The following is a 56,676-nucleotide window of genomic DNA, read 5'->3' on the forward strand; positions in this document are numbered from 1 at the left end:
TAGTAGTTGAAGTGAAAAAGACCATTCTGCAACTAATTTATCGGTTGGGTTAATTGTACAGGATGCACAAAAAAAGACCCAAATAAAGTGGTCTTTTTTTTGTGTGAAAACAACATTAATGATTATTTATATGAAAATTCTAACATGAATTTTTTTATTCACAGGATTCATCTGCTTTTTTTATCTCACCTTTATCCAGTATAATCCTCCCGTTTCAGTTTCGATGTAAAATGCAAATCCTTCCATACAGGTCTAACTTTCCTTAACTAATTCCGTAATGTCATTTTACTCGTTATAAAGAATAAATCCTAAGGTGAATCCTCAAACTCTATAGATAGGAAAAAGTACTTGTGAGGTGATTAGAAGTGTGGTATACACGTACATAACCAAGTCCTTACTCGTTTTGAGTAGGACCTATTTTTTCTTGAAGCTCTGTAAATGTGATGTTGAATTTCTTGATAAACTAAAGAGGCAGGTTGGTTTAAGGCAGATTACAAATAAAGTCGTTTAAGAAGGCACTTGACAGCTATTATGTAAAAATTATACCTTAATTTCAGTCACTACATATATAGTTACTAAAATAGGTTCAGGAGGTGAGATCTGGAATGAATAAAACCTTAGATAAATATCAACAGAATGCAAAAACAAAAAAAGGAAGCAGTATATATCTATATGCTTCTATAGTTGCCGTGCTTTTATGGAGTACGTCGTTTGTTGCTACCAAAATAGCATATACTTCTTTTACACCACTTACACTAGGTGCAGCTCGTTTTGTTATTGCTGCTGTTATTTTAGGTATAATTCTTTTATGTAAAAAAGATAAAACAAAGCCACCTATTAAAGATATAGGGTTAATGTCTGTTAGTGGGGTTTTAGGTACTACTATTTACTTTGGTTTGGAAAACATAGGAGTTGAAATAACTACAGCATCTAATGCTGCTATTATTGTAGCATCTTATCCTGCTATAACGGCGCTAATAGAGTTTCTTTTTTATAGAATAAAAATCCCTTGGATAAAGGGTCTTGGAATAGCAATAGCCATGTTTGGTGTTTTTCAAATATCGTACAATCCTCAAAGTCAAGAAGGCGAACAACAACTAATTGGGAATATCATATTAATTGTTGCAGGTTTTGTTTTTGCTTTTTATAACTTTACAACCCGTAAAGTTGTAAAAAAATATTCCATGATTACTATATCTTTTTATCAAACTGTAGCAGGAGCGATTACTTTTATTCCACTAGCTTTTATAGAGAAATCTAGTTGGAAGATGCCAAGTATGGAATCCTTTCTAATGTTGCTATATTTAGGAATATTCTGTTCGGTTATAGCATTTTTATTATATAACTATGGATTACGCAAATTATCTTCTAGTTCTGCCGTTACCTTAATGAACCTCGTGCCTATTTTTGGTGTGCTATTTTCAGTAATCATTCTTCATGAAGTTGTGCGAATAAGTCAAGTTATTGGTGGAATAATTGTAATATTAGGTGTGGTTTTAAGTGTCAAAGAAACGAATCAAAGGCAGACTGGGAGCAATAGAAATTGAATTTCAATAAGGAAATAGTTGTTATTCTTCTATAATCTACCTGCCTGGCCATGTTACCACCAAGATAACGTAGCCCAGAATGGTTCATTTACTAATAGTTTTTGAAATATTGCATGTAAACTAAAGGTGCGTTAGTTCCATAGGGCATAAAAGAAGACCACGATAAGTGGTCTCTTTGTTTTGCCCAAAATCAACAATAAGCTTTAACAAAGGATTTGTTTTAAAAATCTTAACTAACTCAGGAATATCAACTACTTCGCTATAAATTACCTGATCAATTAGACATACCGCATAACTACTTTTATTTTTACTGGTGGTTACCACATTCACCTTTTATCAAGGGCAGTTCTATTAGTTTTATCGAAGTTAGCCTAACACTTACAACTGGACAAGTTCTTGTCGGAGGAAACATAAATAAAAGCTACGCAAATGTTCCTATGATATCATTTAAATATTAAAGGCTATAACTTTTAATTTATTAGTTATAATTAAGCAGAATCGTGTGGTAAGCCTAGAGTGTTACATTGCTAACAAAGTTTTTTTAAACGTCTATCAAATGATAGGCGTTTTAATGTACCATTTTCCATAATTTAAAAAAATCGTGTAGACTTCTGGTTGGTTACGCGATCAGGTATTTATTTAGGGGGGCGGTGAGGTAAAAGAATTCAAGGATTGGGTACAATAAGTTATTAGATGAAAAATGGCTGCGATATGAATGCTATTACGTAGGTGGGAAGTTTGAGCTATAATACGTTATTATAGGATAGTAAGAGAGCTTCTTGATTGAAATAGAAATACAAAAAAAGGATGGGTGAATAAGAATGGCAATAGTTGATGTAACGGTTATTCCTGTCGGTACACAAACTCCAAGTGTGAGCAGTTATGTGGCAGATATACAAAGAGTATTAAAGCAATATGAAAATAAGGGAGAGATTCGATTTCAACTGACTCCCATGAATACGATCATTGAAGGCGACCTGCCAAAGTTGTTTGAAGTGATTCAAGCGATGCACGAAGTACCTTTTGAAAAAGGTCTTGCTAGAGTTTGTACGAATATCCGTATCGATGACCGTCGTGATAAAGAACGCAAGATGGAAGACAAAGTAAAGCGAGTGGAGGGCATGCTTGAGGAATAAAAGCTGCTGTAAGTATTGGGGATAACAGTTACAGGTTATGAACAAAGCAATTAAGGTAAGGCTTTAAAGGACTAAAGGAACTGGGAACTGAAAGAAAGAGTCTCAAACCTCTCCTGTTAGCATTTTACAAAAAAAAGCGGTGGAAGTTTAATCCTTAAACTTCCACCGCTTTTTTTGGGCTTTTTGAATGTCTACCATGTTGATATTCCTTGAACCATGCGGGAAGAACCCCCTTCAATTGCTGTTGCGGTTAGTGTACCCGTATATATCTATATTTCCATTTCCAGTGTTAAACCATAATATTACTCCATTTGAAAATTAGATAGAAATGTTATAAACCTTGTTCCTATATCAAATGATGTCTCCTTACCGCCTTGATTCTCTAAACCTATAAACGTTCTCCGAATAGTTCTATTTCTTCATTTGGGTGAAAGAGAGTAAATCCTTTTGAACAAAACACGAACCTTCTATTTACCTCGAACCCTGCTTTATTTAGTATCTCAAGTGTTGCATGGGAATCCGTTCCTGCGTACCCGCAACTACATCCGGAGAGGTGGAGTTCATTCCCCTTTTTGTCAATAAGGATGAGACCGCTATCGATTTCTTTTGACATTTTTGCTATTTTAAAACGGTCAAATTGATCGTTAACTGCCTCGAATAACGAAATGCTTTTATTGTTTACGCCACGGTCTTCACCGTGATTTTTTATGACTAAAACCTCTCGCTCATATGATTTCTTGTATAGATGGTACTTTTGGTAAGTGATGTTTTTCATTTTACATATAATGGGCGTGATATGCTGTTTTCCATTTGTAGATTGATTAAACATTGCACCACTCCTAAACAGTTATTTCAATTAGTTTATTAGGAGAAAAAGAGAATAGTACAAAGAATTTATCGGATATAAATGTAAACCAGTGAAGCTAGGTATAGTGAATGGTTGTAAGATTGAATCGCCTGCACTAATCCGGACAGGATTTTTAGGACAGAAACATGAATAAGTCATTCTGCTTTATAGATGTAAGTAGGAAATCCATATCTTTGGCTTTAAGCGAACAGTGCTAGAATTGATTCGATTTCTTTATAAAATGTATGGTGAAATATGATTGGTGCCATCTAAAAAGCGGGGCCGACTGAAGCGGGTAGCTCAAAGCTTGATCACTCGGTTAATATTCAGAAATTTTAAAAAATATATTGACTTATATCAACTATGTCATTTACATTATATGTATATCAAGTGCTTTACCAATTAATAGAAATGAGGTGAACGGTCAATTAAAGGTTCTACCATGCGTTTCGCTTGTCATTGAAAGCGCTTCATAAGTCATTGTTTTCTGGAGTTTTTATACAGATAGAGGATGGGAGAGGTACTCATGAAAGTGAAAAAGTATAAAAAGGTGGCAGCTTATTCATTACTTGCAAGCTCTCTTTTGTTAAGTTCAGCGTGTTCAAATGAAAGCGCTTCCTCGGGTGGTAAGGGTGAAAGCAAAGATGAAATTAGCATTACATACCGTTCTGGAGGAGGCACCAATAAAGGTTTGACAGATTGGCTGGAGAAGGAAGTCATTCCGGAATTCAAAAAAGAGCATCCGGGTTCAACCATCAAGCTTGCTCCCTTAAATGTTTCAGAGGGGGATTATTTCGCCAAGATTGCCCTGATGCTGAAATCGAAAAATACCGCACCAGACCTTGTTGCGGAAGATACGTTCATGGTCAATTCTGATGCAAGTGCTGGGTATCTGGAGTCGCTTGATGATAAGGTGAAGGCTTGGGATGACTGGGGGAACTTCACGGAAAATGTGAAGAAGGGTGTCATCGCGCAAGATGGCAAAGTGTATGGAGTACCTTATAACACGGATTCACGGGGAATTTGGTATAACAAAGATCTATTCGAAAAGGCAGGCCTGTCTGTCCCGTGGGAACCGGAAAGCTGGGAGGATATTCTTCAAGCTGCCAAAACAATTAAAGAAAAATCACCCTCTGATGTCATTCCGATTTGGATGAATTCCGGAAAAGCTACAGGGGAAGCGACATCGATGCAAACTTTTGAAATGCTCCTTTATGGTACGAAAACACCTCTATATGATTTAGACGAAAAGAAATGGATCGTGAAAAGCGAAGGACTTGTTAATTCGTTCAAGTTCATTGATACCGTCTACGAAGAAAAGCTCGGCCCAAATCTTTCACAGGTATTAAATGGACAGGGAGGCAGTATCGCCTATCAACAATTAATGCCGAAAGGTAAGCTCGCCATGGGGATTGACGGATTTTGGCAATCGGGTACATGGGGAGAAAACGGTGCTGCTCCTTGGGCAGAAGCGGTTGATACTTTAGGGTTCGCGCCAATGCCAACAGAAAATGGTGATGGTGCAGGAACTGTTACGATGTCTGGAGGTTGGGCCTTCTCCATTCCGAAAAATTCAGGCAGTAAGGAATTGGCATGGGAATTCATTAAATTCGCATCCAGCAAAGAAAAGAATCTCTCACTACAATTAAAAGACCGCAATTTAACCCCGCGAGATGATGTAGCACAAGATCCGGATTATCAAAAGATCCCGATGTTCGATGAAGCAACCGCACTGTTAAAAAATGCTCAGTTTCGTCCTGCTGTCGATAAGTACCCAAATGTCTCAACCCAAATTCAATCTCTTGTTGAGGATGTCGTAACGAACAAGCTTACTCCAGAACAGGCAGCAGCTCAGTATCAAAAAAATGTAACGGGCATTGTCGGTAAAGAAAACGTGATGGAAAAATAAAGAAAATCATGGGTTCCTCCCTGTCCAAGCAGGGAGGAACCATGATTTATATGTACAGGAATGGGGTGTGGAATGAATACTAATCCGGTTGAGTCACATGGAATTCGAATCAAGGAGGAACGGAAAAAAGATTATACATTATTACGTTCCATTCTGTTTTTACTGCCTACATGGATCATATTGCTTATCTTTTTTGTCGGGCCTATTTTATTAACGTTCTACTTTGCTTTCACAAATCTCTCGTTAACCGGAACGGAAGCGCAAAGCCTGGAGTTCACTGGATTCCAAAATTTTCTCACGATGTTCCAGGATCCGAATTTTCGTATCAGCATGGTAAACACGATCGTATTCCTTTTATTCTCAGCCGTAATCGGCCAGCAGGTGCTTGGGTTTATCCTGGCTCTGCTGATGAAGGAGAAAAACACTTCCTTTAGGAGGATCATCGGCATCATCGTCATAGCCGGTTGGGTTACTCCAGAAATTGTCGTTGCATTTTGCTGGGTGGCTTTTTTAAGTGATAACGGAACGTTAAATATGATTCTGGGGAATATGGGGATGAAACCTGTGACCTGGTTGTATAGCTTCCCGATGATCAGTGTAATCATCGCAAATATCTGGCATGGAACAGCATTTTCGATGCTGGTATACCAGGCTGCATTGGACGATGTTCCAAAAAGCGTGGAAGAAGCAGCCGTTATAGATGGTGCGTCACGTTTCCAAATGTTACGGAAAATTGTCCTGCCCATGATGAAAGGGTCCATCGTCACAAATATGATCCTCGTCACCTTACAAACATTGGGCGTCTTCACGTTGATATTTGCCATGACAGGCGGAGGTCCGGGAGCATCGACGCAGACCCTTCCGATATTCATGTATAACCAGGCATTTGTTAACTATCAACTTGGATACGGAACAGCCATTTCCCTCATTTTACTTTTGATAGGGATTATTTCAAGCACGATTTATATCAGGTATATGAAGGTCGAAATTTAGGGGGTGAGTTGAGTGAATCGTTTCAAACTCGAGAAAATCGTTCCATATGTCATTTTAACTTTGATAGGGATATTATTTCTATTACCGCTTTTGTGGGTGTTGGTAGCTTCTGTTGATCCAAATGCGCAACAGGCCTTAAAGACCCCGGATAGCCTGACAACATCGAATTTTACAACCATATTAAAAGATGGTGCCATTCTTCGTTCCTTTGCGATTGGATTATTCCTTTCTTTAGGTCAGGCTGTGCTTGTGGTCTTGTTTGCAGGGCTGGCAGCCTATCCGCTGTCCCGGTATGCTTTGAAATTCAAAAAACCGTTCATGTATACCATCTTATTCATGACATCTTTGCCAATCACAGCTGTAATGGTCCCTGTCTACCAACTATTCGTCTATATCGATTTGCAGGATTCGCTCATCGGAACTGTCTTGTTCCTGACGGCTTCCGGTTTGCCGTATGCGATCTGGATGATGAAGAACTTCATGGATGCCGTCCCGCTTGAATTGGAGGAGTCGGCTTGGATTGACGGGGCATCCGTATGGGCAGGGTTACGGAGGGTCGTGGCCCCATTAATGATTCCTGGCATATGCACGGTTGCCATCTTTACGTTTTCAGGAAGCTGGGGCAACTTTTTCGTACCTTACATCTTGATCCAGACTCCGGAAAAATTTCCTGCCTCGGTAACGATATTCCAGTTTTTCGGTAATTACGGTATGGTTGAATATGGGAAACTTGCAGCCTTTTCATTGATCTATACAATGCCCGCTGTCGTCCTTTACATCTTTTCACAGCGTTTTATGTCCCAGGGCTTCAGTCTTGGCGGTGCAACGAAAGGTTAAAAATCTCGAGGAAAAAGGAGTGTTTCATTGAATGTTTTGGAATATAGAGAAGTTAGAAAAGCGGATACAGGAATTACAGCCGTATCGTTATCAGGACGTCAAGCCAGTCGTGTCGTTTGAAGCTCAGACTGACGAAGAGGGAGCGATTGCGCAGGGGCCACCTGAAGGAGGCTCATGGAAAACAATGAATGTACGGGAAAGATGGGAAGGCCGTGACAAATACATATGGCTTAAGGCAGCTGTACCCATTCCATCCAACTGGAACAAACAAAGAATTGTCGGAGTGTTTGATTTTGGAAATACCGGAGGCGGTGGCAATTCCGGGTTTGAGTCGCTTTTGTACTTGAACGGCCAACCGTATCAAGGGGTTGATATGAACCATCAGGAAGTGTTTTTGGATGGGGAACTTGCCGGAAGCACCGTCGACTTTTGTTTCAGGCTCTGGTCCGGGCTTGAAGGCGGAGGGGTGCAGACGATCCAGGAGCATCAGTTGAAGGTCGCTTATGTTGCCTGTCTGGACGAACGCACCGACGATTTATACTATACCGCAAGAGCAGCATTGGATACGATAAAATATCTTGAAGAAAACCAGCCTGAAAGACAAACTCTATTGAAGGGTCTGGATAGGGCGTTCCTTTTGATCGACTGGTCGAATCCCGGTTCAGGAAGCTTTTATGACTCGGTTTATCAAGCGCAAGCTGTTTTAAATGCGGAAATTGAAAAGATCCCAAAAAATTATCCCGTTACCGTCACTTCCATCGGCCATACCCACATTGATGTCGCATGGCTTTGGCGCCTAAAGCATACTCGTGAGAAAGCGGCAAGGTCATTTTCAACTGTGTTGCGTTTAATGGAACAATACCCAGATTACACCTTTTTGCAGACACAGCCGCAATTATATGAATATATTAAAAATGATTACCCGCAAATCTATGAGCAAATCGAAAAAAGGGTCCAGGAAGGCCGTTGGGAAACGGAAGGTGGAATGTGGCTGGAAGCGGATTGCAACCTGACAAGTGGTGAATCGCTTGTCCGCCAGCTGCTACTCGGGACAAAATTCTTCCAAGAGAATTTTGGGAAGGAATGTGAATATCTATGGCTGCCGGATGTCTTCGGATACAGCTGGGCACTGCCGCAAATATTAGTTAAATCAGGAATCAAGACCTTCATGACCACTAAAATCAGTTGGAGCCAGTTCAATAAAATGCCTCATGACACCTTCAAGTGGAGGGGAATCGACGGAACGGAAATCTTAACCCATTTCGTCACCACCCCGGAAGACGAATACTGGTTCTACACCTATAACGGCCGCCTCACTCCGCGCACGGTGAAAGGAATTTGGGAGGCTTATCGGGATAAAGCCGTCAATCAGGAATTATTGCTTTCCTATGGATACGGGGACGGCGGCGGCGGTGTTAATCGGGAGATGCTTGAGATGCGCAGGCGCTTGGATAAAATGCCAGGTTTGCCGGCAGTGAAAACGGGAAGGGCCGATGAGTTTTTCAATCGCCTTCATGAGACGATAGATAATACGGATCAGTATGTCCATACATGGGACGGAGAGTTGTACCTGGAATACCACCGTGGAACGTATACGAGCCAAGCTTATAATAAAAGGATGAACCGCAAGATGGAATTGCTCCTACGGGAAACGGAATGGCTTCACTCCCTGAACAGTGTGCTTGAAGGAACATGGTCTTCTTATCCGTCAGAAGATCTGGAGGAAAGCTGGAAGATCGTGCTGCGCAATCAGTTCCATGACATCATCCCTGGATCTTCCATCCGGGAAGTCTATGAAGATAGTAAACTGGAATATGCAGAGGCACATCAATTGGCAGCTAATGCCTGGAACCATGCTTCCCGTTCGCTGGCGAAAGGGAGTGATCAGCAATTATTTACCATTTTCAATTCCTCTTCATGGATCCGAAATGATATCATTACTATTAAGACCGATCTTCATGCAGAAGGTGTCTGGACCGATGAGACAGGTGAAATTCTCGATTCCCAAAACACAGCAGATGGTGAATGGCTCGTAAACGTTGAAAAAGTGCCTTCGCTAGGCAAGAGCACGATCCGTTACGAGAAAGCGGAAAATATATCGAAATCGGCATTTGATGTGTCGACTAATCACATTTCGACTCCTTACTATGAGATAAGCTGGAATGAAAACGGGCAGCTAACGAGAGTTTTTGATCGAAAGCACCAGCGAGATGTTTTAGCATCGAATTCTCTTGCAAATGTACTCCAGGTATTTGAGGACAAGCCCATGCAGTATGACGCCTGGGATATCGATATTTTTTACCAAGAAAAGATGAAAGAGGTAAGCAATTTAATAGGAAGCAAAGTAGTCGAAAACGGACCCATACGTTGCGTAATCGAGTTTGAATGGGGTTTTGGAAAGTCAACGATTACACAAAAGATGATAACGTATGCCAAGAACCCGCGCATCGATTTTAAAACGAACATCGACTGGCGTGAAAAGGATCAGTTGTTAAAAACGGCATTCCCTGTAGACATCCGTGCTACGGAGGCTACTTATGACATCCAATATGGAAATGTCAAACGGCCTACTCATTGGAACACAAGTTGGGATTACGCTCGGTTCGAAACCGTCGCACATCAGTGGGCTGACCTATCGGAAAGTGGCTATGGCATAAGCATCATGAATGATTGCAAATACGGACATGACATTAAGGACAATGTGATGAGGCTGACCTTGTTAAAATCGGCCACATACCCAGATACCGAAGCTGATCAGGGAGAACATCTATTCACCTATTCGTTGCTACCGCATAAAGGGAGCTGGTATGAAGGGGGAACGGTGCAGGAAGCGTGGGCACTGAATAACCCGCTCTCATACATGGAGGGACAATCCCAAAAATTGTCCATGTTTTCGCTTAATGCTGAGAATGTAATGATCGATGCCGTGAAAAAAGGGGAAAATACTGATGAAGTAGTTATCCGCCTGCATGAGTTTGCAGGAGCAAGAGGCGCTGTGGAGGTAAGAAGTGAATTAGATATCATTTCATGGCAGGAATGCAACCTAATGGAAAAAAGTATAGAGGATAAGCGGGAAGATCAGACATTGGCCTTTGACATCAAACCGTATGAGATTAAGACATTCGTAGTCCAACTGAAAAGTTAACCACATGCCAATTAGGGGATTTTCCCCTTCTTGGCTATGAATATATCGTTTGGGGTGGTTACAATAACAGCTTTATATGAGAAAGTATATCAATCATTGAAGAAAGATATCAAAGAGGGGAAATATAAGCCGGGCGATCGCATCCCTTCCGAGAAAGAACTCTCGGACATCTTCGAGATCAGCAGGATCACAAGCAAGAGGGCCTTGGGCAAATTGGTAGAGGATGGGGTTGTCTACCGCACACAAGGGAAGGGTACTTTCGTTTCTGAAGCGGGCAGTAATAAAACCAATTTGGCTCACGTTCGAAAGCCCTTGTTCGGTCTCATCATGACAACCTTTGATGACAGCCATAGTTTTAGGCTCATTTCAGGCATAGAATCTGCTTCGGATGAGAAATGCATGGTCATTTTAAAACAGACCTTCGGCTCGGCTGAAAAAGAGGAAAAAATAATCAAGGAGTTGCTTGATTTCGGCGTTGATGGACTGATCATCTATCCTGCTCAAGCTGAGCACTACAGTTCGGAAATCCTCAAAATGGTCGTGGACCAATTTCCGCTCGTCCTAATCGACCGTTCGTTCAAAGGGGTTGCCGCAACTGCCATATCGACTGATAACGTACAGGCTGCCAAACTCGGCATGGAACATCTTTTTGATTTAGGTCATGAACACATCGGTGTCTTATCTCCAACAACAATCGCGACGACGACGATTGAAGATCGGTTCGCTGGGATCGTCCAGGCCTTTTCTGAACGGAATGTTCGGGTTAATCGTGAATTATGGTTTACCGAAATAAAGAGTACACTTCCCACCCCTGAAGCAACCTGTGAACAAGACATTGAATTGATCAAAACCTACCTTAAGGCACATACCGATCTCACTGCCCTGTTTACGATCGAATATAAAATTGCGAAGCTTGCACAAAAAGCTATTGAACAAATGGGCCTTCGCATACCTGAAGATATCTCGATCCTATGCTTCGATGAGCCGGAAAATAATTGGGACAGTTTGACTTTCACACACCTGCACCAGAAAGCAAAAACGATTGGTGAAACGGCGGTCAGAAGGTTATTGGAAATGATAAACGGGGACTGTTCCATTGAAAAGGTTGAATTCCCGGCATGTTTGGTTAAAGGGAATTCCACATGTCAGTCAGTGAAGAAACATCCACTATCCAAATGATGGAGGGATCTTTTTTTCAGTCCCAATTGCTGGATCATTGTTCGCCATTGCAGTTTAGTGAAAAGGTCGTCAAATGATAAATGATTCCTGCAAGGATTTAGGCTGGATGATAAGTGCACGAATTGTTCATGATCATGAAAGAAAAATCTTGGTTAACCATACAAAGCACTTAGCACTCATACACTCCGTCAGCTGAATGACGGGGGGATTTTGCTTAAAGTATTTCAACCCATAAAGGAGGCATAATCATGGTTTATGTAGCAGATCAAAGCAGGTACGAAACGATGAAATACAATAGAAGCGGACAGTCAGGCCTTAAGCTTCCAGCCATTTCGTTGGGGTTATGGCATAATTTTGGAGGGGTGGATATTGAGGAGAATGGCCGCGCCATGCTCAGGAGGGCATTTGATTTAGGGATTACCCACTTCGACCTTGCCAATAATTATGGACCTCCTGCAGGCTCGGCAGAAGATTTGTTCGGCCGGATATTGAAACAGGATTTTGCCCCATACAGAGATGAAATGATCATTTCCACGAAAGCGGGTTATCATATGTGGCCCGGGCCATATGGGGATTGGGGTTCCAAAAAATATTTGGTTTCAAGTCTCGACCAGAGCTTGAAACGCCTGGGACTTGATTATGTGGATATATTCTATTCACACCGTCCTGATCCAAACACACCACTTGAAGAGACGATGGGGGCTCTTGACCTTGTCGTCCGGCAGGGAAAAGCGTTATATGTAGGCATTTCCAATTATACTGCTGAACAAACGGCACAAGCGGTAGAAATCTTAAATGATCTAGGTACGCCTCTTTTCATTCATCAACCAAAATACTCCATGTTCAACCGGTGGATTGAAAATGGATTACAAAATGTTTTGCAGGAAAATGGAGTGGGATCCATAGCGTTCTGTCCATTAGCTCAAGGTCTGCTTACGAATAAATATCTTTCAGGTGTTCCGGTTGATTCAAGGGCAAGTAAGCCAACGGGAGCATTAAAGGAAAATGAAGTCACGCAAGAAGCGGTGAACCGTGTACGGAAATTGAAGGAAATCGCAGATGAGCGAGGTCAATCTTTGCCTCAATTGGCCCTGGCCTGGGTACTTCGTGAAGGAAGAGTCACCTCTGCCCTGATCGGGGCAAGTAAAGTGAGCCAAATAGAAGAGAATGTCAAGGCGTTGAATCACCTTACATTCACAGATGATGAGTTAGCCAGAATTGAACAAATCCTTAACTTGAATATTGATATGTACAATCCTATTGGGAAAAAATGAAGTTTTATCTAGGAAGCGGAAGGTGATGATCTCGCGGTAACGGAAATGATTTTAATGGGATATTGACCACTATCAGGAATAAACTTGATGCTGCACTATGATCCTGAAATTTTTCTTCATTCATAGCAACCGAACAGAATTCTTGCTGCTCTCCCTTCAAGCTAAAGAAGATAATGAGAAAAGTCTGACCTGTTTTAATAAGGGTCAGATTATTTTTTTGCTTGAGAAACAAGAAGGCGTATATGAGCATACCCCTGAAAACTGCCGTCAACGTGGGAATTGGTGAAGAAACCTTCCACCATTTAGGCACATTAGAAAGAGTGTTTGACAAGGCGCCGAAGGACAGCATTCGCGGTCAGTGTGAAAAGGGTTTTAGAACTTAAGGAAGCCTCTATGTAACCTGGAGGAGGCTTGGTAAGTTGATAAGCAAAAAAGAGCATCAAACAAATGTGAAAACATTCATTTGGTGCTCTTTTATTTCAGCTAAATGACACCTCAAGTAAAATTACCGATTGTTATGGAAAAGGAATACATAAGAAGAAAGGACAGAAAAACAAGCTTGGTATTATGGGTGTTCCGTTTCGAAGGATAACAAAACGGTCACTATACAGCAGTGAAAGGAATTCTTAATGAATACATTAAAATTTTCTATCAACCAAAGTATTGCCAGTTTCCCATTCCCAGTGTTAGGATTAACCTCAATTAATTAAATTATTCACATCTGTCAACTTGGATTTAGAAAGGATGGGAAAAAGGAGATATTTTTCGTTTTCCATATGTATTATTTGATCTTAGGTGAACAGGAGAGGAGAAAGAACAAAAATATGATGGAATCAATGATCCTGTCTTGATCGAAAATAGTTTGAACTGTTGAACGCATTTATAGTCATTGTCAATTTAGTGTTCTAGAGTCCAATTGGGGGTTTAAATATCTGATTATTCAGTTATTTGGATGGGATATAGAGTTAAAGGGGGAGAAATTATGGGGTTTGAAAAAAGAAAACTAAAATTAGGAACGATTATTCATGGTGTAGGAGGAAATATTGCTGCTTGGAGGCATCCTGAGGTTCTGGTTGATGCTAGTGTCAATTTGGATTTTTATAAGGAACAAGCACAAAAGTCTGAAAATGCGAAATTCGATTTTGTCTTTATAGCGGATGGATTGCATATAAACGAAAAATCCTTACCACACTTTTTGAACCGTTTTGAACCACTTACGATTTTATCGGCACTCGCATCTGTCACTTCACGAATTGGTCTGGCTGGAACGGTGTCGACCTCTTATAGTGAGCCATTTAATGTCGCACGTCAGTTGGCTTCCCTTGATCAGATCAGTCATGGTCGTGCGGGCTGGAATGTCGTCACTTCACCGCTAGAGAATACGGCGTTAAATTTTAATAAAACAGTAGAAGAACATCCAGATCATCCTAAACGATACAAAATTGCAGCTGAATATCTCCAAGTGGCGAAAGGATTATGGGATTCATGGGAAGATGATGCCTTCATTCGTGATAAGCAATCAGGTGTCTTCTTTGACCCAGGGAAATTACATCCATTACATCATCAAGGTGAATTTTTCTCTGTGCAAGGACCGCTTAACATTGGTCGATCGAAGCAAGGACGCCCAATCATTATCCAAGCTGGTTCATCAGAAGATGGGAAAAATTTAGCGGCGAAAGAAGCGGATGCCGTATTTACCGGTCAAGCAACATTGGCAGAGGCTCAAGCATTTTATTTAGATGTTAAAAGCAGGGCTTCGTCTTTTGGAAGGAACCCTGAGGAGATTCTTATCTTGCCTGGGTTCGAACCAATCATAGGAAAGACGGACGAAGAAGCCGAACAGAAGTATCAGGATATTGCTAATTTAGTATCGATTGAACAGGCACTGAATTATTTGGGCCGATTTTTTGAACATCATGATTTTTCCCAATATCCATTGGATGCGCCATTTCCTGAATTGGGTGATTTGGGAGCAAACAGCTTTAAAAGCGGCACTGATCGAATTAAACAAGAAGCAAAGGAACAAAACTTGACCCTTAGGCAAGTGGCATTAAGGTCTGCCACGCAGCGTACTCCATTTATCGGAACACCTGAGAAAGTAGCAGACCTTATTCAAGAGTGGTTTGAAGGAAGAGCAGCGGACGGGTTTATTTTCCATGCCAACCTTCCAAGTAGCTTGACAGACTTTATCGATGGTGTTGTTCCCATTCTTCAGGATCGCGGTCTTTTCCGGACAGAGTATGAATCGGATACATTTCGGGGGAACTTGGGACTTTCTTATCCAAAAAATCGGTATGCGAAGGAATCTTTACATCATTGATCTTAGTTAGCGTGTTAATTCTTAGTCAAGAAGGGTGAGTTTTGATGTCCACTAGAACAAAGTCACGCAAAATATTGTCTTTCCTTTTAATTTGTTTCTTGCTTCTTTTAGTTGGTTGCACGAATTCCGGTCAATCAACATCAACAAATATAAATTCCAAAGAAAGTTCAACCAGCGAGCCAGTTGCTGGTGGTGATTTCACTTATGCATTGTCCACTGCCCCAGATACATTAGATCCTCATGTAAGTGGCTTTGCTGTTTCGTACAGGGTCCTTAAAAGCATATTTGAAACTTTAGTCTATCAAGACGAGGATCATTCAATTGAACCATGGCTTGCTACAGATTGGGAGATATCAAAAGATCAAAAGACTTATACATTTAATCTAAGAGAAGATGTCACTTTTCACGATGGTTCAAAATTCAATGCCGAAGTGGTGAAATATAATTTTGACAGAATATTCGATCCGAAAACCAAGGCGATAACACCGGCTTCCTATATGGAGAAGGTTGATTCTGTAAAAGTATTGGATGAGTATACGGTTAAAATCACCTTATCCGAGCCATCGGCTACATTTTTAACTTTACTTGGTCATACGAACTTATCCATTGTGTCACAAGAAGCTGCGGAAAAGTATGGAGATCAATTTGCTAGCCATCCTGTAGGTTCAGGTCCATTTAAATTTGTTGAACAGGTAGAAAATGACCGGGTCGTATTGGAAAAATATGAAGGCTATCATGGGGGATATCTATTTGCGGAACACGAAGGATCAGCCTATTTGGATAAACTTATATTTAAAATTATTCCTGAAGAGGCAACACGCATTGGCAGTGTCCAAAGTGGACAGGTGGATGTAGCTGAAACAGTACCGCCACAGGATGTGGTTTCGATCAAAGAGAATGATCAATTAAATATTCTCGAGGCAGCGACAGGAGGGCTTCCATATACATTGTTCATCAATCAGACGTCTGCACCTTGGGGTGATGTGAAAGCAAGACAGGCTTTAAAGGCAGCCATTGATGTAGACACTATTGTAAATACCTTATATTTAAAAACCTATAAAAGAGCCTGGTCTGCGCTAGCCCCAATTACCTTTGGTTATGATGAAAGTCTGGAAAATAAAAAGACGTATGATGTGAAAAAAGCGAATCAAGCTTTTGATGAATTGGGTTGGAAAAAAGAAGCGGATGGGATACGGAAAAAAGATGGCAAAACGCTTACTTTGCGAATCCTTAATGACGCCGTTAACCGTGAGAAAAGACAGGATATTTCATTAATGGTTCAACAACAATTAAAAGAGGTTGGAGTGAAAGTTAAGCTAATCACAACGAGTGATAGCCAAAGTGTCTTAAAAGATCCAAAAGGATATGATCTTCGTGGAAATAGTCGAGTGGCACTAGATCCGGATGATCTTCGTCGTTTTTACGGTTCTGATTATACGATGGATAAGGGTGGCGGGAATATTGCATGGTTAAGGGACAATGAAATTGATACTTTGGTTGAGCAGGGAGCTGTAGAGGTAGATCCTGAAAAACGGTCAGACATCTATAAGCGAGTACAACAAAAGTTAATCGAGCAGGCTGTCATTATACCGGTCTATGATTTTCCTTATACTGTGGCCGCTACGAAAAACGTACAAGGACTAAAATTCGATTCAATTGGCTATCCTTTGTTTTTCGATGTGAATTTGACAAAATAAGCTTTGGTTGTCCTATACAGCATGGTTATTAAATGAAATAACCATGCTGTATAGTCATTAGTCAATGATCTTCATGGAAGCCTGCATGGAAGATCCTTTCTTACTATTTAATTGGACTAAAATCATGAATGATAGGAGTAATGAAGAAAGTAATAAGGAGGAATCATTTTTGGGGAAATCCATATCAACTGTTGTTAGGTTAAGTAAAAGTCAAAGGATTGCGGGTGTTCGTTCATTATGTTGCGGCTAATAGGAAGCAGAGGGATAACTGCATGTATCGTCTTAGTGGGCACTTTGTTTTTAGTTTTTTCCATCAATTATTTTCTCCCCAGTGATGCAGTAGATCTGTTGTTGGCTGACAATGGAGGGGATGAAAAATTAGCGGAGAGCCTCCGAAATGAGCTCGGACTGGATTTACCTTTCCATGAGCAGTTTTTGAATTATCTAACCGGGCTTCTTCATGGGGATTTTGGGCAGTCCATAGTCGATAGTGAGCCTGTAATCGATAAAATTATTGCTCAATTTTCAGCAACCATCATGCTGACGATCACCAGTGCCTTTATCGCCATTTCGGTCGGGGTAACTTTAGGCGTAGTATCAGCCATTCATCATAACAGCATGATTGATTTTGTGGCCAGAATTGTTGGTTTATTTGGAATTTCGATGCCAACCTTTTGGTCAGGTATCTTGCTGATCTTAATCTTTTCGATTCATTTAGGCTGGTTCCCAGCTATGGGATCAGAGAGTTTGAGTACCTTGGTCTTGCCAGCTATAACATTAGGATTAGTCGGATCTGGGTTTATCGTTCGGATTGTCCGTAATAGTATGCTTGAAGTGATTAATGAACCGTTTATTCTAACGTTACGAGCAAAAGGAATCTCTGAACGGGTCGTTATGTACCGTCATGCTTTGAGAAATGCACTTATTCCTGCTGTTACAATGATTGGCATGATTATTGGAGATTTTCTTGGAGGAGCAGTAGTCATTGAAACCGTGTTTGCTAGACAAGGAATCGGACGGATTGTCGCTGATGCCATCATGGCAAAAGATTTACCGGTTGTACAAGGGGTTGTCTTTTTCACGGCGATTATCTATGTCTCCATAAACTTGTTGGTAGATATCTCATACTCATTGATTGATCCCAGAATCAGACGCACGCAGTTAGGAGGTTGATTGAATGAGAGAAGTCGTTTCAGTACCCGTCAAACAAAGAGTTGCATCGTTAGTTCAACAAAAAAAATTCAGAATAAAGCTTTTTCGCTTGGAAAATGTATTTGTCTACTTAGGTATAGTTAGTATCCTTTTTTTAACGATTTGTGCGATTGTGCCACAGTGGATTGCCCCTTATTCTCCTACAAAAATGTTTTCAGATCAAATTATGCAGCCTCCTTCAGGAAATCATTGGTTCGGAACGGACTATTTTGGAAGAGATGTTTTTAGTGTAGTTGTAAATGGAAGCAGCTTTTCCTTATTAATCGGTGTACTGGCAGTTCTAGTTGGCGGAATTATTGGAAGTTTGATTGGCGCAGTCGCCGGTCATGTTGGGGGAATCATAGATACGATTTTTATGAGAATGATTGAAATCGTACAAACGATTCCCGGGATGTTATTGGCACTGGCACTTGCAGCGGCGCTAGGTGCTAATTTTTTAAACATTGTTCTGGCGGTTTCCGTAGCTTCCATGCCGGGCTATGCAAGGGTTATGCGTGGGCAGATTGTCAGCATAAAGAATCGTCCGTATGTAATGGCTTCAAAGTCCATAGGCACTTCCAATGTAAAGATTTTCATGAAGCATATTTTGCCAAACTCCTATCCACCTTTAGTAGTTATGGCATCTAACGGTCTTGGAACGGCTATTATAACAGGAGCAGGTTTAAGCTTTCTAGGACTCGGTGTTGTAAATGAGATTCCCGATTGGGGCGGTTTATTATCACAAGGAAGAGGCTATTTAGCTTCTGCTTGGTGGATTGCGACATTTCCAGGTATAGCGATCACGATATTTGTACTCTCAGTGAATATTATTGGTGATAGTCTTCGAGATTATTTTGACCCTAAAAAAAGAATGGCATGATGGTGGTGGAGCAGAGCCGGTTGATTTTTCTAATGACTGAAGAGTCCGAAGAATAGCCCTTGTTTTACGAATCAGATCTTTACGGGCATGGTTTCTCACCAACTCATTTGTAAGGTGGGGTTCTCTTGCTGCCTGTAAGGTGGGAATAGGAGAGATAGATTTGGATTCGTTATTGGATGTTAAGGATCTAACTGTTGATTTTAAAACGAAAAACGGTTTATTAACGGCTGTTTCGAAAATCGACCTACAAATAAACGATGGAGAAACGGTTTGTATAGTTGGAGAATCAGGGAGTGGGAAGTCCGTCACTTCTAAGGCAATTATGAGATTGATTGATTATGAGAATGGACAGATATCGGGTGGACAGATCCTATTTAATCAGGAAGACTTAGTCTCGATGTCAAAAAAAGGTTTAAATCAAGTACGAGGCAAAAAAATTTCCATGGTCTTCCAAGAACCGCTTTCAGCTTTTGATCCTGTCTTTACAATAGGACATCAGCTAACGGAAACAATGATCCAACATACAAAGGTTACAAAAAAACAAGCGTGGGAAAAGGGGACTGTTTTATTAAAAAGAGTGGGAATATCAGAACCGGAAATCCGAATGAAGCAATATCCAAGTGAATTATCAGGTGGAATGCTGCAACGGGCAATGATTGCGATGGCTCTTGCTTGTGAGCCGGAGTTATTGATTGCCGATGAACCGACAACGTCTCTTGATGTAACGATACAAGCGCAAATTATAGATTTGCTTAAAGAGTTAAAAAAAGAATTTAATATGGCCATTCTTCTTGTGACACATGACTTAGGCGTGGCCCTGCAGTTAGCAGACAGAATTGTTGTGATGTATGCAGGGAAAGTAGTGGAAGAAGGAACGGTCCAGCAGTTATTTCAAACGCCGTATCATCCTTATACCCGTGGGCTTTTACAATCGATACCAAAATTCGATTCTACTAGTAAAACGAAGCTCCATTCCATTGAAGGATCGATCCCTGGCTTACCGGATATGCCTGAAGGATGCCGATTCCATCCGCGATGCCCTTTTTCAACAGAAAAATGTCAGTTGAAAAGTCCGCCACTATCTTTGGTGAATGGAAGGTACAGTGCTTGCTGGTATGCAAAAGAGTTAGTAAAGGACGAAAGATGGTTTAGTGATTCACTGGCTGATCACGATTCAGTTAGGAAAGATAAATCTCCAGCAGGAGAAAAAACAAGGGAAGTTATCGAAACAAAAGCTTTATTTGAGATACGGGAACTAAGTAAGTATTATCCTTTGAAACATTCAAGTAAACAAATCAAAGCGGTAGACAATGTGTCATTTTCCATTATTGAGGGTGAAACCTTTGGATTAGTAGGAGAATCTGGGAGCGGAAAATCCACATTAGGCAGAGCGATCCTTCAATTGGAGAGAATGACAACGGGTGATGTAGTGTTCAAGGGACAATCATTAACTCAGTTGAAGAGTTCGGAAATGAGGAAAATGAGGAAAAATATGCAAATGATTTTTCAAGATCCTTATGGCTCCATTGACCCGCGCTGGACCATCGGAAAAGTGATTGCCGAACCGATAAAAGTACATCAGCCTGATCTGACGATAAAGCAGGTAGAAACAACAGTAAAAGAACTTTTGAAAAAAGTGGGATTGAAACCTGAGTGGTATAGTCGTTTTCCCCATGAGTTTTCAGGTGGCCAGCGGCAAAGGATTGGGATAGCGAGAGCGATAGCTGTAAACCCGACTTTCATTCTTGCCGATGAAGCGGTTTCGGCCCTGGATGTTTCTGTACGGGCGCAAATCATCAATCTCCTAAAAGACCTGCAGCAATCATTGAAGTTAACGTATTTATTTATCGGACATGATTTAAACATAGTCCGATATATTTCTGATCGAATAGGTGTAATGTATTTGGGGAAAATGGTTGAAATTGCTCCGAGTGAGGAATTATTTAACCGCCCTGCGCATCCTTATACGGAAGCATTGATCAAGTCCATTCCTCATGCTGATCTATTTCAAACAAAGAATGATCATTCGATTCATGGGGAAATACCATCTCCAGCAAATCCTCCATCAGGCTGCGGATTTCGCACACGCTGTCCATTTGCAACAGAACGTTGCACTATTGAAGTGCCAGAGTTAAAAGAATTTGAACCAGGGCGTTTCGTTTCATGCCACCATTCTACACTCGTGTTCGATCGAAAAAAATAAACGTACATCAACTGTATGCTGTACCCATAAAAGGGGACGGTTTAATATTATGTGGCTGTCAAGGAAAATAGGTTAATTGAATTCTATTACATTACATTAAATTTGGAGGTAATAACATTGAAATTTGTATTGTTTGACCTTATGGGTAATCATCCCAACGCTGTTACAGGAGAAGTAATGACTCAACAGCAAAGAATTCAACAAGTCGTTGATCAGGCCGAATATGCTGAAAAACTTGGCTTTGATGGTTATGGGGTGGGAGAGCGTCATGGAGCTCCATTTTTGTCCTCCTCTCCAGCCTTGATGTTAACCGCTATTGCTGCCAAAACATCCAAAATCCGTTTGCTGCCCACGGTTTCCGTTTTGAGTGTGCTTGACCCAGTGCGTGTCGCTGAGGACTATGCAACACTTGATCATCTTTCAGGCGGAAGATTAGAAATGATGATTGGTAAAGGCAATGATCCTCGCCATTATCCGCTATTTGGTATTACCGAGGAGGAGCAATGGTTGTCCATGTCTGAGCGATACGAACTTCTAAAACGGTTATGGAATGAAGAAAACATCACATGGGAAGGAAAATATCGTGCACCCTTACATAATGTGACGACCGAACCCCGACCATTTCAAAAACAGATTCCTATTTGGCATGGCAGTGCATCTAGTCCGCTTTCTACTGAACTTGCTGCAAAACATGGTGAACCGATATTCTCTTCGAATACTTTTCATCCATTGGCGAAGTATAAAGAGTTGATTGATCATTATCGTGAGCGATTGGATTATTATGGATATGATCCCGAGAAGGCATTCGTTGGTGCTGGGGCAAGAGGCTTGTACTTGGCCAATACAACGGAAGAAGCAATCAAAAGCTATCGTCCATACTATGATATTTATATGAACACAGATGCGTCGAAGTTCAATCAATCTCCATTTAAAGACCTTGAGGATCACATTCAAAATGGTTCAGCTCTGGTCGGAAGTGCTGATCAGGTTATAGAGAAGATATTAAAGTATCATCAAGCCTTCGGACATCAAGTACAAAGTATAAGTGTGGAGGGAATCAGTAAAGCGGAGCAACGAGAGCAACTTGAACGATTCGCCACTGACGTTATACCAGTCTTAAAGCGTGAAATCCCCAGTACAGTATGGGAAAGCAAACAATCTGCGTTGATATAAAGTATTCTTGAAGTGATTTCCGTCCGGGAATCCGATTGATTCGTCCATTTTTAGTTTCCTGCTTATGGAACTACCGATTATTAGTAGTCACGCAAGAGGTTACTCTTTACTCGACTAAAAGTGGCCGTTATCTTAGAGTGAAAGGTCGTACGCATGACAACGCCGCCGCGGAAGCGACCTTTAAAAAGTGGGCCTGCCTATCGCAGCTAACACTCGAATTTGGACAATGCATGAACTGATTCAAGCTGTAAACTTAGGGGAAATTCGGGTAAATATGTCCTCTAATATTAAAATTTGCTTGATTTTGCTTTACATTCCATAGGTATGTAGGATCGTTAAGAGAAAGGTTCATTAAATTCCTCACAAACTGTTCGATCAGAATGTGAGGATTTAAGGACCATATGAATGGAAAGGAGTTTTTGAGATTAGGATACTGAGGTGACTAGAAAGACTACCTATCCTATTTAAAATAAATCGATAGTGTATGCATCTATTTTTGAGGGTTCATTTAATAATTCCAATGGTTTTGTTTTCATTCCAAGTGCTTGACAGGCTTGGGGAATTAACTCAAGGATTTCATCATTAGCCATTTCATAATTAAACGTTGATTTTAATGAATGCTCCAATTCTATCGTACTGACTTTATTGAACTTTTCACCAACAATGATCATATCGTATTTTTTCATGACTTCTATCCAGGATTCTTTTGAATCGATTGTTAAAGCGGATTGTCTCAGTTCATTTAAAACCTCGATTAGTTTTTGTCGTTTGGCCATCATAACACCTCCTGATTAATAAGGTATATTATACCAAAATTCAACCTGAAAATCGGTATGAACATCGATGCTTAAGTTGGGGATTGAAATCTCATACGGCGATACAACTAAGGTGCAGCCAATTTAATCAACTTTGTTATTTCCTGCGATTATCAAGAATTTTCGGAGAATCTCTTATTTAGAAGATATTAATCTTAATAGATGAAAAGGTAAAGAAGAGAGCGGATGGGGAGGGAATAATGAAGTGCAAAAAGGCCACAAGGTAATCTCTTCGCCTAATTTTATTGGTTTTTCTCTTTATTAAAATCTAATATCCCTTTATTTAATTCGATATTATTTTTTACACTTTCTGAATTGTTTTCGTAATTAAACTTTTCTTTCTGAATGGAATTGGGATTGTCAGGACTTGGCGACATCCTTTCTAAAGCATCAGCAATTCTCGTAAGCTGTTCCAAAATTTTATCATTGGTCATACCCAGTTCCACCTTTTTCCTTTAATTATATATCAATCACATCATTAATAATACCCTACCCTTTAAATAGGAAATTGTAAAAAAGGTTTCTACCTTCAAAAAGCATCCCTCTTTTGGCGTAAATCTTCAATAAAAAACACCTCTCAGTTTTTTACACAGCTTAATTAATCCGTTCCTGAAAATTTTGATGCGTTCAAATAGTTGTTCTTATTCGTTAAGAATATAATAAAAAACAACATTAATTTATTGTAAAACGATAAATTTTGTATTAAAATCAATTTGACAATAAATTAGTGAGGTGTTTTTCATGAATCGAGTGTCAACACTCTTTTTGAAGATAGCTGTTTTTCTTATTGGGTTGCCGGTTCTTGCTTTGTGCATCTTTGTGGTTCCTGTGATAGCGAAGTTTGCCGTAGAATTATTTCCAAACATTCCTTATTTGAATGATCTTGTTTTTATTTATATGTATGTAACGGCGATCCCTTTTTATGTAGCCTTATATCAAGCGTTTAAGCTGTTAAGCTATATCGACAAGAACAAGGCATTCTCGGAATTATCAGTGGTGGCTTTAAAAAATATAAAATATTGTGCGATGGCAATCAGTATTTTGTATGTGTTAGGTCTGCCATTTTTTTATTTCACTGCGGAACTGGACGATGCTCCAGGTATCATAATAATTGGGTTGGTCATTATTTTTGCATCTATGGTGATTGCGGTCTTTGCTGCTGTACTTCAAAGTCTGTTGAAAAATGCCATTGAAATAAAATCAGAAAATGATTTAACGGTCTGAGGTGAATAACATGGCAATTATAATCAATATTGATGTGATGCTGGCTAAAAGGAAAATGAGCGTAACGGAACTTTCGGAGAGGGTCGGGATAACGATGGCTAACCTGTCAATCTTGAAAAACGGAAAGGCAAAGGCGATTCGATTAACAACTTTAGAGGCAATTTGCAAGGCTTTGGAATGTCAGCCAGGAGATATTTTGGAATACCGAAATGATGAAGAGATACAGTGAAGAAAAGGGGAGGTTCTCATGCATGTAACCATAAAAAAAGCGGAGTCACGAATCATGGCAGCATCTAAACAGGTCGTTCGTTTCGGTTGGGAGCAGGCCCTATCATGTTTATTTCCGGCCGTCATCTTTGCCTCCTTGGCGTTAACAAAATTCCTGCCGCTTCCCTTTTTGCCGCGGTATGACTGGCTGCTCATCATCTGCCTTCTCATGCAGTGGCTAATGGTGCGTTCCGGGCTTGAAACACGTGATGAACTAAAGGTCATCACGATGTTCCACCTTATTGGTCTTGCACTGGAGCTTTTCAAGGTACATATGGGCTCCTGGTCCTATCCAGAGGAAGGATATTTCAAAATTTTTGGTGTCCCTTTATATAGCGGTTTCATGTACGCAAGTGTAGCGAGTTATCTTTGCCAGGCCTGGAGAAGGCTGAAGGTTGAATTGGTTAAGTGGCCGCCATTTTTGGTGGTTGTACCTCTTGCGACTGCAATTTATTTGAATTTCTTCCTTCACCATTTTTGGATGGACGTTCGTTGGGGGCTGTCTGGGCTTGTCATCATCGTCTTTTGGCAATCATGGGTCATGTATGAAATTAATGGTACCCGTTATCGTATGCCACTCGCGCTTTCTTTTGTGCTCATCGGATTTTTTATCTGGATAGCCGAAAATATCGCAACATTCTTTGGAGCTTGGGAATACCCAAACCAAACCGATGCGTGGAGTCTCGTTCATCTCGGCAAGGTGAGTTCATGGCTTTTATTAGTGATTGTCAGTTTTCTTATAGTAGCGACGTTAAAGCAGGTTAAAGGAAAAACTGCCACTTCCACCAATGGCAGTTCCTTTTATAACGGTTAACCTCCGATTCGTACAAAAAGCAAGCCTGACGGAAGGTTATAGAGATCTTATTAAGCCAGTTTATTGATTTTTAAAGTAGAGGAGCACCCATTAATGCGGGTGCTCATTTTGGTTACATAAGGTAATTTGTAGATAATGATGGATGTGGCTCTTTTATGAAATGTTGTTGCTTCCTTAATGAACTAAATAAGGCTGGTTTGTTGTATAATGAGATGAGTATTTTACCATTAAATGTAAATTAAAGAGGGGCATAAATGCAACTAAAAGGAGTGGAAGCATGTTTCCTATATTAGAAACCGAACGTTTAGTCTTACGAGAGCTTATTGAAGAGGACGCACCAAATATATTAAAGTGCTTTTCTAATGCAGATGTATTACGTTATTACGGGCAAAGGCCATTAACAAGTATAAATCAGGTGAACCAAATTGTCAGGAACTTTTCGAAAAGTTACGAGCAAAAAAGTGGTATTAAATGGGGAGTTGAAAGAAAAGGTATGGATGGTATCATCGGGACGATTGGGTTTCAAGAGTGGTCTCAAGAACATAAACGAGCCGAAATCAGCTATGCTCTTTTTTCTGAACATTGGGGCCAAGGGTACGCATCCGAGGCTGTTGGGAAAGTGATCTCCCATGGTTTTAACGAGCTAGGTTTGATGCGTATTGGTGCAGTTGTTTTTGTTAAAAATCAGGCATCCAAAAAATTATTAACAAAACTGGGCTTTGAAAAAGAAGGGGTAATGAGAAATTATATGTATCAGGATAATGTTCCGTTTGATGCGAATTTGTATTCTTTGTTAGTGTGAAGACGTTCGAAAAATCGTACTAAAACGATGTTGAAGAAGGAAACACGTGTAGGATGGAAAGGGAGATATTAAAACGGGAGTCTGCGTGAATAACTCTATACACTGATTCAGAGATAAACCGTTCAATTGGTTCGAGAATCTTATTCTATCAAAAGACTAAAGGCAAACTCGATGTATGGAGTTTGCCTTTAGAAATGATGTATAAATATTTACCGGAAAAACGGGCACTCGCTTTCAACAGGGCGGAGCTGTTTAGCTCGAGGGAAATATCCCTTGAAACCAGGCTTTCATGTAGGGGCCTTTGCCGCAGCTTCTCCTTCATTTTTCACTAAATTGCCATTCCGGACGACTGGACCCGCGAGGAACTAGAACAGTGTTATATTCACCAGGTGTCTCTGACATTTTCACCTGGTCCGTTACCCCTTGATATAAACCAAGTGGAGTTTCAGCAGTAAATAAGTCTGGTGCGATATATTCATGCTCCTCTGAGGATCCGGCTGTTTTTTCAACAAATCGTTTGTCAAAGATACCCATGGAGAGAATCCATAAAGACACACGGTCTAAAGAGACACGGACACGATAACTGCCGCCTTCTTTTGCTCTTCTCTCCATAGCTACTAAAGCTCCCACTTCAAGCAGCCAAGAAATTGCATAGTCATTTACAATTGAAATGGGTGGTAATTTAGGATTGTCCGGAGAACCTTCAAGAGCCATTACGCCTGTTACACAGCCAGCTGTTTGGTCAAAGCCATTACGTGTTGCCCATTCGCCTTCCGTTCCATGTAAATTTACCGTGCAATGGATGATGCCTGGGCGAATTTGTGCACAATCCTCTGCAGATAGCTCTTGCTGCTCAATAAATCCAGAGCGGCGGTTTGCAAAAAAGATGTCCGCATCCTGCAGCAATTCTTTCATTTTATGTTTGCCTTCTTCAATTTTTAAATCCAGTGTAGCAGAACGCATTCCCACATTGGATGTTGCATATACAATATCGTGTTCCCAATCCGTTGGACGCCATATGTTTAAAACATCTGCACCATGTAACGCAAGCGCTCTTCCAAAACCTGCACCAGCGATAACATGGGCAAGTCCTAAGGCACGGACGCCTTCTAGTGGAGACTTGGCATCTTCGGAAAGTGGTTCTGGATCACTCTCGCCTATTTTTTCAATTTCGATCAGAGGTAGCTTCGCTACTTCTTCGTAAGTAGATTCTTTCATGAACTCTTCGATTGTCCGTACTACGGGCATGACGATTCCACGTTCAGCAGCAGCATTTTCTAAGTCCTTCGAATTCCATTGTTTGATGGCGCTGGCTACAGATTGGCGATCTTCCGTACAATTTAAAAATAATAATGCTTCATGCTTGGATCGTGGATAAGGATTTAGCGGCATCACCCATTTCCCGTCTTTTGTTTGATAGAAAGTAAAGTCAAATGGGTTATAGGGGTCATTGGCAATCCCTGGTGCTAACCCATTGATTTTTTCCCACTGCCTGTCGTAAAAAGGGGAAAGTCTTCGTAATGCCTTACGTAAATCCATGTGAATGTTTTGACCTTTTCCGCCACGCATTCTCCAAATTTTAGAAACGGCGATGGATTTTGCAACTAAAGCGATAGCAGCTGCTGATGCCAAGCGGAGTGTACTAGGAACTATCGGGTCTTGTCCGTAAAAGGTGACGGTTCCTTCGCAGTCTTCCACCGTTAATCCGACTTCCTTCAAAACGGTGGTTAGTTCTTTGTAAATATCGAAATCGTCAAGGTTTGTCAATGTATGTTCGTTTGCTTTAATGATAGCATCAGTAAGCTTTTTTTCTTCCGTGTTTGTAGTCATCATAATCCCTTCCTTATTGAAAATTGTGTATAAAGAGTTATTTATGTTTTTCATTGAACGCATCTAGTACAGATAACTGCCGGGAATCACGCTTTTCATCAAGCCGATTCTCCTCTACCGCACCGTAGGATGACATAGCTTGTTCAGATAAATGCTGTATGGTGTCTTCATTTAGATGTGGGTTACCGAGATGATTCCAAAGAACATTCATTCCAGGACCTAAATGTTTGAGGAATGCAGGGAATCCTCCATCACCGCCTCCCAAATGGAAGGTTAGGAATGGTCCGCCTGCTGCCCAGCGGAGTCCAATTGAGCTGGTGACGATTTCGTCAAGTTCCTCCATTGAAACGACACCTTCCAATACTAAATGAACAGCCTCACGGAATAATGCTGATTGCAGACGATTGGCTACAAACCCATCGATCTCTTTTTTTAAAACAAGAGCGTTCTTACCTAGAGATTCATAAAACTGAACAGCTTTTTCAACAGAGCTGGAAGCTGTTTCATTGCCTGGGACAATCTCCACCAATGGAACAAGATGAGGTGGATTAAATGGATGGCCAATTAACATACGCTCTGGATATTTCATTTTCGCTGCAATCTCACTGGCCTTTAAACCGGAAGAGGATGACAGCAGCAAAGTGTCTTTACAGACAAACCGTTCAATATTTTCATATAATTCCTGCTTGAAGTCTAGACGTTCAGGTCCGTTTTCTTGGACAACGGATGAGCCATCAAGTGCACGTTCGAGATTTCCCTCAATCGTTAATCGATCAGTAAGGTCCTCGGTTGGAAGTCCAAGCTTTTGTAAAGAGGGAATGATTTTTTTAATACCAGCATGCACAACTTCTTCTAAATCAGGGCGAACGTCATTCACCCGTACTTCTAAGCCTTTTGCAAGGAAGTAGGCGGTCCAGGAAATTCCGATGACGCCAGCTCCAATGACGGTAACAGGGCTAAACTTTTGAAAATCCTCTGATAACCGTGGACTGTTCCTATTTCCATTCATCTTAATCATCCCTTTTTTAAGTGTAAATACTTCTTCACATGCGTTCATGATTTCTTAGATAGTCATGTAACACAGTAGGTGAAGCTAAAGTGAGATCTGTGATGGTTAAACGTGAAGTTCATACTTTTGATCCATTTGTTGCAAAAAAAGCACTTGTTATAAATAATTATAGTAATAGAATGTACAATAACAAGAATCAATAAAAGCTGAAATGATGCTTAAGCAACAGCTCAACAGGATATTGTTGCAAAAATAGAAAAGTTAGTAAAGGAGAGTAAAGAAAAATGGAGAAAAAAGTGGATCCGCGGGTACGCCGTACAGACAATCTTCTCAGAGATTCTCTAATCGAGTTAATGGATGAAAAGAGCTATGAAAGCATAACGATAAAAGATATTACTGAACGTGCAACTCTCAACCGGGCGACTTTTTATCGCCACTATGAAGATAAAGAGGATTTATTGAATAAAAGTATAGATAGGATGCTTGAAGACCTTTTCGGAGATGCATCGAAGTTCTACAGCGTAACCAAAGATCCGCATGAATTACAGCATTATGTCGCTTTACATATTTTTGAACATATCGCTAGATCGAATAAGTTTTTCCACGTCATGTTGATCAAAAAAGGGATTCCTAACTTCCTCCAATATTTAAAAGATTTTATTTTTCAATTCTATGATCATATGATTTTGGAAACGGATGTAAAAGAAGAGGAACTTCCTGTTACAAAAGAAGTGATCGTCAGTTATATTTCTGCTGCATATATCGGGGTTATCTCCTGGTGGCTGGAAAATGATATGCCATTCTCTTCGGCTTCCATGGCTGAACAAATGATTCAAATCAATATGCAAGGTCCGATTCAATTGTTGGGACAAAATCTGAATCGGTAAGTTGCTGCCTTTCTAAGAGAGAACTACACGAACTTAAGTATGTAAAAGAGGGGGAAAGGAACAGGAAGCTAAAAGGGAAACGTATTTGATAATATCTTTGCCAGTTAAAAAAGAATTTAAGTCAATTGCACAGTTACAGATGATAAGTATATGGTTATCAAATTTGAAGACTGACAGAAAAACCAGTTAAGCGATTTTTTAATAGATAAAACGAAGGTTTCTCATGATAAAAAAGTACCAAGGGATTGGAATGTCACGAAATGCTTTCCTGATGTTCAAGCAGTAATTGTTTCTTTTAAAAAATGAAAACGGATTTCTCATAGGAGCTTTGAAAATGGCTCGGAGTTTCCCCTAATTGCTTGACTGTACATGATAATAAAGATTCAGATTTAACTTCACATTCAGTTAGCCTAAAAGCAACGTTGAATAAGGCATGCTCAAATCTTTAATAGAGATTGGTAAAAAAAGGTTTTATACCTATTTAAATATGAGTGATGATTTCATCTTTGTTATGCACGACTAATTCCTCATTTCAATAGGCTGTACAGAATATGCACCTTGATTTTTGAAGAATTAAACCAAAAGTTAATGTTTTTGTCTGAAATTTCATGTAAATAATCCCAAAATATAAGTATTTAGTAGCCTGATGGTTTTAGAAAAGGGAGGGAGGTCATGAGTACAAATGAGTGGTCTGAAGGATCAACGGGAGTGATTCGAAACAATTGAACTGTCAGATGATGCTTTCTTGTAAAAGGATGGTGTAAAAAAGCTAGGAGCAAATCTAAAAGTATAAATTGTTTGGGGGGAGAAGGAAGGACCAGGCCTGTTGTTTTTATCAGGCCTTTTTTGTTACCCATTTTTCTGCTTGTAAGGGATGATTTTAATTGGGGGAATGTAGGTTGTTAGTGGTCCGGTATGGGTATTACCTTCAACCTGGTTATTGCCGCTTTTAAAAGGTGGTTACTAGGCAACTCAACTTGAAATTCTAAGAAAAACTTTCACAAAGAAAACCCTCTGTCCAAACGGATATTTTTTCCGTAGCATAAAATGATACATAATCATAAGGAGGAATATACGTGAGAAAGAAACTTTTGACGACGAGCTCGGAAGGTTTAATGGAGGATTCATTTCCATACCAGTTGTATCAAAAAGCAAAAAAGTTTGGAATTTGGAATCCTCAGCATATTAATTTTTCACAGGATCAACAAGACTGGAAAACGTTATCCGTAAAAGAAAAAGATTGGATGCTAAGACTCCTTGCCCAATTTCAGGGAGGGGAAGAGGCGGTAACTCTTGACTTACTTCCATTGCTTAGGGTAATCGCTGGAGAAGGAAGGCTGGAGGAAGAGATGTTCCTTACCACATTTCTATACGATGAAGCCAAACATACTGAGTTCTTTCGGCTTGTACTGAATGCCATCGGTGAAAAAGGAGATTTGTCCCACTTGCATTCCAATAGTTATCGTAAGATATTTTATGATATTCTCCCCGAAACAATGGAGCGTCTATGGCATGAACAAACCCCAGAGGCAATAGCTGACGCAGCGACAGTGTACAATATGTTCGTAGAAGGAGTGTTGGCTGAAACTGGTTATAAATCATTTTACGATGGACTGAAAACGATTGGTAAAATGCCTGGGTTAATAGAAGGCATAGATTACCTGAAAAAAGATGAATCAAGACATATTTCTTACGGGACCTTTTTGCTTCAACGCTTGATTTGTGAGCATCCGCATCTTTTTGATCGAGTGGTTAAGAAGCTCGAAGAATTGGCCCCTCTTTCAATTTCCTTGAATGCTGAGGGCGTTATCGGGGAGGGGGAAAAATTAAACCAATACAAATCCGAAATCAGGAAATACTCTGAAAAACAGCTGATGGTAAGAATTGAAATCCTTGCACGGGCAAAGGGGCAGACAATTGAAGAGATTTATCGATCTTCAGGAGCAAAATGAGTAACGATATCTAACTAAAAGCACTTTTTAGTTAGATATCTTCTTAAAGTAATGGATTAACGAATGTTCATGGTCATCCTGCATCCATATGATTACATCAAATGAATGATCAATATAGAATGAATGTTAATGAGTAGTATGGTCGATAACTAAGCACTTTCATGGAATGCGCGGCATTAACCCGATTCAAAAGGTTTGTGCCATTTTTTTTGGAAAAGGATGGTCTTATCATCGTAGGACAAACTGTTTTTATAGAGCTTATCCAAAACTTAAGAATTCTTAAGAAATTCTGCCACTTTTTCTTCAGGTTTGAATTGTATAGTAATTGATAAATTCAAACCGATGGGGTGACAATATGAAACAATCCATGTTCTTATTTCAATTCATGATAAATCCAAAAATGGTTGGTGCCGTCCTTCCTAGTTCTGGATTTCTCGGGAATAAAATGGTTGAAGGAATTGATTTTAACAAAGCGAAATACATTGTTGAATATGGAGCGGGAACAGGTGTATTCACAGAAATATTGTTAACAAAAAGAAATCGCAAGACCGTTATTTTATTAGTCGAAAATAATAGGGGGTTTTTTCAAGTACTACAAGAAAAATTTAAAGCAGAAAGCAATGTATTCATTGTATATGGATCTGCTTCGGATATTGAACAGCATATGAAAAGATTCGATATTCCTTATGTCGATTATGTGGTCTCGGGGTTGCCTTTTGCAAGTTTGCCGAAAGAAATTTCAAATGAGATTCTGTTACATACCACTAAGATATTAAAAAAGGATGGACAATTCATCACCTTCCAATACACGAAATGTAAAAAGGCTTTCATTGAGAAGTTTTTCAACAGAATAGATATAAAAAGAGAATATCGTAATTTGCCGCCAGCATATGTGTTTAGCTGTACGATTCCAAACCGGCATGTGGAGGATGATTATGGAGTCCAAAATACTAATTGTTGATGATGAAAAAGAAATTAGAAACCTCGTTTCCGTTTATTTAGAAAATGAGGGATTTAAAACCAAACAGGCAGAGAATGGGTATGAAGCCCTGGAATTATTGGAAACTATCAAATTTGACCTCGTTATTTTAGATATCATGATGCCAAAGATGGATGGCATGGAAGTATGTATGAAAATTAGGCAAGAACGGACTATGCCGATAATTATGCTTTCTGCAAAATCAGAAGATATGGATAAAATTCAAGGGCTTGCAATGGGTGCTGATGACTATCTGACAAAGCCGTTTAACGCATTGGAGTTAATAGCAAGGGTAAAATCACAGCTTAGAAGATATAAAAAATACAACACAGATGCCAATCATGACAAACATATCATTGAGATTGGTGATTTAACCATTAATACTGATACTCGGCAAACCAGGGTCGGGGATATGGAGGTAAGATTAACTCCAAAGGAATTCGATATACTTGAATTGCTAGCTCGCAATAAAGGAATCGTATTGAGTGTCAGTAAAATTTATGAAGCTGTCTGGAAGGAGGGCTTTTTTAAATCTGACAATACGGTAATGGTTCATATCACCAAAATTAGAGACAAGATTGAAGAAGATCCCAAGCACCCCATTTATATCAAAACGGTTTGGGGGGTGGGCTATAAAATATGAGGAATATCAAATTGAATGATAAATTGATCATAAAGCTTTATGTCGTGATAGCGATTAGCTTCCTGGTGGCAATTGGGATGATGATGCTGATTAGTTATTTTACTTTACCTGTGTTCATGAAGGATCCAACCGAGATCAATTTGAAAAAATATAATTTGATGCTGATTTCTTTGGGTATCCTGACGTTCATCGTAAGCTCATTATTTCTTGTGCGAAAAAAATTGGTTTATTTAAAGCTTATCACAGAAAATATCGAACAAATCGCCAATGGAAAGCTTGGTTTAACGATTGAGGTGCAAGGCAGGGATGAGATGGCTCAACTTGCCATGAATATCAATTCCATGTCAGAAGAATTGAAAAGGAAGTTTGAAAATGAAAGACGTTTGGAAAGTTCAAAGAATGAGCTTATAACAAATGTTTCTCATGATTTGCGTACACCGTTAACTTCCATCATTGGCTATTTGGATTTGTTAAGAAAAGGTCAATATGAAAACAGGGAGCAATTACAGGAATATGTTGAAACGATTTATGGAAAATCACAAAGGCTCAAAAATCTAATCAATGAACTTTTCGAATATACCCGTCTATCAAGTCCTGATGTAAGACTAAACCTTAGGACTGTCGATTTGGCAAGTTTAATAAGGCAAATGTTTGGGGAGTATATCCCATTGTTGGAAGATGAACGATTGACTATCAGGGAATCGATAACGGAAGAAGTCCTGCCTGTCTTAATAGATGTTGAAAAAATGGTTCGTGTTTATGAAAATCTCATTATGAATGCCATTAAATACAGCATGAAGCCATCTCCATTTCAAATAGTTTTGAAATCGGAAGGGGTAAACGCGGTATTGGAAGTATCAAACAAAATTGTAGCCGCCCCTATAGACGATGCAAATAAATTGTTTGATCGCTTATTTATTGATGATGAGGAACGGACGGGCAATGGAGGGACAGGTCTGGGGCTTGCCATTTCGAAAAGGATTGTCCATCTTCATGAGGGCGCGATCCGCGCGGAATATAATCAAAATTGGATTAGTTTTATCGTTGAACTTCCAATACAAAAATGATGGCCCTTGAAGTTTTTTTCGCTTCAGGGGCCATTACTTTTAGAGACACTTCACTGTACTAATGTTTTGGCTGCGGTAAACGAGAGTGCTCTTGGAAAGGAGGGCCGATTGAAGGGGGAGAGAAAAACGTGTGAGAAGCATAAAAACCCTGCAGGAATATATCGGATTTTCAATTGCAGGGAATCAAGTCAGAAAATCTAGCCCTATTCAGCGGATGATTTAAAATAGTTCAATATAGTAACCAGCTAAGTTGCTAGTATCTTCACCAAAAAACGCGGGTTCATTTTTCATATTAAGGGATTCGCAGACAACCGGGATGATATTCAGTAATTCGGCATAAGAGATATCAATATCATGAATTTCTTTCAGGCTATGACAAAATTCTATGCTGTCGATTTTATTGGAATTCTCGCCTATTAAAATCATATCGTGTTTTTCAATGGCATGTGCATTTCCCCATGAAGCATCAGGATTGATTGCTTGAGCGTCGTCTTTTAGCTGGACTAGAACTTCTTTTATTTTTTGTGAATTAGTCATTATTACACTTCCTTTATTTTTGTACAGGTCCATTATACCAGATTTGGTTATGGCTGGGGCAAGAATAGTGAAATGCCCTTGCGAAAATCACCAGTGACATATCTGGATGTGCAGGCAAAACGATATTGTGCCAAATAGATCGATAAAAGTGAATCAAGGGCACTCAATTAATTAACATGAAAAAGTCGACTCCTGACATCCAGGAATCGACTTTCTCGATGATTTTCTGCAAAAAGATATCCTCGCAGCTATTTTTCCTTGAACGACCATCCGTTCATCATCTTTTAACCGATGGCCTTACATCATGCGGAATGGGGGAGACATAAGCCGTTCCCTGCAATCGTTCTTTTAACTCGGACTTTGCTTGATCGATCAATTCAGGATTTTGGAGAACTTCCACTGCAGTTGCAGCAATGACTTTGCCTGCATGAAGCATGCCTTTGTGGGCGATGGAGGTTGAACCGAGTGTAACCCACTGCCAGCTATGCAAAGGGGAACCTAGAACAAAACAAGCTGTTGTGCATTGAGCCGTAGGTACGATCCAGCTAACATCTCCTACATCCGAAGAACCTGTCAAAGGCGCCTGGAGGCTTTCGATAGGTTCCAACCAATCGGCCATCGCCCCAACCTCACCAGTATGAAACGGGATGACGGTACTGTTCCTTTCCTGCTCGGTTAAAGTGGCACGAACTTCTCCGGCCAGCTTCTTTTCCCTGTCATCGTGCTGCGGTATGCCTAATTCCTCGAAATTCTTATACATGACGGATTCCAACACATTGTTTTGAATAACATTCGAGCAAGCTTTATCAAATACGATTTCCACTTCGGTCCCTGTCATAAGGGCAGCTCCTCTGGCAATATTACAAACTCTTAAGTAGATATCCTTTACTTGCTCAACCTCAGGAGCTCGAACTAAATAAAGCACCTCCGCATCTTGCTGGACAACATTTGGCGATGCTCCACCAGAATTCGTTATCGCATAATGAACTCTGGCTTCCTGGAGAATATGCTCTCTTAAATAGTTCACGCCAACATTCATAAGCTCTACGGCATCTAATGCACTTCGTCCCAAATGGGGGGAGGCTGCCGCATGCGAGCTTTTGCCTTTAAACTTGAAGTACACTTGGAAATTTGAAAGGGAGTCCATGGTCATGATGCCATTAACATCTAAAGGATGCCAACAAAAGGCAAAATCGACATCATCGAATAAACCTTCTCTGACCATGAAGGTTTTTCCGGATCCGCCTTCTTCTCCAGGGCAGCCATAATAACGGACCGTTCCTTGTATCGAATTTTCTACCATGTATTCCTTCACAGCGACAGCAGCAGCTAATGATCCGGTACCAAGTAAATTGTGGCCACATCCATGACCATTTTCCCCTTGTACGATCGGCTTTTGTTTAGCTGTCGCTTTTTGTTGGCTCATCCCTGACAGTGCATCGAATTCTCCCATGATTGCCACAACAGGTTTACCGTTACCGAAGCTCCCTATAAATGCTGTTTCTATGTTTCCGACACCTCTCTCAACGGAAAAACCTTCGTTTTCTAACGTGGTGCATAGTAATTCAGCAGATTGATATTCTTCAAAACGGGTTTCGGCAAAATTCCATATACAGTCACTAACTTCAATGAATGTTTCCTTTTTTTGTTCGATGATTTCGGATAGCCTGGTTACATGTTTCATTATATAAACATTCCTTTCTGAATATATTGGATGATTTATAGGGCTTCATTATTTTAAAAGTCGTCTTGCGATAAGGTTCAAAAGCTCTACGCTCCGAGGTAAAACCTCTTCTTGGATATCAAATTCAGGGTGGTGATGAGGAGCGGGTATATCGGTCCCGATAATCATATAGGTGCCTTTTCCGCCATTATCCTGTACTCTTCTGATCATGAAGCTTGCATCCTCGCTTCCGGCAGATCCGGATTCCCTGCATGCTTTAATGGTTGAAAAGCCATCTACATGTCTGGCTTCTTCCATGGCCAGATCGACAAGTTCTTGATCACAGCGAATCGTGATGGCTTGTCCGATAATTTCAATTTCATGATCAAGCCCATGCATTCCAGCGCTGTGGGCCACGATATTTCGCACGCGTTTTTCCATTTCTTCATTTGTTTCTTCGGTTATGGAGCGGGTTTCGATAATCATTTTTGCGTGTGCCGGGATGATGTTTGCGGCAGTCCCGCCAGTTAGAACACCAACGTTTATGCGGGTCGATCCTGAACTGAACCTAGGTATGGCATGAATGTTCAATAATGCAGTGGCTGCCCCCAATAATGCATTTTTTCCTTTTTCAGGTGAAGCGCCTGCATGAGAAGATACCCCATGAAAATGTGCAGCCATTTTCGTGCTTGCCAAAAAGCCGGAAGAACCCCCATGAAATTCCCCTAGAGGGACATCGGTGCCAAGGTGGAGGCAATATAAATGATCGACATCATCCAGCATTCCTTTTTGTACAATCGAATAAGCACCGCGTACTCCTTCTTCAGCTGGTTGGAAAATTAGCTTAACCGTCCCGGCAAAGTTTCGGTCCGCTAGTTTTTCAGCAAGTCCTAAGCCGATTACCGTATGGCCATCGTGTGCACAGGCATGCATGTTTCCTTCATATTCGGATCGGAAATCATTTGCATGCGGGAAGTGATCAGGATTCTTACTTTCGGTTACGGGTAATGCATCCATATCGAACCGGAAAGCTACAGTGGGACCATCCGTTTTTCCTTTTAATAAACCGATAACGGCAGTATATCCACCCTCCATTTCTTGGAGGATTTCCGGATTTGCACCATCTTGCAGGGCACGATCGAATGCTTCTTGTAATATTTTTGCAGTGGGCACCCCACGGCGGGAATCCCCATCCAAAGCATCCTTTCCAAATATCACGTCATATTTCAAGGAAGTCAGTATCTCTACCACCTTTGACGCAGTACGGAATTCTGTAAAGCCAACCTCCGGATGTCGATGAAAGTCACGTCTTAAATCAATGATATCCATTTCGTTTCACTCCTCATTCTTTTTTTGTCTAATTCCTATATGGTAGGTTTTCGATCTCTAGCCTGAACAGCCCTCCCTTTTGGCGGGGGGCCATTCGAAGCAAGTGAAATAGTTAATGATCAGGGTAATTTCGGATATACTCCAGGACCAATCGGAAGGCCGAGGAAATACCAAACGACTACCAATAACGTCCAAATGATAAAGATGATTATCGGATAAGGTAAGATAAGAGAATAATAAGTGCCCAATTTGGCATCTTTTCTATACTCTTGTAAGAAACCTAAGAATAGTGGGACGAATGGTGATACAGGTGCCAATGGGAGAACGGATGAATCCGCTACCCTGAACAGCATCTGGGCGAAGGCAGGATGATAGCCCAATACCATGAACATCGGTACGAAAACCGGCGCCAATATCGACCATATCGCCGAACCGCTGGCAATGAACATGGATAGAAGCCCCGATAAGAACATTAGACCAATAAGGACTGGCGCACCTTCTATGTTCAGTTGTTCTAAGAGATCCGTGATGGATAAGGCCAAAAATTTACCCATATTACTCCAGTTAAAACAAGCGACAAATTGTGAAAGTGGAAAAACCATGATGATGAACCCGGCCATTCCCTTGATCGGATCGACCAATAATTCGGGAATGTCATTTTGTTTTTTTATCGCTCCCACTTTAATACCATAGGTAATGGAGACTGTGAAAAAGAAAAGTAAGATGATTGCGACAATTCCCGACATGAATGGCGAGGGAAGAATCGCTCCCGTTTCTGGATTTCGTAACAATGCCCCTTCAGGTACGACGAGAGCGACCATGACAGCAATGAAAACCAATGCTGAAATGCCTGTAGCAAGAAGTGCTTTGTTTTGTTGCTTCGTTAATGGCTCCAGTTTTTTTTGTTGACCGCCGCCTTCATATTTTCCGAGGCGCGGCTCGACAAATTTATCTGTAATCAAGGCAATGACAACGGTAAGCACGAGAACGGAAGTCCCCATGAAGAACCAGTTATCGGTAACGTTGACAGTCAAATTTGCATTCATACCTTTAGCCACTTCGGAGCTGATTCCAGAAAGCAGGACATCCGTGGTGACGATTAATAGATTGGCCGTGAAACCTGAGCCGACCCCGGCTATCGCGGCGAGCAACCCAGCAACTGGGTGGCGTCCGACTGCAAGGAAAATCAAAGCTCCGAGTGGAGGCATGATGACAAGTGCAGCATCGGAAGAAACATGGCTAAAAAAGGCAACGAAGACAACTAAATAACTAGCATATTTTCCTGAGACCTTTAATGACATTTTTCGGATCAATACTTCCAACAGCCCGACTTTTTCTGCCAATCCGACTCCAAGCATAAGCGCTAAAATTGAACCTAACGGTAAAAAGCCGGAAAAGTTCTTAATCATGTTCGGCAGGATCCATTGAATGCCTTCCCGGCTTAACAGGTTTTGAACTTCGACTTTATCTCCGCTGATCGGGTCTGTTGCAGAAACATTAAAAATGGATAATAGGGCAGTCACGACAAATAAAAAAGCAATCATATAAATGAATAAAATAAAGGGGTGGGGAATTTTATTTCCTATTCTCTCTACTTGATTGAAAAATCCACCCGTATTGTGATTTTGTGGCTGATTTGTATCTTTCAGTACTTTTTGTTCCATTACATTCTCCTCCTAAACCTTCTTTCGTTTGTAGTCTGTGCTTTTTGCAGTGTTGCTTTTATCGACATTCCCTAAACCGATGATAAGCTCTCATTGCTTAAAACGGTCATTCATCAATTTGTACCTCATGTACCTCATGCAATTCTATTTAACGAATGTTTAGCGCTATTTTCGTTAAATGTATTATATAATCAAGAATATTCTATTTCAATCAAATTTTCAGAAAAAAATATTTTTTTTCTGATCGGATGGATTTTCCGAACCAAGCAAAAAGGGTAAGAATGCATAATTATCGCGATTTAGAGAAGAAAAACCACTATAAAAAGGTCGTTAATCGCACTAAACGGCCGTGTTACGTGGTTATCGGTATCTCATTCATAATTATTCTCCTGTTGGGGTTAATTGGTTATTTTGATATAATAAATCAAATAGCAAGATCGAGGGGGGAAATGAAATTGTATAAGATAGGTGTTGTAGGTCCACTGTCATCTTTAAAGAAAGTTCGGGATGTTACTGAAGAGTTTGAGCACGAAATTGATTTCATTGATTTTCCCTATGAGGATGCACGAGAAGTAACGGACATTATAAAAAAATATCAAAGTGCAGTAAATGGCTGGTTTTTCTCTGGACCTGTCCCTTATAGGATCGCAAAGGAAATGTTAGATTCAGAGGCGAATTTTACGTATTGTCCTCCCGTTGGCTCCAGCTTATATAGATGTTTTTTGCAAATGTCCAGGGATCAAAAACATTTCTTCGATAAGATATCGATTGATATGATTCGATTGGAAGACTTTTTTTTACAAGAGTCGCTGCAAGAGTTAGGGATCTCGACCGAAAACATTCATGTGAAAACATTTGATGAACAATATAATTTCCAGGACATTGTTGAATTTCACCTTGATTTGTGGAGGAAAGGGGACGTACAAGGTGTCCTTACCGTACTGCAATCCGTCTATGAGGCTTTGAAGCGGGAAAATGTTCCGGTCTATAAAATAAATATGACTAAAATGGAAATTCGGCAAGCGGTCAAGATATTAATAGAAAAGGCAAAAAGTACATATTTTAAGGATAGTCAGATAGGTGTGGAGATAATTGAAATCGATCAGTTTGATCAGTTTGTAGATGAGGTGAACATTCGATATCATCTGCAGCATTTAGAGCTGAAAATCAAACAAACATTACTTTCATTTTGCGAAAAACTAGATGGCTCCCTCATCGAAAATGGAAACGGCCGTTATCAAATATTCAGTTCACGCAAGGCGATTGAACGGGAAATCGGCAGCTTGCATAGCACTGTGCAGCATTTGTCGCTTGAAATGGATGTATCTGTTGCAGTTGGAATAGGTTTTGGCGAGACGGCGGCATCGGCGGAAATCAATGCAAGGAAGGCGATCCGTCATTCGAAAAAACAAGAAAGTTCCGGCATCGTCGTCATCCAGGAAGATGGTGTAATCATCGAATCCGCTGGTCAAGATGAGCAATTGACCTATACCTTCCGTTCTGATGATAAAGAGCTGCTGGATAAATTGAATCAGGCTAACATTAGCGTAAAAACGTATAAAAAGATAGAAGCATTGATCGATCGGATGAACTGGGAGGGCTTCACTTCCTCAGACTTAGCTTCACATCTATCCATGACCGTCCGAAATGCCCAAAGGATAATGAGTGGTTTAAACGAAAGCGGCTTAGTCGAGTACAAAGGAGAAGAGCTTCAATCGCCACGGGGAAGACCTCGTAAAATTTATATGTTAAAGAAGTGACATCTCGCCGTTTGGATAGGCCTTACAAGAAATAGATTTATAAAAAAAGTGTCAAGAATGCTCCTGGCTAGAAGAACGGCACCTCCCTAGTGCCCCTAAAACGAAGTGTTGGAGTCCTCCATTATCGTTTTAGGGACTATCCTCGGTATTAATGTTAGCCATATCTTATCAGTACCACACATCACCCTAAAACCTAACGATTTCCCTTATCGGACACCACCCGCGGCCAAAAAAAGGGGTACTTGCAATGAATAGGCCCCTGAAGGCTATTAAATGTTTATGGGCAGCTTTTTTTCTTATGCGGGGCAGGATCGGATTTGGATATTAGCCATTCTTTGAAACACTGCCCTTCTACCTTGTCATATGATGAAGGTCAAAAAGCAGTTTCACTTAATCCGATGCTGTCTTTTCTTTTTGGATAAGGCAGGTAAAATCCTTTTGTGTGGAGAATATTTTTACAAAAGGGGGTTGTTGAAGTGCAGCATCATAATCAAATGGATTTATCTAAAGAGGATATTTTTAAATTGATCGTTCGGCACCTGAGTGTATTCCCTTTGACTAGTATAGGGGCGATTAGAGAAGTGATTGGAAGTTCCTTGAAACAGCGCGGGTTGATTAGCGGTGTAACCGAACATTTCAGTGGAACTGCAGCAATTTATAACAGAAACATAACAGATGAAGATATCCGGTTAATGAATGATTGTATTTATGAGCTATTACATAGCCAGATCATCATGCCCGGCAATAATGGGGATGACAAGGATCTCCCTTGGATTCATGTTTCCGATGAAGAGAAGCTTAAACACTTGTCCGACCAAGCATGATCAACGGGACGGCCGTATCCCTGGTGGACATGCCCGTGAGCTTGAACGATGAAACATCTAGGCCCAGCATGCCAAACGGCAAATGAGCCAAAAGGGAATGGGGTTGTAAGCGTTATCATGAGCATTCCATCAGGGAGCTTTCACTTTACCGGGATTTTTCTTCGCTTTTTTATTTGCAACCAAACGTAAAGAAGAGGCAAGTATATGATAAGGAATGACACACAGTAAGGGTTGATGATCTTATTAAGTATATAAAGCGAATCAATATCAAAAACAAAAATATTGACTAGCAGGATAAGTAAAAACATCACCCATAGCGGATACTTTTGCTGGATGTTGAATATCCGTTTTATACCCCTGCTGGCAGTCCATAACGGAATGACCATGTTAGGTATGATGATGATGGTCCACCAAGAAATGATGATGTATTCAAACCGTTGAATGAAAGGAAATTCAATAATGCTTGTGATGGAAAGTGTCGGCCACAGAGTAAGGACCAACTGTTTCTCCGAATAAAAGACGATCGAAACCATGTAAATCAATAAGGTCAATAAGGTTGAAAGCAAGGCTCCTCCATGGGCGAATTTTTGTGATGTTTCTGCCTTTTTGATGAACGGATAATACATCAGGAGCATCTCAAAGCCAATCATGGATAATGAAGTGCTCCTGGTCCCATTCATTATTTCCATGAATGTATGATCGAAAATGGGAAGGACGTTGGTGAATTCAGAGTATTTTAAGCCATAGAACGGAACAAAAATAAGCCAGTAGGACACTCCGACCGTTAAAAAGGCAATGCCGGTTATCGTACGGAACCCTCCGCTAATGATGTAATAAATCAATGTCATGAAAACAAAAGCAAATGCCCAAGAAGGCACCTCTGAAAACATCCAGACATGGATGACATTTATATAGCTGTTAATGATCGTCATTCCTAGGAAAAAGCAGTAAAGGATGAATAAGAGACTGAAGAAGTTTCCCACCCATTTTCCAAATGCATGATTGCTAGCGGAAATGATATCACCAGGGACAATACTGAAAATCTTGTATATGATCCAAATGAATGTATGTACGATAAGTCCGGCTAGCAGGATCGAAATCCAGCCATCCGTTCCCGCCGACTTCGCCAACACCCTTTGAAAACTGAGTATGCCTATCCCTGTTTGCATGGAATGGACTAAAAAAAACACATAAAAAGGTGAGACCTTATACTTTTCATTAACGCCAGCTTGGTTCATGTATGACCCTCATTTATATCATTCATTATTTATGTCGTGTTGCATGCATGGTAATAATCTGGCTTTTCCCATGGGATTTTATTCAGAATGATTGAAACGGGACAGGCATGAGAAAATGAATGACTGGAGTGTGAATGGGGTGGTGTTCGAAGGATTCAACAAGCTTCCTTCGAGGTGGTAGCGCACTGAAATGAGCCTTCCTTACCTTATAGGCAAAGCTGAATAACATGAAAAAGAGACAATGATTCTGATCACATCTCGTTTTTCATGTTCGTGAAGCGGCACATATCAATCACCAATGGAAAAAGTAACTGGCAAAGAGAGGGGCATCAAATTTCATGCAACAAATCCGGAACCATTGCTTTTCCGTTGGGCCAATTGCAGCAGCTTTCGAAATAAAACTAAAGAATGCTGAAAAACCGGGCTTTGGATAAACGTGTAGATAAACGTCATGACAAAAACCGGGCCGCCCAAGAGGAAGCCGATCAAAAGCACTAAGCTTTCCACGACTACCCGTGCCTGGCTGACCGATAAACGCGTCTTATCCGCGAGCGAAAGCATGAATCCATCTCTTGGACCGGCTCCAATACCTGCTGCTACATATAAACCTCCTCCAACACCAGTAATGACGATACCAGCTAACAGGATCATATAATCCGTCCATTCATGGGAGGCTTCGGGGAGGATATCCGACCACAAGAAAAAATCGATTATGGGGCCAATCAATAAAGCGTTCAAGAATGTGCCAATATTAATATAGCGCCGGTCCACCACGAAAGAAATGGAAACGAGTACGAGACCGCATATGATGCCCCAAGTTCCTATCGTCAATCCATGTCTATCATGCAATGCAACATTCAAAACATCCCATGGATGCAAGCCGAGATAGCTGACCTTGATAGCTAGCGCGGTTCCCAAACCAAAAAGGATGAAGCCTGAAAATAAAAAAAGGTACCGCAGAAATGTCATCTTGATATCCCCTTTCATTCGGTCTCCAAAAAAATATGATAATCATTATCTTATAATATAAAACCAGCATTTCATACATTAATTTAACTATTTTAAAAAATCGGAAATTAATTACATATTTTTATTTTTACATGGGTTCGGCCGTGCATCTTTTTAAATGCCTATTCAAAAAAAAAAATATACCATTGATGGCAAAGGGGGATGGGAATCAAATTAAAATTAAATGGATGAGTAAAGGAAGGAATTACAACCTCAAAAGTGGAATTTACTTTTTATCCAGCTATTTCGGGGAAAATTAGCTTATGATATACCGTGGCATTCCTGTAGGTTCGAATTTGAATGGAAATCGATTATGAATGAACAAAAAAATGAAGGCGGTGCTATCATGTTAAAGCCAGTAACATTGCGTGGTCATCTGGTCTGCCTGGAGCCGATGACGGTCGAACACGTCCATGAACTTTGCGCGGCAGCGTCAGAAGATAGGTCCACCTACATTTATACCAAGGTACCCAATGGACGGGAAGAAACAGAACGATATATTGAAAGTGCCCTAAAGTCACACTCGGAAGGGAGTGTATTACCATTCGTAGTTCGCCGTAATGATACGGACAGAATTGTCGGATCGACCAGGTTTCTTGATCTCGAAGTGCTCGAGTTGCCGCCTTCAGGCGCATCGAAAGGAACCATACCTACCGATGACAATCCCCCGACCGTTGCCGAGATAGGCAATACTTGGTATGCAGCCTCTGCCCAGCGAACTGGTGTAAACACGGAGTGCAAGCTATTGATGCTTGCTCATGCATTTGACGTATGGCAAACGATTAGGGTCACGCTGAAGACCGATGCTCGAAACGAACGTTCGCGTACCGCCATTCAACGGCTAGGCGCCATTTTTGAAGGTGTACGCAGGGCCCATATCCCTGCAAGTGACGGCGGCATAAGGGACACCGCTTATTATTCGATAGTTGCTAACGAATGGCCTGAAGTCCGGAATAATCTTTTTCAAAGACAGCAAAGAAGCTAGTCTGGTGTGCTGAACGGGTGTATAGAGGTTCGTCACCTTACCATCAATCACATTTGCGCTGATCCATAAAATAGCGTATTTGTTATTGGCGCATTATTAAGTATTCATGAAAATATCTTATGAAAACGCCAGCCTTTCCATTTGTTTAGGAAAGGCTGGCGTTTTTTTTATTGAAGTTGCATGATTCAGAAAGGTTTGAATGTTTACTAAGTTAGTATTATACTAACTACTAATATAATTGTAGTAAACCAAAGAATATGAAGCTCTCTGGACAACAAAATCTGTCCTTATCGTTATTGGGCATCGGCCCGTTTTAGTTGATGTATACATAGCTTCGAGTAAAAAAATGTAGAGTAAGGAGGTTATAAGGTGAGTTTAGAGAACGTCCAAGTGGATACTGCATCACCACGAGATAAAGATGGTTTTATGAGAGGGGTGAAAGATTGCGTCCCAACGTTGCTTGGCTATTTAAGTATTGGGTTAGCTGCTGGCGTTGTTCAAAAGACAGCAGGATTAAGCATAGCCGAGATTGCCTTGATGAGTTTAATTCTCTATGCTGGTTCTGCCCAATTCATTGCGGCGGGTATGATTGCGGCAAGCAGCTCTCCCACAGCCATCATTATCACCATATTATTTGTCAACCTGCGTCACCTTTTACTTAGTGCCGCGCTATCCCCGTATTTTCGCCATCTCTCACCGCTGAGGAACATCCTTGTAGGGTCGCTGCTCACGGATGAGACATTCGGTGTCGCCATTAACCAAACGGCGAAAAAAAATCAAATCAATGAAAGTTGGATGCATGGCCTCAATATTACCGCCTACTTAAATTGGTTTTTTGCCAACATCGCAGGGGCTCTTCTGGCCCAATGGATTTCAGATCCGGAAAAATTCGGTCTTGAATTTGCCCTGCCAGCCATGTTCATCGGCATTCTCGTCCTGTCCATATTAGGCAGAAATAAAATCAAAACGGATATAGCTGTGGCCATAATAGCGGTTGTGATTGCGGTGGGTTGCTCCTTTGTCATGTCCAGCAGTATGGGAATCATTGTGGCTACGATCATGGCCTCGACGATAGGGATGGTGGTGGAAAAATGGAAATAAGATGGGGTGTTTTTTTGATTATTGCAGGAGCGGCTATTGTTACTTTCATTCCAAGGGTCGTTCCACTAATGGTCCTTAGCCGTATCGAATTACCAGAGTGGGGGATGCGTTGGTTAAATTATGTTCCCATATCGGTCATGGCTGCATTGATAAGCCAGGAAGTATTGGTTCATGATGGGAAGTTTTCTTCAATAACCGATAATGTCCAGCTATTAGCTGCCATTCCGACTTTTTTAATTGCGATAAAGACACGTAGTTTATTAGTAACGGTCCTCTCCGGTGTCACTTTTTTCATGTTGTTCCGTTGGGTTATTTCTTGACTTTGATTGGAGCCGATTCCCTGAAAAGGGAGTCGGTTTTTGGTGGCAGGAGGATCAAAATTTCGAATATTTAGTATTGACAGATTTTACGTACCCTATTAAGATAGCGATTAGAAAGCAGTATAATATCGAAACAAGCGAAGAAATGTGAGTTGAAACAAGTTTGAATACGCATTCAATAAATTAGAGATTCAGCAGAAAATCTATTAAATGAAGCGAATATGCTCCGTTGGTTTTGAATGCGTATTCATCATGATATGATTTTCTCCAAACAAAACGTTACTTGTAATGAGGTAGTTTTTTCATATCCAGGGTTTACTTACGAAATCAGCATTGGTGAAACTTGATCATGGAGATGTTAGTTTTTATAGCAGCTTATGATCATAAGGTAGGATGTGGATGAGAAGTGGATTACTCTATTGTGTTTGAATCGGTACTTTTGATCGGCTTAATGATTTTGGTGGGGGTGATCCTCTCGTACCTGAACCCCCTTAATGAACACAACAAGCAAACGTATTCGATGATTATCGTTAATGTGGCCATGCCGTGTATCATCTTATCAAGTATCTTCAAAGTGGATATCAACCAAGATATGTTACGGAATATCTTGATCGTTTTTATTCTTTCTCTAGCGATCAACCTTTTTGGAATCGGAATTGGCGGGTTGCTGGTTACCCTTTGCAGCCCTGGGAACGCATTCCGTCGGGAAATTTCCCTGCTATCAGGCTTGGGGAATACCGGATTTATCGGCATTCCATTATGTGCCACTATATTAGGACCAGAGGGGGCAATGTATGCAGCCATTTTCGATGCCGGCATGGATATGGTCATTTGGACAGTAGGTGTGATGATCCTGCAAAAATCCAAATCCTTCTCGCTTTCCTCTGTGAAGTCCATGATTAATATGCCTACAGTGGCGATAGTGCTTGGATTGAGTTTTGCTTTTGCAAATTATCACCCACCCCATATTTTTGTCAGCTTAACAAACCAATTGGCTGCACTGGCATCACCGTTAGCGATGTTTTACATTGGGCTGTTGATCATGTCCATAACCAAATCGCAATTCCAGTCTGCCAAAAGCAAAATATTCATTCCGGCCGTCATTAAACTGGTTGTCTTGCCCCTGGTTGTATTTGCGCTAATAAAAATGATGGAAATGGACAGACTCCTTTCGGAAACCTTATTAATCCAAGCGATGATGCCTGCTCTTACTTTAGCTCCCATCCTGTTCGGCAAATATGGTGCGAACGATAAACTGGGAGCCATTACAACGATAATCACGACAATCATTTCCATGATTTCAATTCCATTATTCCTATTCATATTGACTAAATTCCATTATCTCTAGGTTGGTTTTATGTTAAAGCTGAATATGTATCTTCTGGTCAGAAAATGAAAGTAAGAGCTTTGAGTGATGCTCCCAGTATCAGCCTTACTGGGAGTAGGACGGAAAAAAATTGAGCTGAACCTTACATTATCGATACGATCAAAAATGTTCAGAATATCTCTTTAAAGGATTTAACCTCTCTATCCAGCTGGGTGGAGGCGCTTTCCACTTCTTTAAACGCCATGACAACCTGTTCGTTGAATGTCTGGTTATTTATGATACCCTCTTCTGATTGCGCGGTTACTTTACTAATTTTAGCTATTTCCGCCGTAATGCCTTCTACATGGGAATTGACTTCCTGGATCGAGTCTTGAACCCGGTTTGAAAGCTTTCTGACTTCACCTGCCACTACATTGAACCCTCTCCCATGTTCTCCGGCACGAGCGGCTTCTATTGCAGCATTCAATGCAAGGAGATTGGTTTGGGTAGCTATTTCACGAATCGTCTTTACAATGCTCCTAATCGATTGGGCTTGGAGTTTAAGAGCTTCGAGGATTTCCATATTCTCTTTTGATCCAGCCACAAGCTTACTGGTTGCAACGGACGCTTCCTGACTTCTTGTGAAGCCAAGTTCAGCTTTTTCATGCAGTTCCTCCGCCATTTTCTGCAGTCGTGATGCCACATCCCTCGCATTCTTTTCTCTTTCTGTAATGTCCGTTGCTATTTTTACGACGGCACAAACCTTACCGATATGATCGAGGACAGGCGTATATGTAGCCTCCAACCATATTTCCTGTCCTGATTTCGTGATGCGTTTTATTTTTTCCTGAAAGCTTTTTCCGTTGCGTAGATTTCTCCAAAATTGCTCATAAGCGATACTTGTTACAAAGTCCTCTGTGCAAAATCTTTTATGATGGAGACCTGGCATTTCATCCACTCTGTATCCCATCGTTTTAGCAAAATTTTCATTAGCCCAAAGTACGTGCCCGTCTTTATCGAATTCAATCATGGAAAGTGATCTTTCAATGGCGGCTAATACAGCGCTTTCTTCCAACAGTTGTGTACTTTTGAGATTTTTCATTTTTAACATAGTTGCAAACCTGCCTTTATAAGAATCTTTTGTGTCGTTGACAAACAATTGACATGCAAAAAGAAGGGGAATACTGCTTGACAGGAATGTGAAGGCTTACATACTAAGCTCCCCATATCCGTTGCCATTCGAAAAAAGTAACCATTCGTTAATTTATCGTACTGATTTCAAGGGATATTAACAATTTTAGGTGTTCTGTGCATTAAAATTTTATTTTCATGCACATCAATGCCTTATATGGGCGTTAGGTTAAGAGGGAACGAATTTTACTTTATTATAATAATAATGTATTATGTGTATAAAGTGGATAATGTTTATCCTCTTTATACAGGAGTACAAAATGATTATATTTTCATACTAGAAAAACATAGAGGAGTTGATGTTGATTGCATATGAAGACAGGGGTCGAGCAATCCGTTTATGCCATGTTGCTGCTTAATTTTCTCCCGGAAAAAGCTGTATTGTCTGGAGACGTGATCAGTCAGCAATTAGGGGGATCAGCAACTTATTTCCAAAAGATATTAAGGAAATTAGTCAGTGCTGATCTGCTGACCTCCGTTCCCGGTATAAAAGGGGGGTTTAAATTAAAAAAACGTCCCGAAGATATACGTATATATGACGTTTATCTTGCAGTAGAAGGGAAGCAGTCCCTATATTCCTCAAGTGGCATTTTTCATGACATGCTTAATTTGAAGGAGAAAGATATTTGCTTGCTATCAGATTTGATGGAAGAGGCGGAGACATCGTGGAAAACCATTCTCAAACGTGAAACCATCGCATCTCTGACTGAAGAAATAAACAAAAAATGTCCTAAGGAAAATTTGCAAATGTTAAAAAAAGTTGTGAATGAAAAAATGGTTTTATAGAGGTTAAGATTTATATCATCGTGATGAGGAGATTATGGAAATGAAAAATTTAGAGAAATATTTTGATTTATTTGATCAATCAAGAACAAGTGAAAAAGCTATGGAAGAATTGGTGTCATTATTTTCGGACGATATTGTTTTCATCCTAAATGGTCATGAAAAAAAGGGAATGGAAAACTGGAAGTTGTTCGTTAAGATGGTATTCCAAGAAAATAGTGATATTAAACATATGTTTGAAGGATGGAAAAAAGTAGAAGGAACCGATCTTTTTGAAACACCGTGGGCGGTGTGTGGCAAACGGTCATCGGGATCGGTATTCACGCAAACTGGCAAAGATATAGCTCGATTGAATGATGATGGCAAAATCAGTTATTTAGAAAATGTTCCGGACAACACGGACATGTTTGCCAATTATAAAAATTGACAAACGCAACATCCATGCTTGGATAAAATGTGATGGGCTACTGATATGAGTCAGTAGCTTACATAATGTAAGAGGCAGGTTATATATGCTGCCGATGAACACTCAAAATGAAATAAGGCTTCTTGAAGAGAGTTGAAATTAGCTCTCTTCATCATTTTAGGAATGTAAAAGAGACTTTAGGAAATCCACGTGTTCCCGGTCTTTATCAAGAATTTTATGGACCAGGTCAAGACTTTCTTCATCAAGCTTATCCCTTACGAGGTCCTCGGACATCCTAATCCCATAAATATTTTCACCTTTGATGGCATGTTTGATGATTTCCTCATCAGTGTGGTTCCTTTCGAATAAATTTCCGATTGCGCCTTCAACCTTTCCAATCATTCCTTCACTCGTTACAGGTGTCCCGCCCAAATGTTGAATTCGCTCAGAAATGATGGCTGCATGGTTTTTTTGGTCTTTCTGAATGGAAATGAAAGAATCTTTCAATGAAGTATGTTGCAGTTTTTTTATAAAGTGTTCATAGCTATGTACACCCATGTATATCCCTTGTAAAAATTTATTCAGCGTCTCAATCGTTTGGTTTTGTTTTTCCACTTTATCACTCCTTTACATAATAATCTTATCATTCCATTTACAGGAATAATTATTTGGTCCATCTGCATTTTTTTCCTGCGGATTATTCATGGTGTAAAGGGATATTTATTGAAAGTGGAGGTTTCATGAGGGGAAATGTGATAGTCTTCAAGCCGAGATAGACGTCGTTGGCTCTAGCCTGGTGGGGCGGAACGTAAACCAGAGCATTAAGGCCTGTCGTTTTTATAGTCAATCCCTTGTTTGACAAGGGATTGACCATTCAACCTTTACGTTTTGATTTTTTGCTGCTTTTTACCGTTCGTGTAAATCTGAAAATTCCTCAAGTTCGGATGCAGGATCGAATTTCTCCTTGCTCATGGCAATTGCGGCCACAAGCGCGAGGACGGATGGGATGATTGCCCATGCAAACGTATGAACGAGTGATGAGGACAATGCCTCTGTCATTTTATCCAAGATTTCAGGTGGAATCTTTTCACGAGTTTCAGGAGTCAATATTTTACTAGGATCCCCTAATTGTAAACCATCCTGCCCAGTACCGCCGCTGCTGAACATGGAGGTTAATTTATTTGTAAACAGATGGCTTTGGATTATGCCGAATATGGTAATGCCCAATGCCATTCCCAGTTCACGCGTAAAACTGAGCGTTGAGCTGGCAGATCCGCGCTGCTTTGAGGTAAACCCATGGATTGCTGCATTACTTAGGACAGAGAAGGAAGATCCTATTCCTAGACCGATTAAAATCATATAAATCGTGACGGTGAAGCGAGTGGAATCGGTTGTTAATGTAGTGAGCAATGAGATTCCTGCAACGAGAAGCGCTAACGTTGCTATCATGATGGTCCGGTAAGTAAACTTGGACAACAAGAAACCGCCTCCTGCAGCTGTAATGACAGACCCTACCATCATGGGAAGAAGGACAAGGCCTGAATTCGTAGCAGAACCGCCAAATACCCCCTGTATAAAGATCGGAATGTAGACAGAGGCCGTAATGAAAGCTGCACCGCTGAATATGGCCATTACATTACTAGTTGAATAGAGGCGGTTTTTGAACATCCCAAAGGTAATAATAGGTTCCTCTGCCCGTCGTTCGACAAAGATAAAACCAATCATAAGCAGGGCAAAGGCAAAGAATAAACCAAAAATCATACTGGAGTTCCATGGATATTCCTTTCCTCCAAGTTCCAGGGCAAACATCAAACAAAGAATGGAAGCGACAAGTGTTGACGCGCCAAGATAGTCGATTTTCTGCTTGGAATGCTCCACGGACTCTTTGTAGAAAAACGAAATCATGATGAATGCAATCAGCCCTATTGGTAAATTGATGTAAAAAATCCAAGACCAATGGATATAATCCGTAATATATGCACCAAGAAGCGGTCCGAAAATACTGGAAATACCGTACGCGGCACCAAATAAACCACCTATTTTGCCTCGTTTCTCCGGAGAAACCACATCAAACATGATCGTGAAGGCAATGGGCACGAGAGCACCGCCGCCGATACCTTGGATTGCGCGGTAAATGCTTAGCTGAATGATTGAATCTGCTGTACCGCATAATGCAGAACCAATCATGAAAACAATGATGCCGAAGATAAAGAAACGCTTTCGTCCATACATATCCGATAATTTGCCGAAAATCGGCATACCAGCCATTTCTGCCACCATATAGGCAGAAGTCACCCACATTAATTTGTCAAAGCCCCCTAAATCTCCTACGATCGTTCCAATTGCCGTAGCCACTATGGTGTTATCCATTGAGGCCATCAGGGTTGCCAGCAGCAACGCCACTATGATGACCCCCGCCTTATTTTTCTTTTCCATCTCTTATGATTCCTCCAATTCACCCAACAAAAATTTTTCTGAATAAAATATATGTGCTATGCAAAATTGCTTGACCAGGACCGTATATGGTGCTGGTCTTTCGGGAGAAATGGGTGATTCCGCCGCTTGAGATTGTTTTTGCAAATTCGGGATAATGCTCCTTTCCATCAAGTAAAGGCAATGCCATCAAATGAAATTTAATTTATTCGAGATTCTTGATTATAAAATATCTTTGTTATCAAGATAAATATATATTAAAAGGATGTATGAGTTTTGTCAAACTCTAATTAGTCAAAGAGTCCGCCACTAGTTGCGATAAAAAATCGTTCCGAAACGATAATCCTTTCCATTCGTAATAAAAAATATTATGTACAAAAAAAGCCCTCCGATGAAGGACGGCCACGAAATAATCAAAAGAAAATGAAGTCATCAATATTTTTACTTGTTGCCCTTACATTCATGAAACAAGGCTTAATGGAAAATGATTATGTGTATTTTACCTTCATCTCCTGTAAGTAGGGGGACCTTCTTTAATATCATTATCCACTAATATTAAAACTTTCCCGGCTTTTATACCAGTCTCGTATCTTTCCGCGGCTCTTTCCGAAATGCCCAATCCAATCAAGGTACCAGCCAATCCACCGGTTCCTGCCCCTACCGCCACTCCAGCCAGTGCAGATACAATCGGTCCAGCGGCAAGCAGGGGTCCGATTCCTGGAATGGCCAATGCACCCGCACCGGCAAGAAGACCTGCCGCCCCGCCAATAACTCCCCCTGTTGCGGCACCTGTAGCTAATCCTTCTTCGGCTTTCGTACCCGTTTTTCTTTCAATCACTTTTGTTTCCTTGCGATCTTTTGCAACAATGGATATTTCATCACGTTTATACCCTTGTATCAAAAGCTCTTCTACCACTTTTACTGCTTCTTCACCGTTTTCATATATTCCAACCACTTGCTTACTCATTACACATCCTCCTTTAATTTTCAACTATTGTTCCCCTCATCATATGAAGCCTGTTTGGGTTATATTCGTTACGCTAAAATGACAGATGAAAGAGATGGTCGGAAGAGATTAGCGATTACACGATGGAAACAATCCCTCTTCCTTGAAAGTTTCCAGTCTATGCTGTCTGTACAGTATGTGTCTAGAGGACGGGAAATGGGGTATGGATAATAACACGAACACCTAAAATAGAAGAGAAGAGTTTGATAACATAATCAGATATGATTGTGGTGAACGAATACATATCAATATGATTGAACAAGAGGAGCGTGATTAGATGACACATATAAAGGGCATTGATGTATCGCATTGGCAGGGTGCAATCCATTGGGGGAAGGTTGCAAAGGATGGAGTTCAGTTTGTTTTCATCAAAGCAACGGAGGGAGAGAATTATTCTAAGCTTTCCTATTTCAAGGAAAATGCCCCCAAAGCTTTGGCGGCGGGTTTGAAGGTGGGGGCTTATCATTATGCCAAATTTTCCAATGTGGCAGAAGCAAGGGCTGAGGCCGCCTACTTTTTGGATGCGATTTGTTCCATTGATTTAAATTATCCTCTGGTGCTTGACCTTGAAGAGAATAAAAAAGCGACAGGAAAACATGCACTGACGGATGCGGCCATTGCTTTTCTGGAAGCAGTTGAACAAGCCGGGCATGCTGCCATGCTTTATACGGGAAAATCCTTTCTTGAAAATGCGTTGGATGAATCAAGGTTGGCTAATTATCCCTTGTGGATTGCCCGCTACAACAGCATTCTGGGACGGAGCGCAGACATTTGGCAGCATTCCGATTCAGGAAAAGTGGATGGCATCGGGACGAAGGTGGATTTAAATATTGCCTATCGAGATTTTTCCAAGACTATAAATGCCTTAAAGGCACCCGCTAGGTCGAGTGATTACGAAGAACCATCATCCATATACATCGTAAAGGGAGGCGACACGCTTAGCAGGATTGCCAAAAAATATGAAACGACCGTAACATCGTTAGTCCGTCTTAACGGGATTGAAGATCCAAACAAAATTTACATCGGTCAAAAATTATGGATTAAGTGAATGGAACTTAGTGTAAGCATAAAGGAATATAGTATAGAGTTGCCGAGTATCGTGACAGGAGAGTTTGAATAAGAAATCCGCTTCAATGGGACAATATTTAGTGAAGAAAAAGCCGGAATGACTTTTATCCTTCGATCGAATTGGGATCTAAGACAGGGTAGCTTTCTTATAGGTTTATGAATGAATCACTTAGGGGGCTAATATGGAACTTACTTTATTACTGGAGTATGGATGGGTGTTAATTATTTTAATATTATTAGAAGGTTTATTATCTGCTGATAATGCATTGGTATTAGCCATCATGTCAAAGCATTTGCCAGAGGAGCAGCAAAAAAAAGCGATTAATATTGGATTGCTTTTAGCTTTTATATTTAGGATTGGTGCCATTTTCATCATTTCATACCTTTTCCACGTTTGGCAAGTTCAAGCGATCGGTGCAGCGTATTTGATTTTCATTTCTTTGAAACATTTACTGAAAAGGGATCATGAGGAAAATGATAAAAAAGGGAAAAGCTACCGCATGACCATTACGCAAATAGCATTGGCCGATATCGCCTTTGCCGTTGATTCGATTTTAGCGGCAGTCGCTCTTGTTTTGGCGTTGCCGGATACGCCGATGGGGAATATCGGTGGCATGGATGGAGCTAAATTCATCGTGATCCTGCTAGGTGCGATAGCGGGCTTGATTGTCATCCGCTTTGCAGCAGGTTATTTCGTTAAGATATTGACGGAGCGCCCGAGTCTAGAGACTGCAGCCATGTTACTTGTCGGCTGGGTTGGGGTCAAGTTACTGATGCATACCCTCGCGCATCCATCCGTGCACATCATTTCACACGATTTTGTAGAGGGTCCCATCTGGAATATAATCTTTTGGTCAGTCATGCTTCTTATTGCCTTGGGTGGCTGGTTTTTGTCTAAAGATAAAACGGCAAAAAATGATGAAGAATAATTTTTCTGACCAATAGATCCGTTTAGCTTCATTAAGAAGTTCATGGTCAGTGCTTGAAAAGATCAATGGCGTTTGGTTTGGAGTAAAGACCGATTTGAATATTTCGGTCTTTTTTTTGTCGGAAAGTGCAGGAGGCAGGAAGCGGTTTTTGAGCTTGCCTCCATTATTTGAAAATGGGGGGGCATTTTTTTTTCTTGAATATGGTCATTAAGTTGCTCACATACTCCCTTATCCTATGCTTGATTGTTATGTCTCCCTGCAATCAATTCACAGTGTCTGTTATTTGTTTCATGCATCTTTAAAATAAATGATAATAAACTAAAGGGTGGTGCATTATTTCAATAACAGGGGTTGCTGCGGCAGCCTTTTTCTTATGGAACGAAAGGGGCATGTTAGTAAAAATTATCCTGATTTAATCCTAATAATAACGATGATTTGATTCGAGCTAATTTCTTCTGAATCCAAATTTAGTATGATACAGTAAATATTAGAAATTTATAGATGC

48 protein-coding genes and 1 pseudogene are annotated in these 56,676 nt (G+C 40.5%); 33 read left to right on the plus strand and 16 right to left on the minus strand.

All coding sequences use genetic code 11. From position 1 onward, the window contains the following. Positions 1–605: 605 nt before the first annotated feature. Positions 606–1,547, plus strand: a complete 942-nt coding sequence (locus tag CVN76_RS03870) for a DMT family transporter (protein WP_100530358.1) — start codon at positions 606–608, stop codon at positions 1,545–1,547. Positions 1,548–2,368: 821 nt separating this feature from the next. Continuing rightward, positions 2,369–2,683 carry an MTH1187 family thiamine-binding protein gene (locus tag CVN76_RS03875; RefSeq protein WP_100530359.1) on the plus strand — a complete coding sequence of 105 codons (315 nt, stop codon included), beginning with the start codon at positions 2,369–2,371 and terminating at the stop codon, positions 2,681–2,683. 388 nt (positions 2,684–3,071) lie between these two features. Here the strand turns inward: CVN76_RS03875 and CVN76_RS03880 are convergent, their stop codons facing one another. Beyond that, entirely contained in the window at positions 3,072–3,512 is a 441-nt protein-coding gene (locus CVN76_RS03880; protein ID WP_100530360.1) for a hypothetical protein, read from the minus strand. 544 nt (positions 3,513–4,056) lie between these two features. Between CVN76_RS03880 and CVN76_RS03885 the strand changes: the two genes are divergently transcribed. From CVN76_RS03885 to CVN76_RS03945, 12 genes are all read left to right on the plus strand, one after another. After that, positions 4,057–5,439 carry an ABC transporter substrate-binding protein gene (locus tag CVN76_RS03885; RefSeq protein ID WP_100530361.1) on the plus strand — a complete coding sequence of 461 codons (1,383 nt, stop codon included), beginning with the start codon at positions 4,057–4,059 and terminating at the stop codon, positions 5,437–5,439. 72 nt (positions 5,440–5,511) lie between these two features. Next, positions 5,512–6,432 (plus strand): carbohydrate ABC transporter permease, encoded by a 921-nt coding sequence (locus tag CVN76_RS03890; RefSeq protein WP_081092414.1) that lies wholly within the window; start codon positions 5,512–5,514, stop codon positions 6,430–6,432. Positions 6,433–6,444: 12 nt separating this feature from the next. Further along, entirely contained in the window at positions 6,445–7,269 is an 825-nt protein-coding gene (locus tag CVN76_RS03895; RefSeq protein WP_100530362.1) for a carbohydrate ABC transporter permease, read from the plus strand. A gap of 31 nt (positions 7,270–7,300) precedes the next feature. Beyond that, complete coding sequence (locus CVN76_RS03900) at positions 7,301–10,414, plus strand: alpha-mannosidase (RefSeq protein WP_100530363.1); 3,114 nt, start codon at positions 7,301–7,303, stop codon at positions 10,412–10,414. A gap of 36 nt (positions 10,415–10,450) precedes the next feature. Beyond that, the gene (locus CVN76_RS03905; protein WP_232732095.1) at positions 10,451–11,593 is read left to right on the plus strand and encodes a GntR family transcriptional regulator; all 1,143 of its coding nucleotides are present in this window, start codon (positions 10,451–10,453) and stop codon (positions 11,591–11,593) included. Positions 11,594–11,841: 248 nt separating this feature from the next. Beyond that, positions 11,842–12,867 carry an L-glyceraldehyde 3-phosphate reductase gene (gene mgrA / locus CVN76_RS03910; protein WP_100530365.1) on the plus strand — a complete coding sequence of 342 codons (1,026 nt, stop codon included), beginning with the start codon at positions 11,842–11,844 and terminating at the stop codon, positions 12,865–12,867. 982 nt (positions 12,868–13,849) lie between these two features. Beyond that, the gene (locus tag CVN76_RS03920) at positions 13,850–15,187 is read left to right on the plus strand and encodes an LLM class flavin-dependent oxidoreductase (protein WP_100530367.1); all 1,338 of its coding nucleotides are present in this window, start codon (positions 13,850–13,852) and stop codon (positions 15,185–15,187) included. A gap of 44 nt (positions 15,188–15,231) precedes the next feature. Beyond that, positions 15,232–16,884: an ABC transporter substrate-binding protein gene (locus CVN76_RS03925; RefSeq protein ID WP_100530368.1), complete on the plus strand. Its 1,653-nt coding sequence runs from the start codon at positions 15,232–15,234 to the stop codon at positions 16,882–16,884. 237 nt (positions 16,885–17,121) lie between these two features. Continuing rightward, complete coding sequence (locus CVN76_RS03930) at positions 17,122–18,057, plus strand: ABC transporter permease (RefSeq protein ID WP_100530369.1); 936 nt, start codon at positions 17,122–17,124, stop codon at positions 18,055–18,057. A 4-nt stretch (positions 18,058–18,061) separates the two neighbouring features. Beyond that, positions 18,062–18,955 (plus strand): ABC transporter permease, encoded by an 894-nt coding sequence (locus CVN76_RS03935; protein ID WP_100530370.1) that lies wholly within the window; start codon positions 18,062–18,064, stop codon positions 18,953–18,955. A gap of 160 nt (positions 18,956–19,115) precedes the next feature. Continuing rightward, entirely contained in the window at positions 19,116–21,158 is a 2,043-nt protein-coding gene (locus CVN76_RS03940; protein WP_100530371.1) for an ABC transporter ATP-binding protein, read from the plus strand. Positions 21,159–21,275: 117 nt separating this feature from the next. Continuing rightward, positions 21,276–22,331 carry an LLM class flavin-dependent oxidoreductase gene (locus CVN76_RS03945; protein ID WP_100530372.1) on the plus strand — a complete coding sequence of 352 codons (1,056 nt, stop codon included), beginning with the start codon at positions 21,276–21,278 and terminating at the stop codon, positions 22,329–22,331. 464 nt (positions 22,332–22,795) lie between these two features. Here CVN76_RS03945 and CVN76_RS03950 read toward each other — a convergent pair whose 3' ends face one another. Together CVN76_RS03950 and CVN76_RS03955 are read right to left on the minus strand one after the other, a co-directional pair. Further along, positions 22,796–23,107 carry a hypothetical protein gene (locus CVN76_RS03950; protein WP_100530373.1) on the minus strand — a complete coding sequence of 104 codons (312 nt, stop codon included), beginning with the start codon at positions 23,105–23,107 and terminating at the stop codon, positions 22,796–22,798. Between the two features lie 281 nt (positions 23,108–23,388). Then, a complete protein-coding gene (locus tag CVN76_RS03955) occupies positions 23,389–23,580 on the minus strand; it encodes a hypothetical protein (RefSeq protein WP_061142368.1) in 192 nt (63 codons plus the stop codon). Positions 23,581–23,887: 307 nt separating this feature from the next. Here CVN76_RS03955 and CVN76_RS03960 point away from each other — a divergent pair, with 307 nt between their 5' ends. The 4 genes from CVN76_RS03960 (at position 23,888) to CVN76_RS03975 (ending at position 26,253) form a co-directional block, all read left to right on the plus strand. After that, positions 23,888–24,370: a DUF2975 domain-containing protein gene (locus tag CVN76_RS03960; RefSeq protein WP_100530374.1), complete on the plus strand. Its 483-nt coding sequence runs from the start codon at positions 23,888–23,890 to the stop codon at positions 24,368–24,370. A 10-nt stretch (positions 24,371–24,380) separates the two neighbouring features. Then, positions 24,381–24,599 carry a helix-turn-helix domain-containing protein gene (locus CVN76_RS03965; protein ID WP_100530375.1) on the plus strand — a complete coding sequence of 73 codons (219 nt, stop codon included), beginning with the start codon at positions 24,381–24,383 and terminating at the stop codon, positions 24,597–24,599. Between the two features lie 54 nt (positions 24,600–24,653). Further along, positions 24,654–25,451, plus strand: a complete 798-nt coding sequence (locus CVN76_RS03970; protein WP_100530400.1) for a DUF817 domain-containing protein — start codon at positions 24,654–24,656, stop codon at positions 25,449–25,451. Between the two features lie 277 nt (positions 25,452–25,728). Next, positions 25,729–26,253 (plus strand): GNAT family N-acetyltransferase, encoded by a 525-nt coding sequence (locus CVN76_RS03975; protein WP_100530376.1) that lies wholly within the window; start codon positions 25,729–25,731, stop codon positions 26,251–26,253. Positions 26,254–26,571: 318 nt separating this feature from the next. Here the strand turns inward: CVN76_RS03975 and CVN76_RS03980 are convergent, their stop codons facing one another. Next, positions 26,572–28,083, minus strand: a complete 1,512-nt coding sequence (locus CVN76_RS03980; RefSeq protein ID WP_100530401.1) for a CoA transferase — start codon at positions 28,081–28,083, stop codon at positions 26,572–26,574. A 37-nt stretch (positions 28,084–28,120) separates the two neighbouring features. Continuing rightward, positions 28,121–29,092 carry a 3-hydroxyacyl-CoA dehydrogenase NAD-binding domain-containing protein gene (locus CVN76_RS03985; RefSeq protein ID WP_100530377.1) on the minus strand — a complete coding sequence of 324 codons (972 nt, stop codon included), beginning with the start codon at positions 29,090–29,092 and terminating at the stop codon, positions 28,121–28,123. Positions 29,093–29,376: 284 nt separating this feature from the next. Between CVN76_RS03985 and CVN76_RS03990 the strand changes: the two genes are divergently transcribed. From CVN76_RS03990 to CVN76_RS04010, 5 genes are all read left to right on the plus strand, one after another. Then, on the plus strand, positions 29,377–29,979 hold the full coding sequence (locus CVN76_RS03990; RefSeq protein ID WP_100530378.1) for a TetR/AcrR family transcriptional regulator: 603 nt from the start codon (positions 29,377–29,379) through the stop codon (positions 29,977–29,979). A gap of 1,076 nt (positions 29,980–31,055) precedes the next feature. Next, a complete protein-coding gene (locus tag CVN76_RS03995; RefSeq protein WP_100530379.1) occupies positions 31,056–31,931 on the plus strand; it encodes a R2-like ligand-binding oxidase in 876 nt (291 codons plus the stop codon). Positions 31,932–32,286: 355 nt separating this feature from the next. Then, positions 32,287–32,892: a class I SAM-dependent methyltransferase gene (locus tag CVN76_RS04000; RefSeq protein WP_100530380.1), complete on the plus strand. Its 606-nt coding sequence runs from the start codon at positions 32,287–32,289 to the stop codon at positions 32,890–32,892. After that, positions 32,867–33,553, plus strand: a complete 687-nt coding sequence (locus CVN76_RS04005) for a response regulator transcription factor (RefSeq protein ID WP_100530381.1) — start codon at positions 32,867–32,869, stop codon at positions 33,551–33,553. The genes CVN76_RS04000 and CVN76_RS04005 overlap by 26 nt, the downstream gene beginning before the upstream one ends. Next, entirely contained in the window at positions 33,550–34,620 is a 1,071-nt protein-coding gene (locus CVN76_RS04010) for a sensor histidine kinase (RefSeq protein ID WP_100530382.1), read from the plus strand. Before CVN76_RS04005 ends, CVN76_RS04010 begins: the two co-directional genes overlap by 4 nt. A 219-nt stretch (positions 34,621–34,839) precedes the next feature. Here CVN76_RS04010 and CVN76_RS04015 read toward each other — a convergent pair whose 3' ends face one another. The 4 genes from CVN76_RS04015 to CVN76_RS04030 form a co-directional block, all read right to left on the minus strand. Continuing rightward, positions 34,840–35,157: a hypothetical protein gene (locus tag CVN76_RS04015; protein WP_100530383.1), complete on the minus strand. Its 318-nt coding sequence runs from the start codon at positions 35,155–35,157 to the stop codon at positions 34,840–34,842. A 277-nt stretch (positions 35,158–35,434) separates the two neighbouring features. Further along, on the minus strand, positions 35,435–36,841 hold the full coding sequence (locus CVN76_RS04020) for a M20 family metallopeptidase (protein WP_100530384.1): 1,407 nt from the start codon (positions 36,839–36,841) through the stop codon (positions 35,435–35,437). A 48-nt stretch (positions 36,842–36,889) separates the two neighbouring features. After that, positions 36,890–38,149, minus strand: coding sequence for an amidohydrolase (locus CVN76_RS04025; protein WP_100530385.1), 1,260 nt, complete (start codon positions 38,147–38,149; stop codon positions 36,890–36,892). A 119-nt stretch (positions 38,150–38,268) separates the two neighbouring features. Beyond that, a complete protein-coding gene (locus CVN76_RS04030) occupies positions 38,269–39,813 on the minus strand; it encodes an AbgT family transporter (RefSeq protein ID WP_100530386.1) in 1,545 nt (514 codons plus the stop codon). 449 nt (positions 39,814–40,262) lie between these two features. Between CVN76_RS04030 and CVN76_RS04035 the strand changes: the two genes are divergently transcribed. Further along, the gene (locus CVN76_RS04035; protein ID WP_332850599.1) at positions 40,263–41,573 is read left to right on the plus strand and encodes a hypothetical protein; all 1,311 of its coding nucleotides are present in this window, start codon (positions 40,263–40,265) and stop codon (positions 41,571–41,573) included. A 476-nt stretch (positions 41,574–42,049) separates the two neighbouring features. Continuing rightward, positions 42,050–42,397: a hypothetical protein gene (locus CVN76_RS04040; RefSeq protein ID WP_100530388.1), complete on the plus strand. Its 348-nt coding sequence runs from the start codon at positions 42,050–42,052 to the stop codon at positions 42,395–42,397. A gap of 140 nt (positions 42,398–42,537) precedes the next feature. Here CVN76_RS04040 and CVN76_RS04045 read toward each other — a convergent pair whose 3' ends face one another. Together CVN76_RS04045 and CVN76_RS04050 are read right to left on the minus strand one after the other, a co-directional pair. Continuing rightward, a complete protein-coding gene (locus tag CVN76_RS04045; RefSeq protein ID WP_100530389.1) occupies positions 42,538–43,635 on the minus strand; it encodes a GerAB/ArcD/ProY family transporter in 1,098 nt (365 codons plus the stop codon). A gap of 336 nt (positions 43,636–43,971) precedes the next feature. After that, complete coding sequence (locus CVN76_RS04050; RefSeq protein WP_100530402.1) at positions 43,972–44,610, minus strand: YczE/YyaS/YitT family protein; 639 nt, start codon at positions 44,608–44,610, stop codon at positions 43,972–43,974. A gap of 379 nt (positions 44,611–44,989) precedes the next feature. Here CVN76_RS04050 and CVN76_RS04055 point away from each other — a divergent pair, with 379 nt between their 5' ends. From CVN76_RS04055 to CVN76_RS04070, 4 genes are all read left to right on the plus strand, one after another. Next, positions 44,990–45,628: a GNAT family N-acetyltransferase gene (locus CVN76_RS04055; protein ID WP_100530403.1), complete on the plus strand. Its 639-nt coding sequence runs from the start codon at positions 44,990–44,992 to the stop codon at positions 45,626–45,628. Positions 45,629–45,997: 369 nt separating this feature from the next. Beyond that, the gene (locus CVN76_RS04060) at positions 45,998–46,729 is read left to right on the plus strand and encodes an AzlC family ABC transporter permease (RefSeq protein WP_100530390.1); all 732 of its coding nucleotides are present in this window, start codon (positions 45,998–46,000) and stop codon (positions 46,727–46,729) included. Continuing rightward, positions 46,720–47,049: an AzlD domain-containing protein gene (locus CVN76_RS04065; protein ID WP_100530391.1), complete on the plus strand. Its 330-nt coding sequence runs from the start codon at positions 46,720–46,722 to the stop codon at positions 47,047–47,049. Before CVN76_RS04060 ends, CVN76_RS04065 begins: the two co-directional genes overlap by 10 nt. 406 nt (positions 47,050–47,455) lie before the next feature. Continuing rightward, positions 47,456–48,397: an AEC family transporter gene (locus CVN76_RS04070; protein ID WP_100530392.1), complete on the plus strand. Its 942-nt coding sequence runs from the start codon at positions 47,456–47,458 to the stop codon at positions 48,395–48,397. A 148-nt stretch (positions 48,398–48,545) separates the two neighbouring features. On the opposite strand, the gene CVN76_RS32290 is transcribed toward CVN76_RS04070, so the two are convergent. Next, positions 48,546–49,037 (minus strand): methyl-accepting chemotaxis protein, encoded by a 492-nt coding sequence (locus tag CVN76_RS32290; protein WP_232732096.1) that lies wholly within the window; start codon positions 49,035–49,037, stop codon positions 48,546–48,548. A 39-nt stretch (positions 49,038–49,076) separates the two neighbouring features. Then, a pseudogene (locus tag CVN76_RS32295) lies at positions 49,077–49,466 on the minus strand (PAS domain-containing protein); the annotation flags it as partial. Positions 49,467–49,852: 386 nt separating this feature from the next. Between CVN76_RS32295 and CVN76_RS04080 the strand changes: the two are divergent. Then, on the plus strand, positions 49,853–50,332 hold the full coding sequence (locus CVN76_RS04080) for an RrF2 family transcriptional regulator (protein ID WP_100530394.1): 480 nt from the start codon (positions 49,853–49,855) through the stop codon (positions 50,330–50,332). Positions 50,333–50,372: 40 nt separating this feature from the next. Beyond that, positions 50,373–50,756: a nuclear transport factor 2 family protein gene (locus tag CVN76_RS04085; RefSeq protein WP_100530395.1), complete on the plus strand. Its 384-nt coding sequence runs from the start codon at positions 50,373–50,375 to the stop codon at positions 50,754–50,756. A gap of 156 nt (positions 50,757–50,912) precedes the next feature. On the opposite strand, the gene CVN76_RS04090 is transcribed toward CVN76_RS04085, so the two are convergent. The 3 genes from CVN76_RS04090 to CVN76_RS04100 all read right to left on the minus strand — a co-directional run bounded on the left by CVN76_RS04090 (position 50,913) and on the right by CVN76_RS04100 (position 54,135). Then, positions 50,913–51,350: a DUF2383 domain-containing protein gene (locus tag CVN76_RS04090; protein WP_100530396.1), complete on the minus strand. Its 438-nt coding sequence runs from the start codon at positions 51,348–51,350 to the stop codon at positions 50,913–50,915. Between the two features lie 291 nt (positions 51,351–51,641). After that, a complete protein-coding gene (locus CVN76_RS04095) occupies positions 51,642–53,171 on the minus strand; it encodes an MDR family MFS transporter (RefSeq protein WP_100530397.1) in 1,530 nt (509 codons plus the stop codon). 502 nt (positions 53,172–53,673) lie between these two features. After that, a complete protein-coding gene (locus CVN76_RS04100) occupies positions 53,674–54,135 on the minus strand; it encodes a general stress protein (protein ID WP_061141766.1) in 462 nt (153 codons plus the stop codon). A 316-nt stretch (positions 54,136–54,451) separates the two neighbouring features. Here CVN76_RS04100 and CVN76_RS04105 point away from each other — a divergent pair, with 316 nt between their 5' ends. Both CVN76_RS04105 and CVN76_RS04110 read left to right on the plus strand, forming a co-directional pair. After that, positions 54,452–55,222: a GH25 family lysozyme gene (locus CVN76_RS04105; protein ID WP_100530398.1), complete on the plus strand. Its 771-nt coding sequence runs from the start codon at positions 54,452–54,454 to the stop codon at positions 55,220–55,222. A gap of 202 nt (positions 55,223–55,424) precedes the next feature. After that, positions 55,425–56,171: a TerC family protein gene (locus CVN76_RS04110; RefSeq protein ID WP_100530399.1), complete on the plus strand. Its 747-nt coding sequence runs from the start codon at positions 55,425–55,427 to the stop codon at positions 56,169–56,171. The last annotated feature ends 505 nt before the right edge of the window (positions 56,172–56,676 follow it).

The organism is Bacillus sp. mrc49 (genome assembly GCF_002803435.1).

What these genes read in the sequence shown, in the direction of transcription:
- CVN76_RS03870 (WP_100530358.1), top strand. Translation starts at nt 606, where the DNA reads ATGAATAAAACCTTAGATAAATATCAACAGAATGCAAAAACAAAAAAA.
- CVN76_RS03875 (WP_100530359.1), top strand. Translation starts at nt 2,369, where the DNA reads ATGGCAATAGTTGATGTAACGGTTATTCCTGTCGGTACACAAACTCCA.
- CVN76_RS03880 (WP_100530360.1), bottom strand. Translation starts at nt 3,512, where the DNA reads ATGTTTAATCAATCTACAAATGGAAAACAGCATATCACGCCCATTATA.
- CVN76_RS03885 (WP_100530361.1), top strand. Translation starts at nt 4,057, where the DNA reads ATGAAAGTGAAAAAGTATAAAAAGGTGGCAGCTTATTCATTACTTGCA.
- CVN76_RS03890 (WP_081092414.1), top strand. Translation starts at nt 5,512, where the DNA reads ATGAATACTAATCCGGTTGAGTCACATGGAATTCGAATCAAGGAGGAA.
- CVN76_RS03900 (WP_100530363.1), top strand. Translation starts at nt 7,301, where the DNA reads ATGTTTTGGAATATAGAGAAGTTAGAAAAGCGGATACAGGAATTACAG.
- CVN76_RS03905 (WP_232732095.1), top strand. Translation starts at nt 10,451, where the DNA reads ATGAATATATCGTTTGGGGTGGTTACAATAACAGCTTTATATGAGAAA.
- mgrA (WP_100530365.1), top strand. Translation starts at nt 11,842, where the DNA reads ATGGTTTATGTAGCAGATCAAAGCAGGTACGAAACGATGAAATACAAT.
- CVN76_RS03920 (WP_100530367.1), top strand. Translation starts at nt 13,850, where the DNA reads ATGGGGTTTGAAAAAAGAAAACTAAAATTAGGAACGATTATTCATGGT.
- CVN76_RS03925 (WP_100530368.1), top strand. Translation starts at nt 15,232, where the DNA reads ATGTCCACTAGAACAAAGTCACGCAAAATATTGTCTTTCCTTTTAATT.
- CVN76_RS03930 (WP_100530369.1), top strand. Translation starts at nt 17,122, where the DNA reads ATGTTGCGGCTAATAGGAAGCAGAGGGATAACTGCATGTATCGTCTTA.
- CVN76_RS03935 (WP_100530370.1), top strand. Translation starts at nt 18,062, where the DNA reads ATGAGAGAAGTCGTTTCAGTACCCGTCAAACAAAGAGTTGCATCGTTA.
- CVN76_RS03950 (WP_100530373.1), bottom strand. Translation starts at nt 23,107, where the DNA reads ATGGCCAAACGACAAAAACTAATCGAGGTTTTAAATGAACTGAGACAA.
- CVN76_RS03955 (WP_061142368.1), bottom strand. Translation starts at nt 23,580, where the DNA reads ATGACCAATGATAAAATTTTGGAACAGCTTACGAGAATTGCTGATGCT.
- CVN76_RS03960 (WP_100530374.1), top strand. Translation starts at nt 23,888, where the DNA reads ATGAATCGAGTGTCAACACTCTTTTTGAAGATAGCTGTTTTTCTTATT.
- CVN76_RS03965 (WP_100530375.1), top strand. Translation starts at nt 24,381, where the DNA reads ATGGCAATTATAATCAATATTGATGTGATGCTGGCTAAAAGGAAAATG.
- CVN76_RS03970 (WP_100530400.1), top strand. Translation starts at nt 24,654, where the DNA reads ATGGCAGCATCTAAACAGGTCGTTCGTTTCGGTTGGGAGCAGGCCCTA.
- CVN76_RS03975 (WP_100530376.1), top strand. Translation starts at nt 25,729, where the DNA reads ATGTTTCCTATATTAGAAACCGAACGTTTAGTCTTACGAGAGCTTATT.
- CVN76_RS03980 (WP_100530401.1), bottom strand. Translation starts at nt 28,083, where the DNA reads ATGACTACAAACACGGAAGAAAAAAAGCTTACTGATGCTATCATTAAA.
- CVN76_RS03985 (WP_100530377.1), bottom strand. Translation starts at nt 29,092, where the DNA reads ATGAATGGAAATAGGAACAGTCCACGGTTATCAGAGGATTTTCAAAAG.
- CVN76_RS03990 (WP_100530378.1), top strand. Translation starts at nt 29,377, where the DNA reads ATGGAGAAAAAAGTGGATCCGCGGGTACGCCGTACAGACAATCTTCTC.
- CVN76_RS04000 (WP_100530380.1), top strand. Translation starts at nt 32,287, where the DNA reads ATGAAACAATCCATGTTCTTATTTCAATTCATGATAAATCCAAAAATG.
- CVN76_RS04005 (WP_100530381.1), top strand. Translation starts at nt 32,867, where the DNA reads ATGGAGTCCAAAATACTAATTGTTGATGATGAAAAAGAAATTAGAAAC.
- CVN76_RS04010 (WP_100530382.1), top strand. Translation starts at nt 33,550, where the DNA reads ATGAGGAATATCAAATTGAATGATAAATTGATCATAAAGCTTTATGTC.
- CVN76_RS04015 (WP_100530383.1), bottom strand. Translation starts at nt 35,157, where the DNA reads ATGACTAATTCACAAAAAATAAAAGAAGTTCTAGTCCAGCTAAAAGAC.
- CVN76_RS04020 (WP_100530384.1), bottom strand. Translation starts at nt 36,841, where the DNA reads ATGAAACATGTAACCAGGCTATCCGAAATCATCGAACAAAAAAAGGAA.
- CVN76_RS04025 (WP_100530385.1), bottom strand. Translation starts at nt 38,149, where the DNA reads ATGGATATCATTGATTTAAGACGTGACTTTCATCGACATCCGGAGGTT.
- CVN76_RS04030 (WP_100530386.1), bottom strand. Translation starts at nt 39,813, where the DNA reads ATGGAACAAAAAGTACTGAAAGATACAAATCAGCCACAAAATCACAAT.
- CVN76_RS04035 (WP_332850599.1), top strand. Translation starts at nt 40,263, where the DNA reads ATGAAATTGTATAAGATAGGTGTTGTAGGTCCACTGTCATCTTTAAAG.
- CVN76_RS04045 (WP_100530389.1), bottom strand. Translation starts at nt 43,635, where the DNA reads ATGAACCAAGCTGGCGTTAATGAAAAGTATAAGGTCTCACCTTTTTAT.
- CVN76_RS04055 (WP_100530403.1), top strand. Translation starts at nt 44,990, where the DNA reads ATGTTAAAGCCAGTAACATTGCGTGGTCATCTGGTCTGCCTGGAGCCG.
- CVN76_RS04065 (WP_100530391.1), top strand. Translation starts at nt 46,720, where the DNA reads ATGGAAATAAGATGGGGTGTTTTTTTGATTATTGCAGGAGCGGCTATT.
- CVN76_RS32290 (WP_232732096.1), bottom strand. Translation starts at nt 49,037, where the DNA reads ATGGCGGAGGAACTGCATGAAAAAGCTGAACTTGGCTTCACAAGAAGT.
- CVN76_RS04085 (WP_100530395.1), top strand. Translation starts at nt 50,373, where the DNA reads ATGAAAAATTTAGAGAAATATTTTGATTTATTTGATCAATCAAGAACA.
- CVN76_RS04095 (WP_100530397.1), bottom strand. Translation starts at nt 53,171, where the DNA reads ATGGAAAAGAAAAATAAGGCGGGGGTCATCATAGTGGCGTTGCTGCTG.
- CVN76_RS04100 (WP_061141766.1), bottom strand. Translation starts at nt 54,135, where the DNA reads ATGAGTAAGCAAGTGGTTGGAATATATGAAAACGGTGAAGAAGCAGTA.
- CVN76_RS04105 (WP_100530398.1), top strand. Translation starts at nt 54,452, where the DNA reads ATGACACATATAAAGGGCATTGATGTATCGCATTGGCAGGGTGCAATC.
- CVN76_RS04110 (WP_100530399.1), top strand. Translation starts at nt 55,425, where the DNA reads ATGGAACTTACTTTATTACTGGAGTATGGATGGGTGTTAATTATTTTA.